This window comes from Burkholderia sp. Bp9099 (assembly GCF_003857805.1).
GTDB lineage: Bacteria > Pseudomonadota > Gammaproteobacteria > Burkholderiales > Burkholderiaceae > Burkholderia.
On record NZ_QTPU01000020.1, the window covers coordinates 113,022 to 163,085 of the forward strand.

Genomic DNA, 50,064 nt, shown 5'->3' on the forward strand with positions numbered 1-50,064 from the left:
CGCCCGCGCACGACGTCGCGCTGGGCGAATACCTTGCGGAAGGGGCGGTTGCGCCGGTCGTGATGATCCGCCGCGGCGACTGGAAATACGTACATTGCCCGGCCGATCCCGACCAGCTCTACAACCTCGCCGACGATCCGCGCGAGCGCACGAACCTGGCCGGCCTGCCGGAAGCCGCCGGCGTGCTCGCCGCATTCCGCGAGGAGGCCGCGCGCCGCTGGAACCTGCCGGAACTCGACGCGCAGGTGCGCGCGAGCCAGCGGCGGCGCCGCTTCCATTACGCGGCGACGACGCAGGGCCGCATCCAGGCGTGGGACTGGCAGCCGTTCACCGACGCGAGCCAGCGCTACATGCGCAATCACATCGAACTCGACACGCTCGAAGCGATGGCGCGCTTTCCGCGCGTCGGGCGCTGAACGGGCCGCAGCGGACATTGACGAACGACGGAGGAAGCGAATCATGAAACGGCAATGCAATGCAGCAATCCGGAGTATGGGCACCGCGCTCGCCGCGGCTGCGTGCGTGGTGGCGATGCAGCAGCCCGCGCGCGCCGCCGACCCGCAGACGTGCCGCGACGTGAAGATGGCGGCGCCCGGCTGGACCGACATCGACGCGACGAACGCGATGGCCGGTGTCGTGCTGAAGGCGCTCGGCTATCGACAGGACGTCGCGAACCTGTCGGTGCCGATCACGTACCAGGGCTTGAAGAAAGGGCAGGTCGACGTGTTCCTCGGCAACTGGATGCCCGCGCAGGCGCCGCTCGTGAAGCCGTTCGTCGACGAGAAGTCGATCGACGTGCTGCACGCGAACCTGAGCGGTGCGAAGTTCACGCTGGCCGTGCCCGACTACGTCGCGGCGGCCGGCGTGCACACGTTCGCCGATCTCGCGCGCTACGCGGACCGCTTCGGCGACAAGATCTACGGGATCGAGCCCGGCGCGCCCGCGAACCAGAACATCAAGCGGATGCTGTCCGACCATGTGCTCGGCGCGGCGAACTGGTCGCTCGTCGAATCGAGCGAGACGGGGATGCTCACGCAGGTCGAGCGCGCGGTGCGCGACAAGCGCTGGATCGTCTTTCTCGCGTGGGAGCCGCACCTGATGAACACGAAGTTCAAGCTGACCTACCTGTCGGGCGGCGACGCGTATTTCGGTCCGAACTACGGCGGCGCGACGGTCAACACGGTCACGCGCGCGGGCTTTGCCGGCCAGTGCGCGAACCTCGCGCGGCTGTTCAGGCAGATGACGTTCTCCGTCGACGTCGAGAACCGGATGATCGCCGACATGCTCGACCACAAGACGTCGCCCGCGCTCGCGGCCCAGCATGCGCTGAAGGCCGATCCAGCGCTCGTCGAAGCGTGGCTCGACGGCGTTACCACGGCGGCCGGCGCCCCCGCGTTGCCGGCCGTGCGCGCGGCCTTCGACGCCCGCTGACAGCCTCCGCGCGGCCGGTTTCTCGCCGCGCCGCCCGCCTCCGTGTTTTCCCGAACGGTCGCATCGAGACCATTTGGTGTCGCCTTCAGACGGGTGACCTGAAATATGGGTTTGTATTTTTCGCCAATGGCTGCGTTATTGCGGAAAACGAAATGCCGAAGCCAGCGGACGTACCGAATTCGAATCAGCCGGCGTATTGCTGTGCGCGCCAGGCCACGGTTCTTTCCATCGAAGGGTTCAGGGAGGGTGGTCGACAATGAAGCAAAAGAAAGTTGCCGTAGCCGCCGCGCTGGCATGCGCGGCCTGTATTCCCGCCATCGGCCACGCGCAGAGCAGCGTGACGCTGTACGGGATTCTCGACGCGGGCATCACATACGTGAACAACACGGGCGGTTCGCACGTGGTCAAGTTCGATGACGGCGTCTCGTACGGGAACCGCTTCGGCCTGAAAGGCACGGAAGATCTCGGCGGCGGCCTGAAGGCCGTGTTTGCGCTCGAGAGCGGTTTCCACCTCGGCAACGGCCAGCTCGGCTTCGGCGGGGCGGAGTTCGGGCGGCAGGCTTATGTCGGTCTCCAGAACGATTGGGGCACGCTGTCGTTCGGCAACCAGCTCGACATCACCAACGAGCTCGTGTCGATCTACAACATCTCGGCATGGGGCAGCGGCTACGCGATCCACCAGGGCGACTTCGACCGCTTCAACGGCGACCGCCTGCCGAACTCGGTGAAGTTCCTGTCGAACGATCTCAGCGGCTTCAAGTTCGGCGCGATGTACTCGTTCGGCAACGTCGCGGGCAACTTCCACCGCGACAGCGCATGGAGCGCGGGCGCGAGCTTCACGAAGGGCGACTTCTCGATCGGCGCCGCGTACACGCGCCTGAACAATCCGCACGGCATCTACGCGTTCGACCCGTACGCGATGATCGGCACGCACACGTTCCTCGGCCAGCAGACCGTCACCGTCGATCCGGCGACCGGCGCGCGCACCGACCTGTTCGCGGACACGCCGATGAACGTCGACAGCCAGGGCACATTCGGCGTCGGCACGAGCTACACGATCGGCAAGCTGACGCTCGATGCGAACTACTCGTACACGACGATCAAGGGCTTCGGCCAGTCGTCGCACATGCAGTCGTATGAAGGCGGCGGCCTGTACCAGTTCACGCCGGCGCTCAGCCTGATCGCGGGCTACCAGCACACGCGCTTCGAAGGCCATCACTGGAACATGGGCACGGCGGGGCTCCATTACCTGCTGTCGAAGCGCACCGACGTGTATATCTCCGGCGATTACCTGCGCGCGTCGAACGGCGTCGATGCGGTGATCGGCTACAGCTTCACGCCGTCGACGACGCAGACGCAGGCCGACGTGCGAATCGGGATGCGGCATTCGTTCTGAGCGGGGTGAGGTAGTTTTTTCGACGTCTTCAGCGAGGTCTCTCTTTGGCGCGAACCGTGGTTCGCGCTTTTTTTTTGCGGCGCGATGCAACGTCGTGCGGTGTGCGCCGTCCTTGCCCGCGTCCGGCGAGCATCCGGCAAGGTTTCGTTGGTTGAAGCTATCATCGCGCTTTGGCCGCATCGCGTATCGGCGATCGCCGGCCTTCCCTCCACGACGTCTCGCCGATGACCACCCCGTTACCCGAATCCACTTCGCCGTCGCCGTTACCCGCCAACCTGTTCCGCCACACACCGTTCCAGCGCTTCTGGGGCACGCGCGTGATGTCGTCGCTCGCTTTCCAGATCCTGTCGGTCGCGATCGGCTGGTACGTCTATGCGCTCACGCACAGCGCATTCGCGCTCGGGCTCGTCGGGCTTGCGCAGTTCGTGCCGATGTTCGCGCTGACGCTCGTCGTCGGGCAGGTGGCCGACCGCTACGACCGCCGGCGCATCGCGACGATCTGCCAGGGCGTCGAGGCGCTGGCCGCCGGCGTATTCCTGTTCGGCGCGGCGCAAGGCGGGCTCACCGCCCCGGGCGTGTATGCGCTGGCCGCGATCGTCGGCACCGCGCGTGCGTTCGAATCGCCGTCGGTGTCGTCGCTGCTGCCGGCCGTCGTGCCGCGCGGCGACCTGCCGCGCGCGACCGCACTGTCGACGTCCGCGAACCAGGCCGCGCAGATTCTCGGGCCCGCGTTCGGCGGGGTGCTGTATGGCGTCGGCGCGCCCGCGGCGTTCGGCACGAGCGTCGTGGCGTTCGCGATCGCGGCCATCCTGAGCGGCACGATTCCGCTGCGCAGTGCGCCGCCGGCGCGCGAACCGGTCACGCTGCGGTCGGTGTTTTCCGGCATCGCGTTCATCCGGCGCGAACCGGCGATCCTCGGCGCGCTGTCGCTCGACCTGTTCGCGGTGCTGTTCGGCGGCGCGACCGCGCTGCTGCCGATCTACGCGCGCGACATCCTGCAGGTCGGCCCGTGGGGGCTCGGCGCGTTGCGCGCGGCGCCGGCGGTGGGCGCGCTCGCAGGCACGCTGTGGCTCACGCGCTTTCCGCTGAAAGGGCGGCCGGGCCGCGCGATGTTCGGCGGCGTGATCGCGTTCGGCATCGCGACGATCGTGTTCGGGCTGTCACGCAATTTCGTGGTGTCGCTCGTCGCGCTGGCGGCGCTCGGCGCATCGGACGTGGTGAGCGTCGTCGTGCGCCTGTCGCTCGTGCAGCTGCGCACGCCCGACGACATGCTCGGCCGCGTGAGCGCGGTCAACTCGCTGTTCATCGGTACGTCGAACCAGCTCGGCGAATTCGAATCCGGCGTGACGGCTGCGTGGTGGGGCGCGCCGGTGGCGATCGTCGTCGGCGGCGCGGCGACGATCGCCGTCGCGCTGACATGGATGCGGTTGTTCCCGACCTTGCGGAACATGACGTCGCTGGAGCGCGATCATTGAGTCGACGTCAGCGGGGCGATGCGTTTGCCGTTCACGGGAAACCGGCCTCATTCGCCGTAACTCATTTCAAATTGCTTTCTTGTTTCAATCGAATTCCAAACGGCATTCGGGTCGGATAATCGTCTGAACAATCAATCCGGTGCTGTCGTTTCTCGCGATGCGGGGTACCGGAGCTGAAAGCGGTGCTGGCATCATCGAGCCCACCGCGGTGGGAATCCGAAAAGAGGCTGATACTTCAGTGCTGCACAAGGATCCCAGCCCTGAATTTGTCAGACTGAATATCCCGATCAATTACAAAAGCCATTCATATAATTACATCAAACTTTCCGTAATTTTTCGAAACATCGTTCTTCCATATGACGAAGCGGGTATCGATTGAAACGAAAAGAAATATCTGGAATGATACCGATTCTCATTTTCATGACCGCGGCGACGACTGCGCTGCCGGTCACTCGTCAACCGTAGCCAGCTAGTGTCGCCGTCGGTCTGATCGTCGGCGGCCAGCGAGCCAGCGTATCCGTGCCTCGTGCGCGCGTCGCCGCGCGTCCACGCGGGGCGGTTTCAAATTCCGACTGGATTTTCATGCCGAACAAGACCCCGTTCGCGAGTGCGCTCGCGCTGGCCTTTGCTTTGCCTATCGCTTCGCCTGCATTCGCGCAGGGCACGAGCGCCGAATCGGCGCCGGCCGTCACCGCGAAACCGGGCAGTGCGACGCCGGCCGCGAGCGACACGCTGCCGACGGTCAATGTGGCGGGGCAGGCCGTGCATCAGGACTTCCAGGCCGAGCGTTCGAGCGTCGGCGCGAAAACCCCCACCGCGCTGCGCGACATTCCGCAGTCGGTCGCGGTGATCAACAAGGCGCTGCTGGAATCGCAGGGCCTCACGTCGTTCCAGGACGCGCTGCGCAATGCGCCGGGCATCACGATCGGCGGCGCGGAAGGCGGGCAGATCGGCAACAACATCAACCTGCGCGGCTTCACCGCGCAGAACGACATCTATCTCGACGGCTTCCGCGACCGTAACCAGTACTACCGCGACACGTTCGATCTCGATTCGGTCGAGGTGCTGTACGGCCCGTCGTCGATGCTGTTCGGGCGCGGCTCGACGGGCGGCGTGATCAACCAGGTGTCGAAGAAGGCGAACCTGAAGCCGTCCGCCGAAGTGTCGACGACGATCGGCACCGACGACCACTACCGCGCGAGCGTCGACCTGAACCGGCCGCTCGGCGCGACCTCCGCGTTCCGCATCAACGCGTTCGGCCAGTCGCTCGGCTCGACGCGCGACGTGATGAAGAACAAGGACTACGGAATCGCGCCGGAGCTGCGCTTCGGCATCGGCACGCCGACGGAGATCACGCTGTCCGCGCTGATCCAGCACAACTACGACATGCCGGACTACGGCGTGCTCGCGGTCAACGGCCATCCGGCGCCGGTATCGAAGCACACGTTCTACGGCCTCACCGACGACCGCACGATCCAGGACGTGCAGACGGTGTCCGCGCGCATCGATCATCGCGTCAACGACGCGCTGACGATCAGCAACCGCACGTCGTTCTCGCACTCGATGACCGATGCGCGCGAGACGGCCGCGAACGCGGTGCTGACCGGGCCGCTCGCGTCGAGCACCGCGCTCGCGAACGGCAACTACACGTCGTTGCCGATGTCCGCGCTGTACGTGAAGCTCGCGAGTCACGATCGCGTGATCGAAAACCATTCGATCGACAACGACACGATGGCGCATTTCAAGTTCGACACGGGCTTCGTGAAGCACGACCTGATCGCGGGCGTCGAGGTCGGGCACGACAGCTACACGAACCAGGCGTACACGCGCAGCGGCCTGCCGATCCTGTCGCTGATCGATCCGGCCTATCTGTCGTCGAGCGCGTCCAACGCGACGCAGACGCCGGCCAACCACGCTGAATCGGGCGCGACGACGCTCGCCGCGTACATGAACGACACGGTATCGATCGGCCGCGACTGGAAGTTCGTCGGCGGGCTGCGCTGGGATCGCTTCCAGGCGCATCTCGCGAACACGGTGAGCGCGCCGCGCTACGCGTCGCAGACCAACTACTTCACGAGCGTGCGGGCCGGCGTGATCTACCAGCCGACCGAATCGCAGTCGTACTACTTCTCGTACGGCACGTCGTTCAACCCGTCGCTCGAGACGCTGACGGTCACGAACAACACGCAGAACCTGTCGCCGGAACACACGAAGTCGTACGAGGTCGGCGCCAAGTGGGATCTGCTGAACGACAACCTGTCGGTCACGTCGGCGCTGTTCCAGCAGGAGAAGAGCAACGCGCGCACGCTGACGTCGACGGGCGAATACCTGCTCGAGGGCGACATTCGCGTGCGTGGCTTCCAGGCGAGCGTGACGGGCCACATCACGCCGAAGTGGCAGGTGTTCGGCAGCTATACGTACATGAACGGCGTGATCCTGAGCGCGCTCGACGGCACCCAGGGCAAGACGCTGGCGAACACGCCACGCAACACGTTCACGCTGTGGACCACGTATGCGTTCACGCCGCACTGGGAAATCGGCGGCGGTCCGACCTACATGTCGAGTCGCTACGCGGCGAACACGAACTACGTGCAGGTGGGCGGCTATACGCGCTGGGATGCAACGGCCGCGTATCACGCGAAGCAGTGGGACCTGCGCCTGAACCTGCTGAACCTGACCAACAAGTTCTATTACGATGCGCTGATCCAGTCGGACGGCGGCCGCGCGGTGCCGGGCGTCGGACGCACGTTCCTCGCGACGCTCGACTACCGGTTCTGACCGCACGCGTGCGATCGCCGCGTCATTCGATGAAAAAGGTGGAACGATGCTTGTACACATCCCGAACGTGCTGACACCCGAGCAGGTGCGCACGGTGCGTGACCGGCTCGACCAGGCGGGCGACGCGTGGGTCGACGGCCGCGCGACGGCCGGCTACACGGGCGCGCCGGTCAAGCGCAACCAGCAGATCGCCGAGCATGCGCCGATTGCGCGCGAACTGGGCGACGCGATCCTCGCCGCGGTCGAGCGCAATCCGCTGTTCATCAGCGCGGCGCTGCCGAACCAGGTCTATCCGCCGCTCTTCAACCGCTACGAAGGCGGGATGACGTTCGGCAGTCACGTGGACGGCGCGGTGCGCGTGCTGCCGAACGGCGTGAAGCTGCGCACCGACGTGTCGGTCACGCTGTTCCTGTCCGCGCCTGACGAATACGACGGCGGCGAACTCGTGATCGAGGACGCGTATGGCGTGCAGCAGGTCAAGCTGCCCGCGGGCGACATGATCGTCTATCCGGCGACGAGCCTGCACCAGGTCACGCCGGTCACGCGCGGCGTGCGCGTCGCGAGTTTCTTCTGGGTGCAGAGCCTCGTGCGCGGCGATGCACAGCGGGCGCTGCTGTTCGACATGGACACGGCGATCCAGCGGCTCAACGCCGGCGGCGCCGATACGCAGGCGTGCCGCAGCCTGGTCGGCTGCTACCACAATCTTCTGAGAATCTGGAGCGAGACGTGAGCGTTGCCGATCCCATCGACATCGACGCGGCATCCGCGTCGCGCATCGCGCCGGGCGTGCGCCCGGCCGGCTCCGGCGGCGCGCGTTCGCGCCGCGGCACGTTCATCAAGTGGCTGCGCAAGGTGCACGGCTGGATCGGCCTGTGGGGCGCGGCGCTCGGCCTGCTGTTCGGCACGACGGGCTTCCTGCTGAATCATCGTGCGCCGCCGCTGCGCATCCAGACCGGCGCGCCGCGCGTCGAGACGTTGCGGCTCGGCGTGCCCGATCCGCGGCCCGCGTCACCGCGCGCGCTCGAGCAATGGCTGCGTGCGCAACCGGATCTGCATCTGCCCGAACGCATGGGCCGCGTGCAGAAGGAGCCCGCGCATCCGGTCGCATGGGGCGACCGCGAAACCGTGCAGCCCGAACACTGGCAGCTCGTGTTCGCGTCGCCGCATGAAAACGTCGCGGTCGACTACTGGGTCGGCAGCGACACGATGACGCTCAAGCGTACCGGCAACGGCACGCTCGCATGGCTGACGAACCTGCACAAGGGCGTCGGGACGAGCATCGGCTGGGTGCTGCTCGTCGATACGCTCGCGGGCGCGCTGGTCCTGCTGTCGCTCACCGGCGTGCTGTTGTGGACGGAACTGAACAAGCGCAAGACGATCGGCGTGGTGCTCGTGATCGGCTCGATCGTCGCGATCGTGTGTGCGGCCGGCGCATAAGCGCATAACGGCTGACGGTCAGACGCCGGCGTCGCGCGCGACCTGTACGGCCGTGCCGTAGCAGATCACTTCGGTGACGCCCGAGCCGATCTCGGTCGAGTCGTAGCGCATCGCGACGATCGCATTCGCGCCGAGCTTGCGCGCGTCGGCGAGCATCTTGTCGAACGCCTGCTGGCGCGCCTTCTCGCACAGCGACGTATAGAGCGTGATGTTGCCGCCGAAGATGGTTTGCAGCGCCGCGCCGAACGAGCCGACGATCGAGCGCGAACGCACGATGATGCCCTGTGCGACGCCGAGCGAGCGGACGATCGTGTGGCCGGGCAAATCGAATGCGCTCGTGACGTGCTCGGGCGAGAGGGCGTCGACGGAGCGGGAGAAATCGGTCATGGCGGAGCACCGTGGTGCGGAAGTGGTCGAACGACGATTCTATCCGGAACGGGAAACGTGCTCGACCGGGCGCGCATGACGCATGCGCGCCCGGTGCGACTCGCGCCGGCCGAGGCCGGTCAGTGCTTGACGGTCGTACTGCCGTCGCCGCCGAGATCGACCGCATACGCAAGCGCCAGCTTGCCGAACTCCAGCGCGTGGTTCGCCTGCCGGTCCGAATTCTCCAGCGTGTCGTTCACGGTATGGATATAGGGACTGTCGTTCTGGTCAGCCTCGAACGGGAACGACGCCGGATAGCCTTGCGCATGCCACGACGCGTGATCCGAGCACGCATAGCCGCATTGCGACGTGCCGATCGCGAGCTCGGGCAGGTAGGTCTTCGCGAGGTTCGTCAGATAGGTGTTCTGCGCGGCGTTCGTGTAGTCGGTGATCAGGTAGATGTCTTTCGGATCGCCCTGGTAGTTCGTCATGTCGAGCTGCAGCACGCCGACCACGTTCGCGTTCTGCGTGCGGAACTGCTTCGCGATCGCCTTCGACCCGAGCAGGCCGGCTTCCTCGGCCGCGTAGCCGACGAACTTGATCGTCCGTTTCGGCCGGTAGCCGTTCGCGAGCAGCACGCGCAGCGCTTCGGTCAGGCTGGCGATGCCGGACGCATCGTCGTCGGCGCCGGGCGAGCGCGTGTTTTCCGTCGTGCGGCCGACCGTCGAATCGAGGTGGCCGCCCAGCACGATCGTGCCCGAGGCCGGATCGCTGCCGCGGATCGTCAGGATCACGGATTTTTGCGGAAAGCCCGCATGCGTGAACTGCTCGACGGCGATGTCGGTGCGCGAGCCGGCCAGTTGCCGCCACTGCAGCGCAAGCCAGTCCGACGCGGCGACGCCGTGCGACGTCGTGTAGTAGCGGTTCGTGAAGCCGGACAGCGACGTGATCGTGCCGACGATGTTGCTGGCCTGCAGCTGCTGGATCCAGGCCTTGATCTGCGGCGCGTTCGATAGCCGGTAGGCGGGCACGGCCGCCTGTTTCGCGAGTGCTGCGGGTACCGGCTGCAAAGCCTGCCGTGCGTCGTCGAACGAGTCGTGCACGATGTAGCCGGGCCCGTGGCCGCGCGCATGGTGGACAGCATGGGCGAGTTCGCCGAGTCGTGAATCGTCGATCTCGACGATATGCACGGTTTCGCGGCGCATGGCGCCGTCGGCCGTCTTGCCGGCGTCGACCGCTGTGCTGTACTGCGCGGTTGCGCTCGCATCGATGCGTTGAAGCTGGCGGAACGCGGTGTCGCCGAGCGTGATCCACACCGGCGTCGCGTGCGCGGCGGCGGTCAGCAGCATGCCGCCCAGCGCGGCGCTCAGGCGGGTCAATGTCAGAGTAGGCATGTTCGATCTCGTGAGGATGGCGATGTCGAGGAAGAGGGGCGTCGCAGGTCATGCGACGCCCCCGCCTGCTGCGGAATTACGACTTCTGCGGCACGGTCACGCCGTACGTGCAGCTCTTGTTGTATGCATTGCCGATCGCCGTGAGTTGCGCGCTGCTGTAGCCGAGCGCGGCGGCGGCCGTCAGCACCGCCTGGGCGGCGGCCTTCTGGTTCGTCGAGCTGTTGGTCATCGACAGCCCTTTCAGGAAGGCCTTGTCCATCGCCTGCGCGCCGATCGCGTCGCGCGCGACGAGGTTGCACGACGCCCAGTACTGGCCAGCCGTGTGGATCTCGGCGCCGCGTGCCTGCGCGTAGGTGCGTCCGACGTTCCAGTTCGTCACGCGGCCGCCCCAGTATTCGTTGTGGCCGTCCCAGTTGTAGACCCAGTGATGCTGCGCGTCGGACGGGCTCCATTGATTGAAGTCGCGGCTGTACGCGGCGGCGAGATAGTCGCCCGTGCCTTCCGACAGGCCTTCCTGCTGCGACAGGCCGCCGTTGGTCACCCAGTCGTGGATGCCGTGGCCGAGCTCGTGGATCACGACGTCCGCATCTTCCGCGTCGTCGACACCGCCCTGGCCGAAGGTCAGCCGGCCGCTGCTCGACGAGTACGACGAGTTGTCGTCGCCCGATTCGCCGTGCGGGTCGTACTGCACGCCGCCCGTGTACTGGTAAGGCAGCGCCTTGATGCCGAGCGTCTGGTTCACGTAACGGAGGAACGTGTCGATGTGGTAGTACGTGTTCACCGCCTCGAAATACAGGTTGCCGCGCGTGAACTCGAACGTCGGCGTCGCCTGCGCCGGGCACGCGTTGTCGCGCGGCGCATCGAAGTCGACGCACGACGCATACGGGCCCGACAGCCCGTAGCGCGAGTTCGACTGCGCGAGATCCTTCAGCGTCACGCGCACGCGCGCGGCCGTGAGCTGGGTGGAATCGGCGTCATTGCCGTCCTTGTAGCCCGTGCTGCCGTAGCTGCTCTTCGTCGACGAAAGCGGATCGGGCCGGAATACGAAGCCGGTGCCGTCGGTCGCATAGAACGCCTTGTCCTCGGCGCGCAGCACTTCGCCGCTGTCCGCGTCGATCAGCAGTTCCCAGTCGCCCTTCGGGCCGTCCTGCGGGCGGCCGCGTACCTTCCATGCGGTATGCGTGCCGGCCTTGTCGACGAACGCGACGCGCTGTGCGTCGAGGTTCGTGAAGCCGCTGACGCCGAGATACGCGCGGGCGCGGTCGAGCGCCTGCTGCTGGTCGACCGCCTGTGTCTTGCGCGCGGTGACGGCCACGCCGTTGATCGTGTTGCTCGCGACGTACAGGATGCGGCCGTCCTTCGCGACCGTCACCGCGATGTCGCTGCCGTACACGGGCAGTCCGGCCGCCTGCTGCTGGAAGCGCACGACGGTGAAGTCGACATCGCTGCGCTCCGACGTCACCGCGAGGCTCGCGAGCGCGGCCGGGTCGAGCCCGAGCTGCGTCGCCTGCGACGCGACGAAATCGCGCGCGGCGGCCGCGGGCGTGGCGGCCGCCTTGTTCGCGCGATAGGCGGGGTTGTACAGCGTGACGGCGACGCCGTCGGCGCGGAATTGCCCCGCGGCGGTATCGGCCTTGGCCGCGGCCGGTGCCACGCCGCGCGTCAGGCTTTCGCGCAGGCTCGACGCCTGCGGGTTCGCGACCTTGGTATCGGCCGCGCTGCCGCCGACGATGCCGAAACCGAGCGCGAGACCCAGGGCGAGCGGCAATGCTTTGCGTGATGTCTGCATGGGTGATCCTCATCTCAACGGTTGGACACGCCCGCGCGCTCGTGGCGAGCAGGCACGACACGGCTCGCGCGCCGGCTCGATGGAGCCGGTGCGGCGAAGCGGTGCTGGGAGATTCGACTGACTGAGGATAACTAAGCGTCAGGTCGAAACGAATCGGAACGCAATGGCGGCGGGGAAGCGAACGGCAGGCAGGTGCGGCGACGGTGAGGCGAGCATCGTCATGTCATACCCCTCGGAATTGATATCGGTTTGGCAGCCTGCGTGGCGCGACATGCGTCGGGCCCGGGCTCTCATCTCCTTAGGGCTGCCTATCTAATTGCGAGGTATGTTACAGAATATTTTCGGCAACTTTGCAATTTATTTTCGAAGGCCGCTTCGGTCCGTCGATCAATCGGCGGCATTGTTGAGCGAATGGCGGGAAACGCTGCCGGCGCGTGCAATGGCGCGCCGGATTGTACGCAAAAGCGGCGCCGTTCAGCGCGTCGCGCGGCGGTCGCTGCGCGGGCTCACGCCGAAACGCGAGCGATATGTGCGCGAGAAATGAGACGGCGATTCGAAGCCGCACGCAACGCACACCGACGTAATGCTCATGTCGGTCTGCTGCAGCAGCTCGCGTGCGCGATCGAGGCGCAGGTTCAGGTAGAAGCGCGTCGGCGTGTCGTTCAGCGTCGCGCTGAACAGCCGTTCGAGCTGGCGCCGCGTGATCGCCACGTCCTGCGCGAGCGCATCGGAGCCGAGCGGAGTTTCCATGTGCCGCTGCATCGTGTCGATCACCTGGATCAGCTTGCGGTTGTGCACGCCATAGCGCGCGGCGATCTCGAGCCGCTGGCTGTCCGAGCGCTGCCGGATGCGGCTCACGACGAACTGTTCGGAGATGGCCGCCGCGAGATCGGCGCCATGCCGTCGGCCGATCAGGTCGAGCATCATGTCGATCGACGCGGTGCCGCCCGCGCAGGTGATGCGCCGGTCGTCGATCTCGAACAGTTCCTGCGTCGCGTTCAGGCCCGGGTAGCGCTCGCGGAACGCGGCGAGCGCTTCCCAGTGCAGCGTCAGCGTTTGCGAGGCGTCGAACAGCCCGGCTTCCGCGAGCACGAAGCTGCCGGTGTCGATGCCGCCGAGCGTCGCGCCGTGCCGGTTCTGGCGGCGCAGCCAGTCGGCGAGCGCACGGTCGTAGCACACGAGCGGATCGAAGCCGGCGACGACGAACACCGTCTCGACCTGCGCGACGTCCGCGTACGCGGCTTCGGCCGCGACCGGAATGCCGTTGCTCGCGGCGACGGGCGTGCCGTCCGCGCTGATCACGTGCCAGCGGTACAGCTCGGTGCGAAAGCGGTTCGCGACGCGCAGCGGTTCGACCGCCGACATGAAGCCGAGCGCGGAGAAGCCGGGCAGCAACAGGAAGTGGAAATCCTCTGGCATCGGGGCGTGGGGTGGAAGCGGGTGGTCGTCACGTACTGCGCGGGCGCGGCACGGCGAGCGGGCAGGCCCGCGCACGCCGCGCCCGGCTCGCGGAAGCCGGACGTTCAACGCACGATTATCGCGGTTTTTGCCGGCGCTCAGCGCGTTTTTGCGCCGCGCACCGTCCGGCGCGCCGTCGTCGAAGGCAGTTCGCCGAACTGGGCCCTGTACGCGTTCGCGAAATGCCCGAGGTGGATGAAGCCCCAGCGCGCGGCCGCTTCGCTGATCGGCAGGTCCGACTGCCGCGTGTCGAGCAGCAGGCGTCGCACCTGCGCGAGGCGCAGCGAGCGCGTGTAGTTCAGCGGACCGGTCTGCACGACCGACTGGAAGCTGTTCTGCATCGTGCGCCGGCTCACGCGCAGCTGCGTGCACAGGCTCAGGATGTCGACGGGCGCTTCCGGGTGCCCGATCACGTAGTCGTGCACGCGCCGCACGATGTCGGCGTGGCACGCATGCGTGAGGCGGTGCGGCGGCTCGGGCATCCGGTAGGTCAGGAGATCGACGAGCACGTTGGCGACCTCGCCGCGCAACTCGGACTGCGCACGCGCCGCATCGAACGTGGCGGGTGCCGACAGCACGCGTTCGAGCAGTGTCGCGAACTGCAGGCTTGCGCGTTCGCGTGCGGCGACCGGCACGTCGACGACGCCGCGCCGCAGCGCGCGCTCGTCGACCCGGACGTCGGCGGCATCCTCGATCTGCTGCATCAGCTCGGCGTCGACGACCACGCCGATCAGCGACATGTCGTCGGGTGAATGCAGTTCGAACGGCGAGCCGCCGCGCGCCATCACGATCGTGCCGCGCTCGATGCGCGCATCGCCGAAGGCGAAGGTGCCCGAGCCGGTGAGCGGCATTCCGAATACCGTATGGCCAGCCGGCAGGCGCCCGCGCTGGATGACGCGCACGTTCGCCGCTTCCTGGAACAACTGCACGCCGTCGAGCTCCACGTGCTTGACCGTGCTGCGATACGAGCCGCAGCCGATCTGGTCGTAACGCTGATCCCAGCCGCGCAGCGCCTCGGCATGCCGGTCTGCGTCGTCGAACATCTGGTGAAACACGAGCACGGCGCCTCCGGCGGTCGTTCGGACCGCGCAAGATTAAACCGACCGGGCGGTCGGTGCAATACGGATGAGCGCTATTCCGGCAGGGGTTCTGGCGGGGTCGGATGGGGCGCGCCGCAGGTGCCTTTCAGGCGGTTTTCCAATATCCCGAATCGGCACGCACGCGTTGCCGGTCCGGGTGCTGAACCGATTTATTGTCGAACTACAGTCGCCCCACATTACCTGAATCCCAACTGGAGGCGACATGAGAACAAGGCGACGCACCGCGGCTTTCGCGGCGACGCTGGCGTTCGCGGCGGCGTGGGCCGGCAGCGCGGACGCGACGGAAAAGCCCGAGGAACTGGTCGTGCAGAAGATGCCGCCGTGGCATCCGCACGCGGTGTACGTCGTGGACATCGCGATGCCGACGATGACCGACGGGCGCATCTTCGTGTACGACGCCGACGCGAAGAAGCTGCTCGGCCAGATCGACGGCGGCTTCGCTCCCGGCCTCGCGATTTCGCCCGACCACAAGACGAGCTTCATCGCGACGACCTATTTCTCGCGCGGCTCGCACGGCACGCGCACCGACGTCGTCGAGATGACCGACAACACGACGCTCGATCACACCGGAGAGATCGTGATTCCGACGAAGCACGGGCAGCACGTGCCGTCGCCGTACAACACCGTGTTCAGCGCGGACGGCAAGCGGCTGTACGTCGCGAACATCACGCCGGCCGCGTCGGTGACGGTGATCGACGCGGTGTCGAAGCAGGTGCTGTCCGAGATCGACACCGCGGCATGCGTGCTTGCGTATCCGTCGGGGAACGACCGCTTCACCGCGCTGTGCGAAAGCGGCAAGGCGCTCACGGTCACGCTCGACGCGAACGGCAAGGAGGTGAAGCGCACGATGTCCGATGCATTCATCGACGTCGACAACGATCCGGCCTTCATCAACGCGTCGCGCTACCAGGGCGGCTATCTGTTCACGACCTACCACGGCAACGTGCGCAGCGCCGATTTCAACGGCGCCAGGCCCGCGTTCGGCAAGTCGTGGTCGCTGCTGACCGACGCCGAGCGCGCCGAAGGCTGGCGCCCGGGCGGCATGCAGCAGACGGCCGTGCAGGTCAGGCAGAACCGCTACTACGTGCTGATGCACAAGGGTGGTGACGGCACGCACAAGGATCCCGGCACGCAGGTGTGGATCTACGACCTGAAGACGAAACAGCGCGTCGCGCGCTGGGATCTCGCGCAGCAGAAGGTCGATCCGCTCGTGTCGATCCAGGTCAGCGAGGACGACAAGCCGCTGTTCTACGGGCTGACGGGCACGTCCGATCTCGTCGTGATGGACGCGCACAGCGGCAAGCTGCAGCACGTCGAGAAGCAGATCGGCAGTACGTCGACGCTGCTCGTGAATCCGTGAGGCCGCGATGACGCTCGATCCCGTACTCGCCACCAGCGCGCAGGCAGGCGCCGCCGTCGTCGTGTTGCTCGGCGCCTTCGCGAAGATGCGCCGGCCGGCCGCGTTCCGGCAGGCGCTCGCCGGCTATCGCCTGCTGCCCGATGCGCTCACCGCGCCCGCCGCGTTCGCGATTCCGCTCGCCGAAGCCGTCTGCGCCGCGGCGCTGCTGTTTCCCGATACACGCATGACCGGCGCGCTCGGCCTGATCGCATTGCTGCTCGTGTTCGCGGCCGGCGTGACGATCAACATCCTGCGCGGCCACACCGACATCGACTGCGGCTGTTCCGGTATTGCCGCGGCCGCGCGCACGGATGCGCCGCGCGGCATCGGCTGGCTGCATGTCGCGCGCGTGCTGCTGCTCGTCGTGCTGGCCGCAACCGCGCTCGTCGAGCCGGGCAGCCGCGCGGTCGTGTGGTTCGACTACCTGACGCTGTTCTCTTCCGTGCTGCTGATCGTCTGCGCGCTGCTCACCGTCGACGTGCTGCTCGCCAACGTACCGCGCCTTTCCCACCTGAGGAATTCATGATGCAAACCGCTCTCACCGTTTCCACCGCCTTGCTGTGGGTCGCCGTGCTCGCGCTCGGCGCGATCTGCCTCGCGCTCGTGCGCCAGATCGGCATCCTGTACGAACGCATCATGCCGGCCGGCGCACTGATGATCGACAAGGGGCCGGCGGTCGGCGCGATCGCGCCCGCCTTCGAGCTGACCGACATTCGCGGCTCGCAGGTGAAGGTCGGCGGCATCGATGCAGCGGGCAAGGCGACGCTGCTGTTCTTCCTGTCGCCGACGTGCCCGGTCTGCAAGAAGCTGCTGCCGCTGTTGCCGTCGCTGCAGGCGAGCGAGTCGACGCCGGTGAACATCGTGCTCGCGAGCGACGGCGATCCCGACGAACACACGCGCTTCGCGCAGAAGCACGACCTCGCGCGCTTCCCGTACGTACTGTCGCAGGAGCTCGGCCTCGCGTACCAGATCGGCAAGCTGCCGTACGCGGTGCTGCTCGACGACACCGGCACCGTGCGCGCGAAGGGGCTCGTCAATACGCGCGAGCATCTCGAGAGCCTGTTCGAAGCGAAAGAGCGTGGCGTCGCATCGCTGCAGCAGTTCGTGCACGGCGATCACGACCACGACGGCCATCAAGAGCACGCGCAGCACGCGTGATCGGCCGACCTTCCTTCAACGTCAACGGAGAACAACGGAATGGGCCTGTTTGATTCATGGTTCGAACGGTCGGCGCGTGGCGTCGCGCAGCATAGTTCGCGGCGCAGCGCGATGGCGAAGCTCGGCAAGGTGCTGGTGGGATCGGCGATGCTGCCGCTGTTGCCCGTCGATCGAACCGCGTATGCGGCCGACGCGGCCTCGGGTGCATCGGCGGCGTCCGGTGCCGCCGCATCGGGCGCGAGCGACGATCCGATGAGCTGCGACTACTGGAAATACTGCGCGATCGACGGCTGGCTGTGCAGCTGCTGCGGTGGTACGTCGAGCAGCTGCCCGCCGGGCACCACACCGTCGCCGATCACGTGGATCGGCACCTGCCGCAATCCGCACGACGGTTCGGACTACATCGTGTCGTACAACGACTGCTGCGGCAAGACGTCTTGCGGCAAGTGCTTCTGCAACCGCAACGAGCGCGAGAAGCCGCTGTACAAGCTGTCGCTGAACAACGACATCAACTGGTGCATGGCGAACGGTAATTCGAATTACCACTGTTCGGTTTCGGTCCTGCTGGGAGCGGCAAAGCAATGAAAGTGAAGCAAGCTGGAAAGATCGTGGCCGCGTGCGTGGCGGCTGCCGCCGGGTTTCTGATGCTTCCGGGCGAGGCCGGTGCGCAGCAGGCCGTTCATTACCCGGCGGGCAAGAGCCTGTTCGACGCGCAGTGCGCGGTGTGCCACCAGGCGGGCGGCAAGGGGCAGGACGGCCTCGCGCCGCCGCTGACCGAGTATCCGGGCAAGTACGCGACGGCCGACGCGGGCCGCGCGCAACTCGTCGCGACGCTGTTGCACGGGATGTTCGGCGAGATCGAGGTGCACGAAAAGCGTTACAACTTCAAGATGCCGTCGTTCGCGAGCGCGAGCGATGACGACATCGCGAACGTGCTCAACTACGTCGTGTTCGATCTCAACGACCGGCACGGCGACGCGAAGCCGTTCACGGCAGCCGACATTCGCGCGGCGCGGGCGAAGGAGATGGACGGCACGGCCGTTCACGCGCAGCGTGCGATCGTGACGAAGGGGCTGGGGCTGTGAATGCGGCCGGCATTCAGCGCCGTGGCGGGCGCCGTGCGGGGGCGTGGCGGATCGGGTCGTGCATGACCGGCTGCCTGTCGTCGATGCTGGTCGCCGTCGCCGCTTGTGCGTTCGTCGTCCCCGCGCATGCCGACGGCGCGGCCGACGCCACGCTCGCGCGGCAGCACTGGGTCCTCAACTGCATGGGCTGCCACACGGCGACGGGCGGCGGCATTCCGGGCAAGGTGCCGCCGCTCGCGAACTCGCTCGGCTATTTCACGCATCTGCCGGCCGGGCGCGAATATGTGATGCGCGTGCCCGGCGCGTCGAACTCGGCGCTGTCGGACCAGGATCTCGCCGACGTACTGAACTGGGTGCTCACGACGATGAATCGCGATGCGCTGCCGCGCGATTTCAAGCCTTATACGGCTGACGAAATCGCCGCGCGTCGACGGCCCGCGTTTTCCGATGTCGCGACGGTGCGTGCGAGGCTCGTGCGCGAATTGCACGAGCGCGGGATCGACGGTGTGTCCGAGCGCTATTGATCAGCGACGACGGGGCGACGCAGCATGTCGCGGCGCTTCGGTCGCGAACACCGGATTGGCAGCGCGCGGGTTCCGCGCTACGCTCGTCGTCATTGGCCGGCGCAGGCGCCAGGCGGATCGAACGGAGGTTCAAATGGCAATCGAATACTTCGCAGAAAGCAACCCCGTCACGCGAAACCTGCCTCGATCGTTGGCGACCAAAGCCGGCGATCTGGTATTCGTATCCGGTCAGGTGGCGAGAAACGAAGACGGCAGCATCGTTGCCGGCGGGATCGAAGCGCAGACGCGTCAGACGTTGAAGAACGTCGCACACGTACTCGCGCTGGCAGGATGCACGCTCGGCGACGTCGTGAAAACCACCGTCTGGCTCGAAGACGCGCGCGACTTCGCCGAATTCAATCGCGTCTATGCGGAGTTCTTCCCCGAGACCAAACCGTCACGCTCGACGTTGCTGGCGACGAACATGGTCGGCACCAGGATCGAGATCGAGGCGATCGCGTGCAAGCCCTGAGGGCCATCGCGCAACGTCGATGCGGCCGCGTGCCGCTTCAGTGCGGTGGCGACAGCCGTTTGAAGCGGCTCCACAGCTGCTTCAACGTCTGATGATCGGCCGCGGCACGCGCGGCCAGAAAGCCGCGAGCAAAGCCCGCGCCCGGCGCGGCGTCGGGTGACGTGCGAGGCAGCGCCTTCAGAAACTGCTCGGCGACCACGGCATCGTTACGCCAGCCCAGATCATCCTGAAGTTCGGACAGCGCGTCGACGTACGAGCGGACGGCTTGCTTGCGGCACAGCGACGCGAAGAATTCGGTGGCGTACCGGACTTTCTTCGCCGCGATGCGCGCACGGTGACGCCGGTGATCGTCGAGATCGGCCAGCCTCTTGCCGCGTTTGATCAGTTTCCGGTGCCGGCGACGCAGAACTTCGTGAGCAAACGGACTCGCCGGCTGCATGATGGCATCGCGCCGTTCGTCAGGCATCCCGTCCCGCCAGCCCTTTCGGTTCACCCATGACGCGAGCTGTAACGCGAGCCGCGTGTAGCGAACCGATCCGACTGCGGAAGCCGCGCGCTGGCGATTGAGGGCGGCAATGCGCTTGCAGGCGTTCCGCACTGAACGGATCTCGTCCGGATTGCCGTTCGTGCCGGCATGGTCGAGCGTCGCTCCGGCAAGCACTTCCCAGTCGCGCGCGGCGCCGAGCTCGCCGGCGATCCAGCGCAGTTCGTCGTCAAGGCCGGGATACGCGGGAATCACTTTCGCGAACAGGTCGAGCGCCGAACGCAGGCGACGCAGCCCCACCCGCATCTGATGCACGCTCGACGGATCATGACCGGACTCGACACCGCGTTCGTTGGCGCGTATCTGGTCCAGGCAGTTGCGCACGATCCGGCAGAACGCGTCTTCGATCGAATCGTGCTTCTTCAGCTGCACCGGTCGCGCCTTGACGGCCGGCTGGTGCTCGGCGACGAGCAGCCCGTACCCGAGATCGGCCTTGCTCTCGTGATCGATGCGCAATGGCGCGATGTCGAGCAATTCCAGTGCGATGCCGTACAGGTTTTCGGGGCGGCCGTGCTTCAGTTCCAGTTCGATCGCGGCGATCGGGACCGACTTCGAATCCGCGTCGACCGTCCCCTTGTCGAGCGCGACCTCGACTTCGTCGCCGGAAGGCAGGCGCAGCGGTAGAACCCGCCGCTTGATCCGCGTGACGAACACGGGCTGAAGATCCGGTGCCGTGGCCTGGTCGCGAACCAGGCGGCCACACTCGGTGTCATCGGGGAGCGTGTCCCGCAGCCGTGTCAGATCGGGGACGTCGCCGTCGACGGGCGTCTCGAATTCGTCCCGCTCGAACAGGCCGGCCCGGGCCGATCCTTCCAGTTTCAACGTCTGGACTCTGTGGTTGCCGGCCGCACGCACCCGCAGGGAAGCCGCGCACCGGTGAAATGCGAGCGTGGCAGTGTCGAAGTACGTGCTCGTCAGCTGTTGAGTCGCACCGGCGCCGTTGGACTGCGCAAGCAACGGCGCGTGGCGCAACTTGTCGAGGTTCTTTGCGGAAACCCGCAGCTTCAGCTCTCGTTCCATACCGCCTCCGATATGTTGCCGACCATCAGTCCCCCGCCGATCCCCGGGAGTCTTCCCAGTCGTGCCACTCGATTCGATGCATGTCCACATAACGACTTACCGCTTCGCCGATCGTCGGAAAGAAGTTGTCGTCGCCGAACATGCTGTACATGCCGTAATGCCTGAGGCTGTCCTTGACGGGGCCTTTCAGCTCCGCGAAGACCAGCTTGACCTGCCGCGCGGCAAGTTCGAGATGCAGCCGTTCGAGGACATCGGCAGCCGTGAGGTCGATGTCGGTCACGGGCTCCGCCGCGATGACGATCCAGCGTGCCGGCTCCGGCGATTCATCGACGGCGCGCAACACGCGTTCCCGAAAGATTTCGCCATTCGCGAAAAAGAGCGGCGCATCCCAGCGCAGCAGCACGAGCCCGGGCACGCGCCGCGCGTCCGGATGGCGCGACACGTCGTGATAGCCCTTCGTGCCGTCGACCCGCCCGAGCACGGCATCGTAAGGCCGCCACGCGCGCCATAGAAACGACAGCACGGTGAGCAGCAGTGCCAGCGCAATGCCGTTCACGACCCCGACGGCTGCAACGCCGACGAAGCACGCCACCGCCTGCACGAACTCGCTTTTGCGGAGCCGATAAAGCCGCACGACGCCGTGCACCTCGATCATGTTCACGCATGCCGCGATCACGACGGCGGCCAGCGCGGATTGTGGCGTGTGCGCAAGCGCGCGCGGCGCGAACAGCAGCAGTGCGGCAACGACCGCGGCAGCCACCACGCCCGTCGCCTGCGTCTTCGCGCCCGCCGCTTCGGCGACGGGCGTGCGTGAGCCGCTCGCGCTCACCGCGAACCCTTGCATCAGGCCGGCGGCGAGGTTCGACAGCCCGAGCGCGATGCATTCGTGATTCCGGTCCACGCTGGTGTCGTTGCGCAGTTCGTAGGTGCGGGACAGCACGCTGATATCCGTGAACGAAACGAGCGCGATCGCCGCTGCGCTGCCCGCGAGATGCAGCCAGTCGTCGAGGCTCACGTCGGGGATGCGCGGCACCGGCAGGCCTTGCGGGACCGCACCGACGGTTGCGACGCCGGCGCGCGTCGACAGATCGAACCACATCACCACCGCCGTCGCGCCCGCCACGGCGAGCAGCACACCCGGCATCCTGGGCCAGAGCCGTTTGCACGCGAGTATCAGCGCGAGCGCGGCGACACCGAGTGCGAACGACGTTGCGTTCACCTTCGATGCCGCGATGCCGGCGACCACGTCGCGCACCTGCTCGATGAACGATTCGCCGTTGCCCTTGTAGCCGAGGAGCTTGGGCAATTGTCCGATGCTGATCGTCAGCATGATGCCGTTCAGAAAACCGTACCGGATGGGCAGCGACAGCAGCTCGGTGACGAATCCGAGCCTGAACACTCCGACCGCGATGCAGATCGCGCCCGCGAGTATCGCGAGCGCGCCGGCAAGGGCCAGCGCATGCGCGGCATCGCCGTGAGCAAGCGGCGTGATGCTTGCGGCAATCAGCGCAACCAGCGCGGAGTCGGGGCCGAGCACGAGGATGCGGCTGGGGCCGAAGAGCGCGTACGCGAGCATCGCGGCAAGCGACGCATAGAGCCCGTTGACGGCGGGCAGGCCCGCTGCGTTCGCGTACGCCATGCCGGCGGGCACGAGCACGGCACTGAGCGTGACGCCGGCAAGCAGATCGTGCGGCAGCCAATGCAATCGATACGTGCGCGCCGCGGCGAGTCCGTTGATCCACCGCAGCAGGCCGGCATCGGGCTTGCGGGGCGGGCGGGCCGTGTGCTGGCGGGCACGGCTTTTGATGTTCATCGCAGGACGTCAGGGAACCCGGGCGGAATCGTTCGTTACGTCCGCCGGTATCGTTAAAGATTATGTTCCCGTGCCGTCGGAGCGCAAGCCCGGTTTCACGATGTTGCGTTTCGGCGCGCCGGCCTGACAGTCCGGCTACTTCGCCGAACGCCGGTCCGATCCCGGCTGGCGATGGCCGAAGTGATCGGCGGTGCGATTGAATCGCCCGGCGTGAGCGGAGTCGTCCCCCGTTGTCCGCTACTTGGTCGCGCGATCGCTCGCCTCGTCGAACGAAGCCCGAACTTCGTTCGCCGTCCGGGCGGGCGCCTGCAGATGCGGAAAGTGGCCCAGTTCCGGAAGAATCGAAATGTTCACCCCGTTTCGGTCCGCGTACTCGATGCCCATTTCCTTCTTGATATAGATGTCCTTCCCGCCCCACACGACCTTCACGGGGACTTGCAACCTTGCCATATTGGCTTCGAAGTAGTCCTGATCCCGGGTGAAGCATGCGTAGTAGTGGAAAAAGGCGTCGGCCGCGGTCATGTCACCGTCCCATCCCTTCGCCACGTCGTCCATGAATTCCTCGGGCAACGTGTAGCGCTCGTCATCCTCCATGCCCCGGAAGAACGTGTTTGCGAGGATTTCGTCGCGATTCCTGTTCATGGCGGCGCGCACGATATCCGATGAAGGCTTCGACTTCAGGCCTTGCAGGCTTTCGTACATATATTGCGGCCGGTTGAACGGGGCAAAGTCGCCAACGATGATTTCCCGCGCGATATCCGGTTGTTCCAACGCTGCCAGCAGCGCCGGAAGCGCACCGATATCCGTCGCATAAATCAACAGTCTCGAACCATCGATGCCCGACGTACGGATGTAGTCTCTCAGCACACGGGCATAGTCGCTCGGCGCGTACGAAAAGCGATCGGCGCGCGGACGCGACGATTGCCCGTAGCCTGGCCAGTCGAACGCATGCACCTCGTAGTCGGAGGACAGTGATTCGGCAATCGGCTTCCACGCGTACATCGTCTCGGGGAAGCCGTGCAGGAACAGCACGATGCCCTTCGATCGTGCGGGGCGGTAGACCATGCGGCGCAGCGTGATGTCGGCATTGACCTGCACGTCGCCGACATCGACCGTGGGTTCCGGCGACGATGGCGCCGGCACGGTCGGGCACGTTGAAGAACCCGCAGCGGCGGCGGGAGAGGCGGGTGTTTTCGTTACGGGTCGAGTCATGATCGAGGATCTCGTTCGGTGCGACATCGCGCGGCACACGGTGCGCTTCGCTGTTTCGAAAGATGGCGGGGTGCAGGGGTTTCTACTGAGCCGCGGGAGGATTCAAGAGCTTGCTCAATGGCTTGAGCGGGCCGATCGGGAGCAGCGTGAACGTCATGAGGTGAGCCTTCCCCAACGGGAGTCGTTCCAGCATTTCATGCGCTTCACCCGTGTCCGTCACGTTCAGGACGAACGCGACCCCGGGCCGGTCCTGCAGGGAATACCACTGATCGATCTTGCCCGCGAGATACAGCTGTGTCGTCTCGCGGACTTCGGTCGGAAGAATGGTCTGGACGTGCTGCATGTCCGTGCCGGGAGGAAACGTACCGATCGCCAGTATCTTCGTGATGAGCGTGGTCGGCAACGCAGCGGAATGTGCCATGGAGACTCCTGCGAAAGCGAGCAGCAAGCAAGCTGCCGTCAAATCAAGAAGAAGGCGTTTCATCCTGCGGCCCCGGGCCCGGTGGCGGGACGGCTGCCGCATTGAGCGCGGCGGCTTCCCGTTCCGACAGATAACACGCGCGAAAGCGCTCGTCCACGCGCTCGCGCATCAATTGCGAGAAGAGTAGTGCGGCATCGAGCGGTCGATGATTGATGACGACGGAATCCGTATCGCCTTGCTCGTTCATATGGGCGACGACCACCGTCTCGATCGGCACACCGTTGATACGTGAACGATAGGATTCCAGATAAAGATCGTTGCCGATCATGCCTTTGTAAGCATGCTGCTGGAACTCGTAGAGCGAGACCGCGTGCTTGATCACCGAGAGAATGTCGGCTCGCCCGTCGATCGGGCGCTTCAGCACGGTGGCTTCCAGCGTCGCGTTTTCGGCCAGGCGCGCCAGCCACCGCGGCGGACCGTCGGCGGGTGTCATCATCGGGGCCGTGTCGTTGAATTTCATGGCGGTTACTCCTTGCACGCGTTGCGCGTGACACCTGCGTTTGCGGCATCGAGCGCTGCCGCGAGCGCAACGCGTGCCTTTTCCCGGCGCCGTCGCGCAAGGCGCTCGGCGCCCGCGTCGCGCTCCGGTTCGCCCGCGAGCAGCGCGTGGATATCGGGCAGCGTCCAGATCGCGCCGCGCGTTCCCCACGCACCGTCCGGTATCTCGGTCGGAAAGATCCAGACGCGCGGTGCGACATCGTCGAACGGCCGGCCTTCCGCGCGTGCCACGGCTTCCGTGACGCGTCGGACGAGCGAGCGGCGCGATTCGTCGGTGTATTGCCCTTCGGGAACCGAAGGAATGATCCGGTAGCGCACCGTATCGGTACGTTCGCCGCCGATGTAGATCGCGGCCGGCCGGTGCAGATGGAATACGGTCACGCGCTGAACGACCGGGCTCGCGGGATCGTACCCTTCTGCTTCGATGAGGATATCGGTCAGTTCCCTGACGAGGCGGGCTTCAGCATCGGGCGTCAGTGCGTGGTCGGGCCACATCGCATCGATCATCGGCATGGGATGCTCCTGTTTTCGGTTGATCGGATGGCGCCATCGTCGCGGTTTACGCGGGCGCAGGAAAGTGGCAGCATCGCCACTATTCAAGGAAATTCGGACACGCAATGGCGATCATCCGCATCTGGGTCTATGACGGAATCCTGGCGTCCGGCGTCGCGGGCCCGGTCGATGTCTTCAGCGCTGCAAATCAGTTCCATGCGCGCCGGGCGGAGCCGAGCGCGTCGTCCGCGCCGTTGTTCGCATGGCGCGTGGAGTCGCTCGACGGGCAACCGGTGAAGGCGGCGTCAGGTCAGATCATTCCGGTCGACGGCAAGATCGACCCGCGCAAACGAGCCGACGCCGTGCTGCTGACGGCACCTTTCTTTTCGCGGATCGACGAGTTCCTCGGGCATCGCGAGCAGTTGAGCGAACTGACTTCCGCACTGCGGCGTCAACACAAGGCCGGCGCGATGCTCGCCGCGTATTGCACGGCGAATTACCTGCTTGCCGAGGCGGGCCTGCTGGATGGCCGCGTCGCGACGACGCACTGGGCGAGAGCAGCGGATTTCGCGCGCCGCTATCCGCGTGTCGAAGTCCGCGCGAACGAGCTGCTGCTCGCGCAAGACGGGATCATCTCGGGCGGCTCCGTCACGTCCTATCTGAACCTCGCCGTGCATCTCGTCGAAGCCTGCGCCGACGGAGAACTCGCGACGATGACCGCGAAGGCGCTGTTGATCGACATGAACCGGACGTCGCAGGCGTCCTTTGCCACGCTTCTCGACGAACACGGGCATACCGACACGCTCGTGGCGCGCGCTCAGCAGCGGATGGAAGCGACATTGCAGCAAGGATTCCGGCTCGGCGATCTGGCGGCATCGCTGGCCGTCAGCGAACGCACGCTCAATCGTCGCTTCAAGGAAGCGGTCGGCCTCGCGCCGTTGACGTATCTGCAGAATCTGCGGGTCGAAGTCGCGAAACGTCTGCTGGAAACACGGCCGATCGGGCTCGAGGACGTGAGTCAGCGCGTCGGTTACAGCGATGTCAGTACGTTCCGGCAATTGTTCAAGCGCAAGACGGGGTTGTCGCCGAGCGAATATCAAGTGCAGTTCTCGCGTGCGGCGGCAAAGAGCGTGCAGGCCGAACCACGCGATCAGCGCGATTGAGCGTCGCGACGTCGCGTTTCCGCTCGCGTTCGATCCGCGCCGCTCCGGGCGCCCGCTTTGTATCCCGAAGTATCTGCAACAGACGCGGATACGTACGCATACACATCGCCGACTTTCCGACAAGGACGGGATACGTTCGCCTGCTCCAATGCGCCTGTCGCGAGCGGAGTGCCGCACCGCGCATTGTCCAAGGAGTGTGTCATGAAAGTCGTCAAGGCCGCCGCTGTCCAGTTCAGCCCGGTGCTCTACAGTCGTGAAGCCACCGTCGCCAAGGTCGTGGAGAAGATCCACGACCTTGGCCGGCAAGGTGTGCAATTCGCCACTTTTCCCGAAACGGTCGTCCCCTATTACCCGTATTTCGCGGCCGTTCAGACGGGCATCGAACTGCTGTCCGGTACCGAGCATCTCCGGCTGCTGGAACAGGCCGTCACCGTGCCGTCCGCCGCGACCGATGCGATCGGCGAAGCAGCACGCAAGGCCGGCATGGTCGTGTCCATCGGCGTCAACGAGCGCGACGGCGGCACGCTGTACAACGCGCAATTGCTGTTCGACGCGGACGGGCAACTGATCCAGCGCCGTCGCAAGATCACGCCGACGCACTTCGAGCGCATGGTTTGGGGGCAGGGCGACGGATCGGGGCTGCGGGCGGTCGACAGCGCCGTCGGCCGTATCGGGCAGCTCGCGTGTTTCGAGCACAACAATCCGCTCGCGCGCTACGCGATGATTGCCGACGGCGAGCAGATTCATTCGGCGATGTATCCGGGTTCGGCCTTCGGGGAAGGCTTCGCGCAGCGCATGGAGATCAACATCCGGCAGCATGCGCTCGAGTCCGGCGCGTTCGTCGTCAATGCAACGGCGTGGCTGGATGCCGACCAGCAGGCGCAAATCATGAAGGACACCGGTTGCGCGATCGGACCGATCTCGGGCGGCTGCTTCACGACGATCGTGTCGCCCGACGGCATGTTGATGGCCGAGCCGCTTCGATCGGGCGAGGGCGAGGTCATCGTCGATCTGGACTTCTCGCTGATCGACCGTCGCAAGATGCTGATGGACGCGGCCGGTCACTATAACCGCTCGGAATTGCTGAGCCTGATGATCGACCGTACGCCGACCGCGCATGTTCACGAACGCGTCGCGCAGCCGGTGGCCGGATATGACGCGGGCGCGGACGATTGGCGTGCCGCGGCTGCTTGATGCGCGGGCTTGCCCGGCCGTTGCCGAACATTCGGCTTGCCGATCGGGGCCGGCAGTCGTCGCATGAACGCGCATTTTTTGATCGCAACATGTGCATATGCATGTAAGGGTGTGATGAAATCTTTCCTTGAAAGGTGTGTGATATGAAAACGAACGCTGCCGATGATCGGCCGCTCCTGATGTCGGGCGCCGAAAGCGCGCCTGCCGGCGCCGGTCGCAACGTGACGACGTCGTTGTCGCGCCGGCGCTTTGTCGGTATCGCGGCCGCCGCACTGGCGGCCGGTTCGCTGAGCCGCCTGGCGCTCGCGCAGACCAGCCCGGCAATCGGCACCGCGGAACCCGCACGCGGCGACAGATCGGCGATTCGGCCATTCCGGGTGCATGTGCCCGACGCGCAGCTCGCCGACATGCGGCAGCGCATCAACGCGACGCGTTGGCCGGACCGCGAGACCGTGGCCGACGAGTCGCAGGGCATTCAGCTTGCGACCATTCAGGCGCTCGCGCGGTATTGGGCGAGCGACTACGACTGGCGCAAGTGCGAAGCGACGCTGAATGCGTATCCGCAATTCGTGACCGAAATCGATGGCCTCGACATCCACTTCATCCATGTGCGATCGAAGCACGAGAATGCGATGCCGTTGATCGTGACCCACGGCTGGCCCGGCTCGATCATCGAGCAGTTCAAGATCATCGCGCCGCTCGTCGATCCGACTGCGTACGGCGCGCCGGCGTCGGATGCGTTCCATCTCGTGATTCCGTCGCTGCCCGGCTATGGCTTTTCGGCGCGACCCACGACGACGGGATGGGGGCCGGAGCGCACGGCGCGCGCATGGGTGACGCTGATGAAACGGCTCGGCTACGCGCGCTTTGCTTCGCAGGGCGGGGACCTCGGCGGCATCGTCACGAACGTCATGGCGAAACAGGCGCCGCCTGAGCTGATGGGCATTCATGTGAATTTCCCGGCGTCCGTGCCGGCGGAAATTCTGAAGTCGCTGACGGCCGGCGATCCCGCACCTGCCGGCTTGTGGGACGAAGAGCGGCACGCATATGAACAGCTGAGCGCCAATTTCAAGAGGAAGCGCGGTTACGCGATTGAAATGGGTACGCGCCCGCAGACGTTGTACGGACTCGCCGATTCGCCCGTTGCGCTGGCTTCGTGGCTGCTCGACCACGGGGACGGTTACGGCCAGCCGGCGGCGGCGCTGAGCGCGGCCGTGCTGGGTCGCCCGGTCAATGGCCACTCGGCCGGCGCGCTGACACGGGACGACGTGCTCGACGACATCACGCTTTACTGGCTCACGAACACGGGCGTCTCGGCGGCGCGTTTCTACTGGGAATCGCATGCGAACTTCTTCCTAGCGGCCGACGTCGGCGTGCCGGCGGCGGTGAGCGCGTTTCCGGGGGAAAACTACCAGGCGCCGCGGAGCTGGACCGAGAGGGCTTATCACAATCTGATTTACTTCAACAAACCGGCAACAGGCGGGCACTTCGCGGCATGGGAAGAACCGATGATCTTCGCGAATGAAGTGCGTGCCGGGTTGAGACCGTTGCGCGCGTGACGGGCGACGCGCTCCGCCTCGTTTGCGGCGGAGCGCGTCGACAACGGCGCGGTAGCGTGCATCGATGCGGTCTCGCCGGCTTGTCCGAAATTCAACGGAAGATGGCGATATTGCCTCTTTCGTCGGCTGCGCCTGTGTCCGATCATCCGGCCACTTTTCGTTGCGGAATCCAGAACATGACGGCCAATGCCCACCTCGCGACCGACCTGCTGCTTGCCTATGCAATCTATTTCGTCGGTACCGCGAGCCCCGGACCGAGCAATCTCGCCATCATGTCCATCGCGGCGAATCACGGCCGAAAGGCGGCATTGACGTTCTCGCTTGGCGTCCTGTCGAGTTCGATGTTGTGGGCGAGTGTGGCCGTGCTGGGCGTATCGGCTGCGCTGATCGCGTATGCCCCGTTCATCGTCGCGATCAGGATTTTCGGCGGACTGTATCTCTTGTGGCTTGCATTCAAGTCGGCGCGCAATGCGCTCGGACGGGTGCCGCCCGCCGTATCCGAAACGGCGCGAACGCCGACGTTGACCAGCATCTATTGCCGCGGTGCGATGCTTCATCTCACCAATCCGAAGGCGATCCTCGTGTGGGTTTCGATCGTTGCGCTGTCGTCCGGCGGCACCCGGCCGTCACAAGGTGCACTGGTCGTGGGTTGTGCGGCCATTGGGTGCGGCGTGTTCGCCGGTTATGCATGGCTGTTTTCCATGGAGCCGGTTCGAAGGATCTACATGCGAACCCACAAGGCACTGGACGGGTGTCTGGCCGTCGTATTCGGGGTCGCTGGGATCAGGTTGCTGGCATCGCGTCCATAGCGCGGCTACCCGTCGCGCGCACGACACCGGATGTGCGGTGAATGAGACAAGCGCCGAAATTTCCAACGAGCGGACAGCTTTCGTTAGAATCGTTCGTCTATCAGAGAAAAGCAGCGTTGCATCGGCGCAGCGGCATCCGCTCATGAACACCGCTCGCGCTCATCCCATGTCCTTTACCGGAGGCGAACGTGCCAGGATTACTTCCCGATGTCGACCGCGACGGGCTTCTCGAATACTCGGTCGTGTACACCGACCGGTCGATCAATCACATGTCGCAGCGCTTCCAGGGCGTGATGCGCGACATTTCCGCTGCGCTGAAGAAGGTCTACAACGCGAAGGCGGTCGCAATCGTCCCGGGCAGCGGGACGTTCGGCATGGAAGCCGTGGCCCGGCAGTTCGCGACGAACAGGAAGTGCCTCGTCATCCGCAACGGCTGGTTCAGTTTCCGCTGGTCGCAGATTTTCGACATGGGCAGCATTCCGTCCGAGTCGATCGTGCTGAAGGCGCGTCCGGTCGAAGCGGGCAGACAGGCCGCCTTTGCGCCGGCGCCGATCGATGAAGTCGTTGCGGCGATTCGCGAGCACAAGCCGGATCTGGTGTTCGCGCCGCACGTCGAAACCGCGTCGGGGATGATGCTGCCCGATGCGTATCTGCGTGCGGTCGCCGACGCCGTGCATGCGGTCGGCGGCATGTTCGTGCTCGATTGCATCGCGTCCGGCACGATCTGGGTCGACATGGAAGCGAGCGGTGTCGACGTGCTGATCAGCGCACCGCAAAAGGGCTGGAGCGCGTCGCCCGGCTGTGCGCTGGTGATGCTCGGTGCGCTCGCCCGCGAGCGCATCGATGCGACGACGAGCACCAGTTTCGCGTGCGATCTGCGCAAGTGGCTGCAAATCATGGAAGCGTACGAAAACGGCGGGTTCGCGTATCACGCGACGATGCCCACGGACAGCCTCGCGACGCTGCGCGACGTGATCAAGGAAACGGACGCGTACGGCTTCGACAAGGTGAGGGCGGAACAACTGGAGCTCGGCACGCGGATTCGTGCGTTGCTCGCCGAGAAGGGGTTCCGGAGTGTCGCGGCCGAAGGCTTCGAGGCACCGGGTGTCGTCGTCTGTTATACCGATGACGACGATATCCGGTCCGGCAAGAAATTCGCCGATGTCGGCATGCAGATCGCGGCCGGCGTGCCGTTGCAATGCGATGAGCCGGCGGATTTCAAGACTTTCCGGATCGGCTTGTTCGGGCTCGACAAGCTGAATGATGTCGATGCGGCGGTTGCGCGGTTCGCGAGTGCGCTGGAGCGGGTGCTGTAGCGCGTTGCCGATCCAGGCACGTATTGCGGCGCATGACGTGACGAGATCGATCCGATCACGGGTCACGGATGCGCCGCGTTTCCCGGATGCCGCCGCGATTGATCAACGGCCGATGAATGGATGGGCCTGAGTCGAAGCGGATACGCACTGGCTACGAGCGCTCGCGTGCGAACCCGATGTGTAAAAGGTTGGACTGGGTCAAACAGGCAGCGCCAGGTCGGCTGACTCGGTTCGGCCATTCTCGGCCGTCCGGCGCGGTCGGCACATAGTCATTTGCGTGACCGTTCGGCTCCGTTCACGACATTCAGCCGGTCCAGGTGCCTACGTTGACGCACGGGGACGCGTTGCTGGTTCCTGCCTCAATGCTTCGGCAATATCCAATGCTGCCTTTTGCAGCTCGGGCACATAGCGGCGAGTGGCATCTTCGAGACTTACCGCGCGCGACAGGAAGACGACATTGAGACTGGCGATCACGCGTTCGTCCGCGCTGATCGCGACCGCCACCGCGCCGATTTTCGCCTGCGCGGTCCAGTCGCCGTGATTCGATCCGAAACCATCTTCGCGCACACGCCGGATCAGCTTGCGCACGAGCGTATCGTTTCTCGCGAGCGCCTGTTGTTCTTCACCGCCCGCGCCGGAGCGCAACAGGTCCAGAATATCCTCGCGCTCCTCATCTGGGCACATGGCGAAGTAGGCGCGGCCCGCAGCCGTCAGCAACATCGGCAAACGCCGCCCTACCATCGCGCGATGAAACGACAGCCGGCTGAAGCGGTGCGTCGTCTCGCGGATGATCATCGCGTCGCCATCGGGCGTGGTCAGATCGGATGGCCACGCGACGCGCTGCAGCAGCTGCCCCATGATCGGCGGCGCCACGGTGGCGATGCGCTCGGTATCGGTGAAGCCCTCGCTCAAGGAACGCACGGCGAGCGTCAGGCGGAAGCTGTCGTCCGATGTGCTGCGGCGCACGAATCCTTCCTCCATCAACGTTTCGAGCAGGCGGCGCACCGTAGTGCGATGCAGGCCGGTCAGATCGGCGATCTGCTGACTCGTCGCGCGTCCGTTTTCCATCGCGTTCAGAGCCCGCAGTACCTGGAGGCCGCGCGCCAGTCCGCGCACGTTCGTGTAGGTCGTCACGGAAAAATCCCATTGGAATCAACAATGTGCATTCTATGCACATTCCTGAGATTTTGTTGAGGGTGTTTTCCGCCGTCCATAAACTGCGCTCATAAGCTGAACGATCGAGAGCCAGGCGCTTCGTCGGTTCGGCACATCGGACAAGCCCAGTCAGGAGACAAGCATGCGCCCCGCCTTTGAACCGGCGGCCGGCAACGGCCGCGCTCATCCTCACGAAACGACACATCGTTCGATCGACGCAGATGTCGCCATCATCGGCGCGGGCCCGGTCGGCCTGATGATCGCGAACATTCTCGGCCTGCAGGGCGTGCGCGTCGTCGTTATCGAGAAGCTCGCGCAGATCATCGACTATCCGCGCGCCATCGGCCTCGACGACGAAGCACTGCGCGTATTCCAGTCGGTCGGCCTTGTCGACGAGCTGCTGCCGCACACCACACCGAATCACTGGATGCGCTTCACGCTGAAAGGGAAGTGCTTCGCGTCGATCGAGCCGCGCACCGACGAGTTCGGCTGGCCACGCCGCAATGCCTTCATCCAGCCGCTCGCCGATCAGATTCTGTACCGCGGTCTCGGGCGTTTCGAGAATGTATCGACGCTGCTTGGCCACAGTGTCGACAGCTTCGCGCAGGACGAGAGCGGGGTGACCCTCGACGTGACAGACGCGAACGGTGCGAAGACAACGATCCGCGCCGCGTACATGGTCGGCGCGGACGGCGGCAACAGTTTTGTACGCCGCGCGCTCGACGTGCCATTCGAAGGCCGCACGAAGCCAAATCAATGGATCGTGATCGACGTGCGCAACGACCCGATCGGCTCTCCGCATGTCTATCTGCATTGCGACGCGCGGCGTCCGTACGTTTCGGCGGCGCTGCCGCACGGCATCCGGCGCTTCGAATTCATGGTGATGCCGGGCGAGACGGAGGAGGAACTGTCGAAGCCGGAGAACATGGCGGCGTTGGTGCGCGGGGTTGTCGACGATCCTGACAAGGTCGACTACATTCGCCGGCGGGTCTATACGCACAACGCGCGGCTCGCGAGCACCTTCCGCGTCAAGCGCATCCTGCTCGCGGGGGACGCAGCGCACATCATGCCGGTGTGGCAGGGGCAGGGCTACAACAGCGGCATTCGCGACGCGAGCAATCTCGGCTGGAAGCTTGCGATGGTCGTGAAAGGCACCGCGCACGACGCGCTGCTCGATACCTACACGACGGAGCGGCGCGCCCATGCGCGCTCGATGATCCACCTGTCGGAAGTCGCGGGCGATATCTTCGCGCCGACGAGCTTCTTCGGATCGAAAGTGCGTGACGCGTTCGTGCGCTGCTTCGATGTGCTGCCCTCCATGAAGCGCTATTTCGTCGAGATGCGCTTCAAGCCGATGCCGCGCTATGAAGAGGGCGTCGTGCTTCTGGTGCGACGCGCGCGGTCCGAAGGGCTGCTCGCACGCATGATCGCGAAGCGCGGACACGGCGCGTTCGGCAGGCTGGTCGGTTTGATGAGCGAGAAACGTGAATCGCTGATCGGGCGGATGGTGCACGGCCGCGATGCGCAGGCTGGCACTCCTGTGGGCCGCATGTTCATCCAGCCACGCGTGCGTCTGGTGGATGGCAGCATCGTCCGGCTCGACGATGCGATCGGCAACCGCTTCGCGATCGTGGGGTGGGGCACGGACCCGACCTTCGGCCTGACTCCCGAGGCGCGCCGCGTCTGGAACGCGCTTGGGGGTTGTTTCGTGATCGCGAAGCCCGACCCGCAGCTCGCTTTCCACGACGACGTGCCCGACGACGTGATCGCCGTTGGCGATGTCGACTCGCGCCTGCGCGACTGGTTCGCGCGCGTGCCCGAATCGGTCGTGCTGTTGCGGCCCGACCGCTTCGTGGCCGGCATGTGCTCGCCGCAATGCGTATCGGGTTGCGTGTCGCAGCTTGCGCAACGGCTGTCGCTTGTGATGGCAACGGGCGCGACGGCCAACGGCGCGACGTTCGCGCACGCCGCCGACCTGGTAGGGGCCTGAGATGCCGATTCATCTCGAATGCATGTCGCACACGCCCTTGCACGGGTATTTCGACCCCAGTCCGGAAGTCGTCGCGGAAGTCGAACTGGTGCAGCGCGCGGCGCGCGAGCGGGTCGATGCGTTCGATCCGGAGCTGGTGATCGTGTTCGCGCCGGACCACTACAACGGATTTTTCTACGACGTGATGCCGCAGTTCTGCATCGGCGTGAGTGCGACGGCCATCGGCGATTTCGGCAGCGCGGCCGGCCCGTTGCCCGTCGCGCGCGATGTGGCGCTCGCGCTCGCCGATGCCGCACTCGCAAGCGATATCGACGTAGCCGTTTCGTATCGCATGCAGGTCGATCACGGCTGCGCGCAGGCGCTCGAGGTACTCACCGGTGGCATCGACCGCTATCCCGTGGTGCCCGTTTTCATCAACTCGGTTGCGCCGCCGATGGCGTCGTGCCGCCGCGCCCGGCTGCTCGGCGATGCGATTGGCCGTGCCGTCGCGCGCATGCCGCGGCGCGTGTTGCTGATCGGCTCGGGCGGTATTTCGCATGAGCCGCCGGTGCCGGAAATCTCGGGCGCGGACGATGTCGTCGCGGAACGGTTGATCGCGGGGCGCAACCCGTCGCCGGCGTCGCGCGATGCGCGGCAGTCGCGCACCGTCGCGGCGGCCAAGGCATTCGCGGCGGGTGACAGCCGGCTGCATCCGCTCAATCCCGCATGGGACCAGAAATTTCTCGAACTGCTCGAACGCGGTGAACTCACCGCCGCCGATGGCTTCACGAACGAAGCGATCACGCGTGAGGCAGGCAAGTCCGCACATGAGATCCGCACGTGGGTTGCGGCATTCGGTGCGCTTGCGGCGAGCGGTCGCTACGAGGCATCGATCGATTACTACCGTGCGATTCCGGAATGGATCGCGGGCTTCGGCGCGATGCACGCGCGAGAACGGACTCTTTCCAGGAGATAGAACCATGTCGGATGACAGCAACATTCTTTCGATGGCCGCGCGCCTGCGTGAGGCGCAGTCCTTGCGTCGGGCGATCGCGCCACTGCGCGATACGTGTCCCGAAGGCGATCCGGCACTCGCGTACGCGATCCAGCAGATCAACAACGACTTGCGCGCGGCGAACGGCGAGCGCGTCGTCGGCAGGAAGATCGGCCTGACTTCGCCCGCGGTGCAGAAGCAACTCGGCGTCGACCAGCCCGACTTCGGCGCGTTGTTCGCGTCGATGGCTTACGGCGACAGCCAGCCGATGCCGCTCGCCTCGTTGATTCAGCCGAAGGTCGAAGCGGAGATCGCACTCGTGCTCGACCGCGACCTGACCGCCGAGAAACACACCTTCGCGGATCTGATCTCGGCGACCGCGTATGCGGTGGCCGCGATCGAGGTCGTCGACAGTCGCATCCGCGACTGGGATATCCGGTTTTTCGACACCGTCGCGGACAACGCGTCGAGCGCGCTGTTCGTGCTCGGTAGCCGGCCGGTGCTGCTGCGCGATATCGAGCTGAGCGCGTGTGCCATGACGCTCACGCAGGACGGCGAAGTGCTTTCACGCGGCAATGGAAGTGCGTGCCTCGGCAATCCACTGAATGCGGCTGCGTGGCTCGCGGATCGGATGGTTCGACTCGGCACGCCGCTGCGCGCCGGCGACATCGTGCTGACGGGTGCGCTCGGCCCGATGGTCGCGGTGAACGCGGCCGGCACTTATACGGCACACATCGAAGGGCTCGGCGGTGTGCGCGCCAGTTTCAGCGAATGACGGACGGAGACATATCCATGGCAGCAGACAACACCAAGTGCAAAGCCGCGATCATCGGATCGGGCAACATCGGCACCGACCTGATGATAAAGATCATGCGTCGCAGCCGGCATCTCGAGGTCGCGGCGATGGTCGGCATCGATCCGGCCTCGGACGGTCTCGCGCGCGCGGCGAAGCTCGGCGTGGCGACGACGCATGACGGCGTGGAAGGGCTTGCGCGCCTGCCCGTGTTCGACCAGATCGACTTCGTGTTCGATGCGACGTCTGCCGGCGCACATGTGGCGAACGACGCGTTCCTGCGCACGCTCAAGCCAGGCATCCGCATGATCGATCTGACGCCCGCTGCCATCGGCCCGTACTGCGTGCCGGTGGTGAACCTCGACGCGCAACTCGATGCGCCGAACGTGAACATGGTCACGTGCGGCGGACAGGCGACGATCCCGATGGTCGCGGCAGTGTCGCGGGTCGCGAAGGTGCATTACGCGGAGATCGTCGCGTCGATCAGCAGCAAGTCGGCGGGACCTGGCACGCGCGCCAACATCGACGAGTTCACCGAGACGACGTCGAAGGCGATCGAAGCGGTCGGCGGTGCCGGCAAGGGCAAGGCGATCATCGTGCTCAACCCGGCCGAGCCTCCGCTCATGATGCGCGACACGGTCTATGTGCTGTCCGAAGCGGCAGACCGGACGCTGATCGAAACGTCCGTCGATCAGATGGCCGCGGCGGTCCAGGCCTATGTGCCCGGCTATCGCCTGAAGCAATCCGTGCAGTTCGACGACATCCCCTCCGCTGCGCCGTTGCATATTCCCGGACTCGGCCGTTTCAGCGGACTGAAGACCTCGATCTTCATCGAAGTGGAAGGCGCGGCACATTATCTGCCGGCCTACGCGGGCAATCTCGACATCATGACTTCCGCCGCGCTGGCAACGGCCGAACGCATGGCCGCGTCGCTCGTGAACGCCTGAAGCAAGGAGCACCCGATCATGGACAAAAAACTCTATATCTCCGATGTGACGCTGCGCGACGGCATGCACGCGATCCGTCATCAGTATTCGATTCAGAACGTGCAGGACATTGCTCGCGCGCTGGATGACGCGAAGGTCGACAGCATCGAGGTCGCACATGGCGACGGCCTGCAGGGTTCGAGCTTCAACTACGGCTTCGGCGCGCACAGTGATCTGGAATGGATCGAGGCGGTAGCCGATGTGGTGAAGCACGCGAAAATCGCGACGCTGCTGCTGCCCGGCATCGGCACGATTCACGACCTGAAGGCCGCGTACGACGCGGGCGCGCGTGTCGTACGTGTCGCGACCCATTGCACGGAAGCGGACATTTCGAAGCAGCACATCGAATATGCGCGCAGCCTCGGCATGGATACCGTCGGCTTTCTGATGATGAGCCACATGACCACGCCCGACCACCTCGCTATCGAGGCGAAGAAGATGGAAAGCTACGGCGCGACCTGCGTGTACGTGGTCGATTCCGGCGGCGCGATGAACATGAACGACATCCGTGCGCGCTTCAGGGCGCTCAAGGCCGTGCTGCGCCCCGAGACCCACACGGGCATGCATGCCCATCACAACCTGAGCCTCGGCGTGGCCAACTCGATCGTCGCGGTCGAGGAGGGGTGCGACCGCATCGATGCGAGCCTGGCGGGCATGGGTGCGGGAGCGGGCAATGCCCCGCTCGAAGTGTTCATCGCGGCGGCCGAGCGCCTTGGCTGGCATCACGGCACCGATCTCTATCGCCTGCTCGATGCGGCCGACGATATCGTCCGCCCGTTGCAGGACCGACCGGTGCGGGTGGACCGCGAAACGCTCGCGCTCGGCTATGCGGGCGTGTATTCGAGCTTCCTGCGGCATTCTGAAATCGCGGCGAAGAAGTACGGCCTGAAAGCCGTCGACATTCTCGTCGAGCTCGGCAAGCGACGCATGGTGGGCGGTCAGGAAGACATGATCGTCGACGTCGCGCTCGATCTGAAGAAGCGCGAAGCACGCGCCTGAACCATTCGGTATGCCACGCGCCATGAAGAGCGCTGCATCGTTCAACCTGGAGACATCAATGAAAACGTCAACGGCTTCCCCCCCGCGCGCCGGCAGCGCCATCACCATCGGCCTGTGCTTCGCAGTCGCGCTCCTCGAAGGGCTCGATCTGCAATCCACCGGCATCGCCGCACCGCGCATGGCACGCGAGTTTCATCTCGCTGCCGCGCAGCTCGGCTGGGCATTCGGCATCGGCGCGCTCGGTCTGCTGCCGGGCGCGGCGATTGGCGGCAGGCTCGCGGATCGCATCGGCCGCAAGCGCGTGCTGATGATGTCGGTCGCGCTGTTCGGGATATTCTCGATCGCAACGACCCAGGTGTGGGATCTGCAGAGCCTGCTCGTCGCGCGCTTTCTCACGGGCCTCGGTCTCGGCGCTGCGATGCCGAACCTGATCGCACTGTGTGCGGAGGCGGCAGCGCCCGGACAACGCAGCACGGCGGTCGGCGCGATGTACTGCGGCATGCCCTTTGGAGCGGCGCTCGCGGCGGTAATCGGCATCGTCAGCCCGAGCGTCGAGGCCTGGCGGCATATCTTCTACGTCGGCGGGATCGGCCCGCTGCTGACCTTGCCGCTGCTGGCGCTTTTCATTAAGGAGTCGACGCACTTCGTCGCGGCTGGCCAGGGTGCGACCCATGAGTCGAAGGACGGCATCGCGCGTGCGCTCTTCAGTGACGGGCGTGCGGTGACGACCATCGCGCTGTGGATCAGCTATTTGGGGACGCTGATCGTGCTGTACTTCTTGATGAACTGGTTGCCGTCGATGGTGCTCTCGCGCGGCCTCACGCCGGTACAGGCAAGCATCGTGCAGATGATGTTCAACATCGGCGGTGGCGTCGGTGCGATCGTGATCGCCGGCCTGATGGATCGCATCGGCAAGCGCGTGGTCGTGGTCGGCATGTATACCGGCATCGCGACTGCGTTGCTTGCGCTCGCCAGCGCGAACGACAGCACGTCGATGGCATTGGGCGGCCTGCTGGCGGGCCTGTTTCTCGTCGGCACGCAGTCAGTGCTGTACGCGCTCGCCGGTGCAACGTATCCGACGCGGGTTCGAGGCACGGGCGTCGGCGCGGCGGTGGCCGTCGGCCGCGTCGGCTCGATGGTAGGCCCGCTGATCGCCGGGCAACTGTTTGCGCTCGGCCAGAGCGCGTCGATGCTCGTGATCTCCAGCATTCCGCTCATCGTGATCGCGGCGCTCGGCGCGCTCGCGGTGGTCGGGAAATTTCCGCGCGAGTCGGCCGACGGCTCGCGCACGTTTGGAACCGAATCAATCTGACGAAGGAGCTCGACATGACTGACACTGTGACTCATAGCGAAGCCGCGACCAGCAAGTACGTGAACGTGGTGGAAGGCGGCACGGAACTGCGCGTGCACTACAACGACACCGGCGCGGGCAAGGAAACGCTCGTTCTGCTGCACGGCTCCGGTCCGGGCGCGAGCGGCTGGGCGAACTTCCATCGCAATGTGGACGCGTTCGCGAACGCGGGTTATCGCGTGATCCTCGTCGACTGTCCCGGCTGGGGCAAGAGCGATTCGATCGTCTGCACCGGCTCGCGCTCCGACCTCAACGCGCGCGTGCTGAAGGGCGTGCTGGATACGCTCGGCATCGAGCGCGCGCATCTCGTCGGCAACTCGATGGGCGGGCATAGCGCGGTGGCCTTCGCGCTGTCGTATCCGGAGCGCGTCGGCAAGCTGGTGCTGATGGGCGGCGGCACGGGCGGTCCGAGCCAGTTTGTGCCGATGCCGACCGAAGGCATCAAGCTGCTGCAAGGGCTGTATCGCAACCCTACGCTCGAGAACCTGAAGAAGATGCTCAATGTGTTCGTCTACGATGCGAGCACGATGACGGAAGAGCTGATGCAGACGCGGCTCGATAATATGCTGGCGCGGCGCGATCATCTCGAGAACTTCGTGAAGAGTCTGGCGGCCAATCCGAAGCAATTTCCAGACTACGGTCACCGGCTGAACGAAATCAAGGCGCCAGCGCTCGTGATTTGGGGGCGCGACGACCGTTTCGTGCCGATGGATGTCGGCCTGCGGCTCGTTTGGGGTATGCCGAACGCCGATCTGCATGTGTTCGGGCGCTGCGGGCACTGGGCGCAATGGGAGCACGCGGAGCGATTCAACCGGATGGTGCTGGAGTTCCTGCGCCAACAACAAGCCGTTTAGTCTGCTTTCCGCGATCCCTCCGTCGGGCGGCTTCTGTGCTTCGAAAGCGGCCGTCGACGGGCACAGGCGTCGTACGACCGAGATGGGTCGGTGACGGTCAACCGCGTGCGGCGATAGCCGGCCACCAGCTGACATTTGGCGTCTGAAGTCGAAATGCTGGCTTCTCGGCTATCTCCGGCCGCTCCTGATATGAGACCCTCCCGGACAAGCGCACGTCTGCTGCCGAGCAAGCGAGCAGACTATTTCCCCGCCGACAGATCCGGGAGAGACAGGAAACGAGGGCATTCGCCTCCAAGGAATAGGCCGACTATCAAACTCAAACTCGACTACGTTGGCGCGTCGTTGCGAATACCGATCACGTAACGCGCATTGCGCGCCACGGACGGGTCGGGATCGGCGGCCAGCCGGGCAAGCAGGGCCGACGCCGTGCCATTGAATTCGGCGAGCGCCTGACAAATCCGTACACGGGTCGGGACATCGGCTCGACCGTCCGAGATCGCTGCTTCAAAGCGCTCCACAATTTGCCTTGCGATCGCGGGGTCTTCCGCCAAATCGGCTAACGCATCGGCCGCCTCGACATCGTGAGTCCCGCCAAGGACCTGCTCGATCAGCAGGGGAATGGCGTCGCGTATCCCCCATCCGCCAAGCACCCGCGCAGCGCGATACCGCACGCGCTCCGCGGGGTCGAGGAGCGAGCCACGCAAGGTCTCCACCGCATCGGAACCACCGAGTTTCGCCAGCGCGAGCACGGCCCGTTCGCGTACTGCCGGATCGGGCTGTTGAAGCGCCGCGCCAAGTACGCTGGCGCCGCTGCCTACGGTTCTTCCCAGCGCCCAGTGCAGCGCACCTGCGACATTCGGCTCCTGTTCCTGGAGCAGTGCGTGGGCGATGAGTGCTGCAAGCGGGGCATCGCTGGACGCCGCGTCAAACGCAGCACGCTGTCTCTCAGGCGCATGCGTCGACTCCAGTCCTTTCAACAGATGCACGACATCAAGCACTGCTGACCAATCATCGGGAGAGGTGGCGGACACGGCAGTCAGCCGGCAAAGCAACGCTTGCTCTGCGGCCAGCCGCTCGCGGCTGCGAGCCATCAGCGCGTCAATGAGCACATCGGGGCGAGGCGCCTGTTGGTTGAGCGCCTGACGCACCTCGGCCAGCCCAAGGCCCAGCGAACGCAGGCTCTCCACCTGGAACAGGCGCAAGGCATCGGCTTGCGAATACTCGCGGTATCCCGCTTCCGTACGTCCCGATGGGCTGACCAGTCCGATCGCGTCATAGTGCCGCAGCATGCGCGCGCTGACGCCGGAACGATTGGCCAACTCGCTGATGCGCATCACTTGTCTCCGGTGTCATCTGGTTCACGCCGCGTCGTGTGTCGGCCTTGGCTCCCGTCGAGCCTCGAAAATTCTAACAAACCGCCAACGGCTTCCATCACCTCGGCCAATACGTGGCTCATCACATCGATCGCCGTCAACCCGCCTATTCATCGGCGTAGGGCAACGGTGCACCTGCGCGCCACGCATCGGCTGGATCGAGCACAAACGCACTCTCCGGGTCCGCGATGAGCCTGAGGCTCGCGCAGGCATGAACGCGAACCGCCGGGTCCGTGTGTCGGGCCGCCGCATCGAGCGGGGCCATGGCGTCGTCTCCAAGCATGAGTAAGGCCCGGCTCAGACTGCGCTTGAGGTCCTTGTCGCCGCGGCCCAGCTCGCGAACCAGTTCGCGTGCCAAGGCGGCTCGTTGCCAGGTCGGCACCAGCCCTGCCGCGGTGCGCCACGCAGTTCGTGCCACCTCCGGATCGGGGTCATGTAGATGCACGCTCGTGATCGCTGACCAGGTTGCGGGGTCGCCGATCTTCGAGAGCGTATGCAGCGCCTGGCTACGCGCTTGCGCCAACGGCGAGCGCAGCTCGTCAAGCAGCAATGGCAAGGTCAGATCCTGCGCATGCCGGGTGAGCGCCCAGGTGAGCATGTCGCGAACGAAGAAATCCGGTTCGACACCGCAACGCTTCACCAGTATCGTGATCTGGCCTGGATCGGGAGCCGTGCCGGCACCCAGCGCAGCCGCAAGACGGAGCGAAGCGTCCGGATGCTCGAGTGCCGTGGTCAGTGCGTGACGGGAAGTCGGGGGATAGTGACGGGTCATGAACGCCTCCTCGCCCGACAGTGGACGCCTTGTCACTGTGACAAGGTCAAGTGTTTTCGGGCGAGGGGCGAATTGCACGCCCAGGCAGCCGTTCGTGGGGCCGATTACCGCCTTCTCCGCGGGTGACGGGCGGCCAGTTCCGGTCACTCGACAGTGCGGTCGGATTTGATGACAATCTGAGCAGTGCTGCTCGTTTAGGCTGCGTAGATCCGCGATGAATCTCAATGAAAGATTAGTCGAAATAGCCCGACAGTCATCTTGGTGTCTGTCGGCGCTGTCGGCGGCACGTGCAATGGGGCTGAAATCCTGGTGCATTGGCGCAGGGGCCATTCGTAATTTGGTCTGGGACTCGCTCCACGGATATGTGACTCCGACACGCCCAGCCGACGTCGATTTAGCCCACTTCGACCCGTCCGATTTGTCGTCGATTCGCGATGCCGAAATCCAGCGCAGCCTCACGGCGCAGTGTCCCGAAATTCCGTGGGAGGTCACGAATCAGGCCGCTGTTCATCTCTGGTTCGAGAGCGCCTTTGGGCATCCGGTGCCCCCCTTCAGTTCACTGGCCGAAGCCATTGCGTCGTGGCCGGAGTACACGACGACGGTAGGACTGACTTTGCTTCGTGACGGGACAATTGATGTCTGCGCGCCATACGGGCTCGACGACCTCTTTTCCATGGTGGTACGACGCAATCCAGCGCGTGTCAGCATTGATACCTATCTTCAGCGAATCCAGCAGAAAAGATACAAGGACCGCTGGCCCCGTGTGACCATCATCATTTAGAGATGCCGCAGGGCAGTTAAGGGGCGAGTTACCGACGGAAGTCGACCATAAATGGTCAATCGACGCGAGAGGATTCCCGAATGCTCACAACAGCGTTCGTCGTTGAGGTTCCCGCAGCCGAGTCAACAGTAGCGGACCTTCGGAGCCGGTTTGATGCTACCTCTGACTTGGGCGTGCCGGCGCATATCACGGTCCTGTTTCCCTTCATGCCGCCTGACGAAATTACGCCCGATGTCCTTCATCAGGCACGAAGCGCGCTGAGTAACGTGCGGCCGTTCGAATTTTCGTTGAGGAAGGTCGAGCGGTTTGCGGTCACCACTTATCTTGCTCCCGATCCGCCAGAACCGTTTGTCGCCTTGACGACTGCGCTGGTCGAGCGATTCCCCATGTTTCGCCCCTATGGGGGCGCACACGATGGCATCGTTCCACATCTGACTGTCGCACACGGCGATGCTGCGACAGCACATTTGGCTGCCGTCGAGCTCGAACATCGTCTGTCTGCGCGGGAGGCGATTCGAACGTGCTGTAGCGCTGTCGCTCTGCTGGGGAACTCGTCGGGCCGCTGGAGGAAGATGCATGTGATTGATCTTCCAAATGTCTACGTGTAGTGACGATCGACCGCAGTCCGGTCTGGACTGTTCCATGGGACTATGCGTCTGGCCCATCTGAAGCGAATGGCTGCTTTGTAGAACGCTGACCGTCCGCTTCAGGTCGATCACCGCCATTGGCGACGAACAGTCGTATTATCCGAGACCTAATCTGACGTCGACCCGCCAGTCAGATCCCGGCCTATACCCCCGATGCTACCGATGGCGTCTCTTCCAGTCGAACGATGGAAGCTCGATACGACTGGCGACAGACCCGTTCCAGGACGTTTCGAACCCGGCCCGCGCAAGCGCTTCCGCGACCCGGCGGCCCACTACCGCACCGCGCGCGTCGTCGCCGGCGAGGTCGCCGAAGGCGAGCGTGAGGCCGTGTCCATCCAGCGCTCTTTCGACATCCTGTCCGTGATAAAAGCAGTACCCGTGATAGCGCCCTTGCGGCGCGTCCTGCACGGCTTCCGAAACGTCCGAGTGGCCATCCGACATCGTGTATCCGGCGTTCGACAGCGCGCAGATGCCGTCGTCGTCCAGTTCATCGAACACGCGATCCAGCCGATCGCAATCCGTCTCCCGAGGCCAGGACCGTTCTGCCGCAGCCTTGCGTTCGAATTCCGACTCGATGAAACCTTCCAGCCGATCCGCGTCACAGTCCGGCTCCAGGATGTCCTCCATCATTTCCCGGACATCATCGGGGGCGTTGAAGCCTGACCAGACCCATTTGGTGATGCACTCCATCACGTATTTTTCGGTGTCCGTCACGTCATGGCCTCCAGGTGTCGTCTTCGATCTTCAACGCCGCTGCCGGCCGTTACTCGCCAGCGACAGTCCTGCTCGACGGTTCGCACCGGCGTATTGAAACCGTGTCGAGCGGCGAACGTCCCTCCGGAAAACGGTTCGGCGTCTCGATGCGCGCCAGCGGCGCCGCCCGTTTTCGCGAGCACTAGCACCAGCACCAGCGTGCGCGATCCGCAGCTTCCAGCATCACCATGTCGAATGCGCTTTCTCCAATTGCCGGTGCTCATCGTCGCGGCACCGTTTCAGCGGAGGGCAGGATCGATTTCGGCACTGCTCAATCCGAATCCCGCCATGCGCGCGCGATGCTCCGGCGAGCCCAGATACGAGCGCAGCTGCTGGTTGACCACATCGAGCAACGCGCTGTTTTGTCGATTGAACGAGAAGGCGCCCAACGGCGGCCGGTGGTGTATCCGGCCCGCTGGCGGTCCGTGCGCGACGGCCTCGAGCAATGCGCCGCCCATCCGCTTCGCCACGATCCGAAGTCCGAGCGCAGTACTCGCGTACGCGTCGACCGCGCCGGCGCGCACCGCGTCGATCGCATCGGCTTGCCGGTCGAACAGGGTGATCTGATGCTCGCTCACGCCCGCGTCTTTCGCCGAGTCGTGCTGTACCTGTCCGGTAATGATGCCAAGACGTGCATCGGGACGCGCGGCAAGCGACGCATAGCCGGTCAGTTGCTTCGGGTTTCCGGCGCGAACGAGAAAGCCGTCCGCGATTCCCCACACGGGTACGCTGAACGCGACCTTGGCGGCGCGTTCCGGCGTAACGAAGAGCGGAACGTTCATGTCCCAGCGGCCTGCGGCGACACCGGGCAGCAGTTCACTGAACGTCGTCAGGTGAGGTTCGATCCGCGTGACACCGATCGCCCGAAGGATCTCGCCGGCGAGATCGAGGTCGGCACCGGTTGCCGTGCCATCCGGTTCCGTCCATCCAAATGGCGGTTCGTCGAGGTATGCAATCGTTACCTTCATCGCTTCTTCTCGCGAGCGGGGACGGCCGCCGAATCGGGAGCCGATTGCCGACGATTCTAATACGCCGCTCGCAGGGCAGGGCCGGCCGCAGCCGGCCCCCATGATGCGACTACCTGGGCCGCACTCAACCCGCCGCGTTCCGATTCGCTTCGATCACGGTCAACGCCGTCATGTTCACGATCCGTCGCACGGTCGCGCTCGACGTGAGGATGTTCACCGGCGCATTGACCCCCAGCAGGAACGGCCCGACCGCGACGTTGCTGCCGGCTTCCGTCTTGAGCAGGTTGTAAGCGATGTTCCCTGCATCGACGTTCGGGCACACGAGCAGGTTCGCCGCGCCCTTCAGCGGCGACATCGGCAGCAGCCGCGCACGCAGCGCCTCATCGAGCGCGCAGTCGCCATGCATCTCGCCATCGGCTTCGATATCCGGCGCGTGCGCGCGGATGATCCCGAGCGCCTTGCGCATCTTCACGCCCGACGCCGCGCTGCCCGACCCGAAGTTCGACCGCGACAGCAGCGCGGCCTTCGGCGTGAGGTTCAGCCATTCCATCTGCCGCGCGGCCGCGATCGTGAATTCAGCGATCTGCTCGGCATCCGGGTTGTCGTTCACGTGCGTATCCACGAGCGCGACCGTCCGCTGATTGAGCAGCAGGATGTTCATCGCCGCGTAGGTCGATGCATCGGGCTTCTTGCCGATCACTTCATCGACGAAGCGCAGGTGATTGTGATACTCGCCGACCGTCCCGCAGATCATCCCGTCCGCATCGCCGAGCCGCACCATCATCGCGCCGATCAGCGTCAGGCGCCGGCGCATCTCGACGCGCGCCATTTCCTTCGAGATGCCGTCGCGGCAGCGCAGTTCCCAATACGTGGTCCAGTATTGCGGGAAGCGCTCGTCGTATTCCGGATTGGTCACCTCGACGTCCTGACCGAGACGCAGGCGCAGGCCGAACCGCTCGATCCGCGCGAGCAGCACCTCCGGCCGGCCGACCAGGATCGGGCGCGCGAGCTTCTCGTCGACGATCACCTGCACCGCGCGGAGCACGCGCTCGTCCTCGCCTTCGGTGAACACGATGCGTGCCTTGCCGCCGTCGCGCACGAGCTGGCGTGCGGTCGCGAACAGCGGCTTCATGAACGCGCCCGAGTGGTAGACGAACTGCTGCAGCTGCTCGACATACGCGTCGAGATCCGCGAGCGGGCGCGTCGCCACGCCGCCTTCGATCGCCGCCTTGGCGACGGCCGGCGCGATACGCACGATCAGGCGCGGATCGAACGGCTTCGGAATCAGGTATTGCGGACCGAACGACACTTCGTCGCCGCCGTAGGCCGCCGCGACGATGTCGTTCTGCTCTTCCTGCGCGAGGCCGGCGATCGCGTGAACCGCGGCGATTTCCATTTCGCGGGTGATCGTCGTCGCGCCCACATCCAGCGCGCCGCGGAAGATGTACGGGAAGCAAAGAACGTTATTGACCTGGTTCGGGAAATCCGAGCGGCCGGTCGCGATCACGACGTCGTCGCGTGTCGCGTGCGCGAGTTCGGGGAAGATCTCCGGCGTCGGGTTGGCGAGCGCGAGAATCAGCGGCCGCGCGGCCATCGCCTTCAGCATCTCCGGCTTCAGGATGCCGCCGACCGACAACCCGAGGAACACGTCCGCGTCGCCGATTACTTCGGACAGCGTGCGCGCATCGGTTTCCTGCGCGAAGCGTTCCTTGGCCGGATCCATCAGCGTGGTGCGGCCGCGATAGACGACGCCTTCGATATCCGTCGCCCAGATGTTCGCGACCGGCAGCCCGAGGTCGACGAGCAGGTCCAGGCAGGCCAGCGCCGCCGCGCCGGCACCCGACGTCACGACCTTCACTTCCTTGATCGACTTCCCGACCACCTTCAGCCCGTTGATGAACGCGGCGGCGACGGTGATGGCGGTGCCGTGCTGGTCGTCGTGAAAGACGGGAATCTTCATGCGCTCGCGCAGCTTGCGCTCGACGGTGAAGCACTCCGGCGCCTTGATGTCCTCGAGGTTGATCCCGCCGAAGGTGGGCTCGAGGCCGGCGATGATGTCGACGAGCTTGTCGGGGTCGGTCTCGTTGATCTCGATGTCGAACACGTCGATCCCCGCGAACTTCTTGAACAGCACGGCCTTGCCTTCCATGACCGGCTTGGACGCGAGCGCGCCGATGTTGCCCAGACCCAGCACGGCGGTGCCATTGGTGATGACGCCCACCAGATTCCCGCGGCTCGTGAAGCGGTGCGCGTTCAGCGGCTCGGCGGCGATCGACTCGCAGACGCTGGCGACGCCGGGCGTGTAGGCGAGCGCGAGATCGCGCTGCGTCACGAGCGGCTTGCTGGCGACGACGGAGATCTTCCCCGGGGTCGGAAACTCGTGATAGTCGTACGCGGCCTGCTGCTGGGTTTCTGTCTGTTTCATGTTGTCGGGTCCGGGCGTGCGCGTCAGGCCAGTCCCGACGCGATCCATGGAGGTGATTCTAGGGATCAGCCATAAGGAGATGATTCTGTTTTAATATCGGTCCATCACTTTTTCATGATGGTGCGGCGGTACGGCAATGACATTCGACGCGAACGACGTGGTCAGGCGGCTTGGCGCGCGCCTGAAGATGCGGCACCTGATGCTGTTGCTGCAGATCCAGCAGCACGGGTCGCTGACGCGCGTCGCGGAGCACATGGCCAGCAGCCAGCCCGCCGTGACGAATGCGCTGTCCGAGCTGGAAAGCATGTTCGGCACGCCGCTGTTCGAGCGCTCGTCGCGCGGGATGCGGCCGACCGCGCTCGGTTCGGTCGTGCTCGAGCGCGCCAAGGCGATGCTGAAGGATCTCGACCATCTCGCCCGCGAGATGGAGGCGGTCGCCGCTGGCCATGCGGCGCACCTGCATATCGGCGTGATTCCGTTTATTTCGGGCCAGATGCTGTCGGCGGCGCTCAAGCGCCTGCAGTCCCGGATGGAACGGCGTCTGACCGTGACGATCCACGAAGGCACCAGCGATCAACTGCTGTTGCAGCTCAAGGACCACAGCGTCGACCTCGTGATCGGGCGCGCATCGTCGGCGATCGATCTGGGGCAGGTCTCCTTCGAAGTCCTGTACCAGCAGCAGCCCCGCATGATCGCGAGCCGGCGGCTCGCCGCGAAACTGGCCCGCACGAAACTCGACTGGGAGAAGCTGCACGCGCTGGACTGGATTCTCGGCGCGCCCCACACGCCGATGCGGGAGCAGGTGACCGACCTGTTTCTGTCGGCGGGCATCGCGCCGCCCGTGCCGATCGTCGAAAGCTACTCGTCGAAGCTGATCGGCGAAATGATCGCGTCGAGCGACGACGCGGTGTCGATCGTGCCGGCCGATATCGCGGAAGAAATGGTGCGCATCGCCGGCGTGGCGATCGTGCCTTACTCGCTGGTCTGGACGTTGCCGCCCATCGCGCTGTTTACCCGCGCTGCCGAATCGCATGCGCCGACGCGGGATGTGCTCGTGCAGGCGCTGCGCGAGATCTGCAGGGAAACCTACGTCGAAGCGCCGCGATAAGCCTTCGGTTGCCGGCCGGTACGTGCGCGGCCGGCAACCGCGTCATTCCCGCTTTTCATCGTCCGCCGATTCACATGGCGTGCTGTGGCGGGCGTGTTGCAATTGCATGGCTCGTCATCGTCAACTGCGTCGTCAACCATCACTGGAGCGTCACGGCGCATGGCCGGCAACAGAGGCGGCAAGCCCGATGCTGGCACGACTCGATTTCGTCATCAAGAAACGAGCGGCATGGGTGAATTTCCAAATAGTGGTTGTTCATCGCGCGGTGCTTGTCCTACCCTCATAGTCGGTCCACAAGGAAGGCTCGCGGCGGCCGCGTACCGTATCGATTCCATCGTCTTTGTCGCTTGTTCCGTCGCAGTTCGGCGGATTATCAACGTCAGACGCGTGCATGTCGATTCGTATGGTGTGCGTTGCATCATCGCTGCCGTGATGGCATGGGTTGCCGGCCAACGATAATGCGCCGGCGTGTGCGGTGCGATCGGCAAGCAGCCGTTTGCCGGAAGGGTATCGGGATGTCGGGCAACCTGCTCGCGCCTGGCGCGGTGAGGGCCCGGATGTTTTTTCGATCGATTGCGGACACAACGTGCGCGCTCGCGAGGCATGCAGCGGGCGGTCGAGACGTGGAGGGGGCGAGCTTGATTTTGCGACTCACATTCAAACATTTCGCATGGCTGATCGTGGCCGCCGCACCGGCGGCCGCGTTCGCGCAGACGAGCGTGACGCTGTACGGC

At 65.2% G+C, this 50,064-nt stretch carries 48 protein-coding genes (1 of these 48 cut by a window edge); 30 read left to right on the plus strand and 18 right to left on the minus strand.

Annotation, left to right across the window (positions count from 1 at the left end):
• The 8 genes from betC to DIE17_RS23525 all read left to right on the plus strand — a co-directional run.
• Positions 1-416: the 3' end of a choline-sulfatase gene (betC, locus tag DIE17_RS23490; protein WP_124921343.1), read on the plus strand. The gene continues 1,120 nt to the left of window position 1, outside the view; 416 of the gene's 1,536 nt are visible here — the last part of the coding sequence; its start codon lies off the left edge, out of view; the stop codon is at positions 414-416.
• A gap of 43 nt (positions 417-459) precedes the next feature.
• On the plus strand, positions 460-1,431 hold the full coding sequence (choX, locus tag DIE17_RS23495; RefSeq protein ID WP_124921344.1) for a choline ABC transporter substrate-binding protein: 972 nt from the start codon (positions 460-462) through the stop codon (positions 1,429-1,431).
• Between the two features lie 256 nt (positions 1,432-1,687).
• Entirely contained in the window at positions 1,688-2,827 is a 1,140-nt protein-coding gene (locus DIE17_RS23500) for a porin (RefSeq protein WP_124666898.1), read from the plus strand.
• Positions 2,828-3,051: 224 nt separating this feature from the next.
• A complete protein-coding gene (locus DIE17_RS23505; protein WP_124485159.1) occupies positions 3,052-4,302 on the plus strand; it encodes an MFS transporter in 1,251 nt (416 codons plus the stop codon).
• A gap of 139 nt (positions 4,303-4,441) precedes the next feature.
• A complete protein-coding gene (locus DIE17_RS23510; protein WP_124921345.1) occupies positions 4,442-4,681 on the plus strand; it encodes a hypothetical protein in 240 nt (79 codons plus the stop codon).
• A 203-nt stretch (positions 4,682-4,884) separates the two neighbouring features.
• The gene (locus tag DIE17_RS23515) at positions 4,885-7,080 is read left to right on the plus strand and encodes a TonB-dependent siderophore receptor (protein WP_124921346.1); all 2,196 of its coding nucleotides are present in this window, start codon (positions 4,885-4,887) and stop codon (positions 7,078-7,080) included.
• Between the two features lie 46 nt (positions 7,081-7,126).
• Positions 7,127-7,810, plus strand: a complete 684-nt coding sequence (locus DIE17_RS23520) for a Fe2+-dependent dioxygenase (protein WP_124921347.1) — start codon at positions 7,127-7,129, stop codon at positions 7,808-7,810.
• Positions 7,807-8,517 carry a PepSY-associated TM helix domain-containing protein gene (locus tag DIE17_RS23525; protein ID WP_124921348.1) on the plus strand — a complete coding sequence of 237 codons (711 nt, stop codon included), beginning with the start codon at positions 7,807-7,809 and terminating at the stop codon, positions 8,515-8,517. Before DIE17_RS23520 ends, DIE17_RS23525 begins: the two co-directional genes overlap by 4 nt.
• An 18-nt stretch (positions 8,518-8,535) precedes the next feature.
• Here the strand turns inward: DIE17_RS23525 and DIE17_RS23530 are convergent, their stop codons facing one another.
• The 5 genes from DIE17_RS23530 to DIE17_RS23550 all read right to left on the minus strand — a co-directional run bounded on the left by DIE17_RS23530 (position 8,536) and on the right by DIE17_RS23550 (position 14,585).
• Complete coding sequence (locus DIE17_RS23530; RefSeq protein WP_124485163.1) at positions 8,536-8,904, minus strand: YbjQ family protein; 369 nt, start codon at positions 8,902-8,904, stop codon at positions 8,536-8,538.
• Between the two features lie 119 nt (positions 8,905-9,023).
• Positions 9,024-10,277 (minus strand): M20/M25/M40 family metallo-hydrolase, encoded by a 1,254-nt coding sequence (locus DIE17_RS23535; protein ID WP_124921349.1) that lies wholly within the window; start codon positions 10,275-10,277, stop codon positions 9,024-9,026.
• 76 nt (positions 10,278-10,353) lie between these two features.
• Entirely contained in the window at positions 10,354-12,066 is a 1,713-nt protein-coding gene (locus DIE17_RS23540; RefSeq protein WP_124921350.1) for a M36 family metallopeptidase, read from the minus strand.
• A gap of 474 nt (positions 12,067-12,540) precedes the next feature.
• Positions 12,541-13,485, minus strand: coding sequence for a GlxA family transcriptional regulator (locus DIE17_RS23545; RefSeq protein ID WP_044847758.1), 945 nt, complete (start codon positions 13,483-13,485; stop codon positions 12,541-12,543).
• Positions 13,486-13,622: 137 nt separating this feature from the next.
• Entirely contained in the window at positions 13,623-14,585 is a 963-nt protein-coding gene (locus tag DIE17_RS23550) for a helix-turn-helix domain-containing protein (protein WP_124485166.1), read from the minus strand.
• Positions 14,586-14,826: 241 nt separating this feature from the next.
• On the opposite strand from DIE17_RS23550, the gene DIE17_RS23555 reads away from it, so the two are divergent.
• The 7 genes from DIE17_RS23555 to DIE17_RS23585 all read left to right on the plus strand — a co-directional run bounded on the left by DIE17_RS23555 (position 14,827) and on the right by DIE17_RS23585 (position 19,301).
• Complete coding sequence (locus tag DIE17_RS23555) at positions 14,827-15,984, plus strand: amine dehydrogenase large subunit (RefSeq protein WP_124921351.1); 1,158 nt, start codon at positions 14,827-14,829, stop codon at positions 15,982-15,984.
• Between the two features lie 7 nt (positions 15,985-15,991).
• Complete coding sequence (locus DIE17_RS23560) at positions 15,992-16,549, plus strand: MauE/DoxX family redox-associated membrane protein (protein ID WP_124891681.1); 558 nt, start codon at positions 15,992-15,994, stop codon at positions 16,547-16,549.
• Positions 16,546-17,181 (plus strand): methylamine dehydrogenase accessory protein MauD, encoded by a 636-nt coding sequence (mauD, locus tag DIE17_RS23565; RefSeq protein WP_124666908.1) that lies wholly within the window; start codon positions 16,546-16,548, stop codon positions 17,179-17,181. The genes DIE17_RS23560 and mauD overlap by 4 nt, the downstream gene beginning before the upstream one ends.
• Positions 17,182-17,220: 39 nt before the next feature.
• Entirely contained in the window at positions 17,221-17,766 is a 546-nt protein-coding gene (locus DIE17_RS23570) for a methylamine dehydrogenase light chain (RefSeq protein WP_044847763.1), read from the plus strand.
• Positions 17,763-18,266 carry a cytochrome c gene (locus DIE17_RS23575; RefSeq protein WP_124921352.1) on the plus strand — a complete coding sequence of 168 codons (504 nt, stop codon included), beginning with the start codon at positions 17,763-17,765 and terminating at the stop codon, positions 18,264-18,266. Before DIE17_RS23570 ends, DIE17_RS23575 begins: the two co-directional genes overlap by 4 nt.
• Before the next feature lie 62 nt (positions 18,267-18,328).
• Positions 18,329-18,790 (plus strand): cytochrome c, encoded by a 462-nt coding sequence (locus DIE17_RS23580; protein ID WP_321924285.1) that lies wholly within the window; start codon positions 18,329-18,331, stop codon positions 18,788-18,790.
• A 133-nt stretch (positions 18,791-18,923) separates the two neighbouring features.
• Positions 18,924-19,301, plus strand: coding sequence for a RidA family protein (locus tag DIE17_RS23585; RefSeq protein ID WP_124921373.1), 378 nt, complete (start codon positions 18,924-18,926; stop codon positions 19,299-19,301).
• Between the two features lie 37 nt (positions 19,302-19,338).
• On the opposite strand, the gene DIE17_RS23590 is transcribed toward DIE17_RS23585, so the two are convergent.
• From DIE17_RS23590 to DIE17_RS23615, 6 genes are all read right to left on the minus strand, one after another.
• Positions 19,339-20,865, minus strand: a complete 1,527-nt coding sequence (locus tag DIE17_RS23590; RefSeq protein ID WP_124921354.1) for a CYTH and CHAD domain-containing protein — start codon at positions 20,863-20,865, stop codon at positions 19,339-19,341.
• A gap of 25 nt (positions 20,866-20,890) precedes the next feature.
• Positions 20,891-22,678: a SulP family inorganic anion transporter gene (locus tag DIE17_RS23595; protein WP_124921355.1), complete on the minus strand. Its 1,788-nt coding sequence runs from the start codon at positions 22,676-22,678 to the stop codon at positions 20,891-20,893.
• A gap of 237 nt (positions 22,679-22,915) precedes the next feature.
• Positions 22,916-23,890 carry an alpha/beta fold hydrolase gene (locus DIE17_RS23600; RefSeq protein ID WP_124921356.1) on the minus strand — a complete coding sequence of 325 codons (975 nt, stop codon included), beginning with the start codon at positions 23,888-23,890 and terminating at the stop codon, positions 22,916-22,918.
• A gap of 82 nt (positions 23,891-23,972) precedes the next feature.
• Positions 23,973-24,311, minus strand: coding sequence for a muconolactone Delta-isomerase family protein (locus DIE17_RS23605; RefSeq protein WP_124921357.1), 339 nt, complete (start codon positions 24,309-24,311; stop codon positions 23,973-23,975).
• Positions 24,312-24,354: 43 nt separating this feature from the next.
• Positions 24,355-24,831 (minus strand): hypothetical protein, encoded by a 477-nt coding sequence (locus DIE17_RS23610; RefSeq protein WP_124921358.1) that lies wholly within the window; start codon positions 24,829-24,831, stop codon positions 24,355-24,357.
• 5 nt (positions 24,832-24,836) lie between these two features.
• Complete coding sequence (locus DIE17_RS23615) at positions 24,837-25,382, minus strand: tautomerase family protein (RefSeq protein WP_124666916.1); 546 nt, start codon at positions 25,380-25,382, stop codon at positions 24,837-24,839.
• Positions 25,383-25,486: 104 nt separating this feature from the next.
• Here DIE17_RS23615 and DIE17_RS23620 point away from each other — a divergent pair, with 104 nt between their 5' ends.
• The 5 genes from DIE17_RS23620 to DIE17_RS23640 all read left to right on the plus strand — a co-directional run bounded on the left by DIE17_RS23620 (position 25,487) and on the right by DIE17_RS23640 (position 31,402).
• On the plus strand, positions 25,487-26,524 hold the full coding sequence (locus DIE17_RS23620) for a GlxA family transcriptional regulator (protein WP_124921359.1): 1,038 nt from the start codon (positions 25,487-25,489) through the stop codon (positions 26,522-26,524).
• A 201-nt stretch (positions 26,525-26,725) separates the two neighbouring features.
• On the plus strand, positions 26,726-27,718 hold the full coding sequence (locus DIE17_RS23625) for a carbon-nitrogen hydrolase family protein (protein ID WP_044847772.1): 993 nt from the start codon (positions 26,726-26,728) through the stop codon (positions 27,716-27,718).
• 179 nt (positions 27,719-27,897) lie between these two features.
• Positions 27,898-29,277, plus strand: a complete 1,380-nt coding sequence (locus tag DIE17_RS23630; RefSeq protein ID WP_124921374.1) for an epoxide hydrolase family protein — start codon at positions 27,898-27,900, stop codon at positions 29,275-29,277.
• A 176-nt stretch (positions 29,278-29,453) separates the two neighbouring features.
• Complete coding sequence (locus DIE17_RS23635) at positions 29,454-30,086, plus strand: LysE family translocator (RefSeq protein ID WP_124921360.1); 633 nt, start codon at positions 29,454-29,456, stop codon at positions 30,084-30,086.
• Between the two features lie 188 nt (positions 30,087-30,274).
• Entirely contained in the window at positions 30,275-31,402 is a 1,128-nt protein-coding gene (locus DIE17_RS23640; protein ID WP_124521531.1) for an aminotransferase class V-fold PLP-dependent enzyme, read from the plus strand.
• 321 nt (positions 31,403-31,723) lie between these two features.
• Here DIE17_RS23640 and DIE17_RS23645 read toward each other — a convergent pair whose 3' ends face one another.
• A complete protein-coding gene (locus DIE17_RS23645) occupies positions 31,724-32,536 on the minus strand; it encodes a DNA-binding transcriptional regulator (RefSeq protein WP_124521533.1) in 813 nt (270 codons plus the stop codon).
• A 163-nt stretch (positions 32,537-32,699) separates the two neighbouring features.
• On the opposite strand from DIE17_RS23645, the gene DIE17_RS23650 reads away from it, so the two are divergent.
• The 7 genes from DIE17_RS23650 to DIE17_RS23680 are packed head-to-tail and all read left to right on the plus strand — an operon-like array spanning position 32,700 to position 40,503.
• Positions 32,700-34,547, plus strand: coding sequence for a bifunctional 3-(3-hydroxy-phenyl)propionate/3-hydroxycinnamic acid hydroxylase (locus DIE17_RS23650; RefSeq protein WP_124921361.1), 1,848 nt, complete (start codon positions 32,700-32,702; stop codon positions 34,545-34,547).
• A gap of 1 nt (position 34,548) precedes the next feature.
• Entirely contained in the window at positions 34,549-35,502 is a 954-nt protein-coding gene (locus DIE17_RS23655) for a 3-carboxyethylcatechol 2,3-dioxygenase (RefSeq protein ID WP_124485184.1), read from the plus strand.
• A 4-nt stretch (positions 35,503-35,506) separates the two neighbouring features.
• Positions 35,507-36,295, plus strand: a complete 789-nt coding sequence (gene mhpD / locus DIE17_RS23660) for a 2-keto-4-pentenoate hydratase (RefSeq protein WP_124921362.1) — start codon at positions 35,507-35,509, stop codon at positions 36,293-36,295.
• 17 nt (positions 36,296-36,312) lie between these two features.
• Positions 36,313-37,260 (plus strand): acetaldehyde dehydrogenase (acetylating), encoded by a 948-nt coding sequence (locus tag DIE17_RS23665; RefSeq protein ID WP_124485186.1) that lies wholly within the window; start codon positions 36,313-36,315, stop codon positions 37,258-37,260.
• Positions 37,261-37,275: 15 nt separating this feature from the next.
• On the plus strand, positions 37,276-38,298 hold the full coding sequence (gene dmpG / locus DIE17_RS23670; RefSeq protein WP_311766789.1) for a 4-hydroxy-2-oxovalerate aldolase: 1,023 nt from the start codon (positions 37,276-37,278) through the stop codon (positions 38,296-38,298).
• 58 nt (positions 38,299-38,356) lie between these two features.
• Positions 38,357-39,610: a 3-(3-hydroxy-phenyl)propionate transporter MhpT gene (gene mhpT / locus DIE17_RS23675; RefSeq protein ID WP_124921363.1), complete on the plus strand. Its 1,254-nt coding sequence runs from the start codon at positions 38,357-38,359 to the stop codon at positions 39,608-39,610.
• 14 nt (positions 39,611-39,624) lie between these two features.
• The gene (locus DIE17_RS23680; protein ID WP_124521544.1) at positions 39,625-40,503 is read left to right on the plus strand and encodes an alpha/beta fold hydrolase; all 879 of its coding nucleotides are present in this window, start codon (positions 39,625-39,627) and stop codon (positions 40,501-40,503) included.
• A gap of 326 nt (positions 40,504-40,829) precedes the next feature.
• On the opposite strand, the gene DIE17_RS23685 is transcribed toward DIE17_RS23680, so the two are convergent.
• Both DIE17_RS23685 and DIE17_RS23690 read right to left on the minus strand, forming a co-directional pair.
• Positions 40,830-41,837, minus strand: a complete 1,008-nt coding sequence (locus DIE17_RS23685; protein ID WP_124921364.1) for a HEAT repeat domain-containing protein — start codon at positions 41,835-41,837, stop codon at positions 40,830-40,832.
• A gap of 145 nt (positions 41,838-41,982) precedes the next feature.
• Complete coding sequence (locus DIE17_RS23690) at positions 41,983-42,648, minus strand: HEAT repeat domain-containing protein (RefSeq protein WP_124921365.1); 666 nt, start codon at positions 42,646-42,648, stop codon at positions 41,983-41,985.
• Between the two features lie 214 nt (positions 42,649-42,862).
• Between DIE17_RS23690 and DIE17_RS23695 the strand changes: the two genes are divergently transcribed.
• Both DIE17_RS23695 and DIE17_RS23700 read left to right on the plus strand, forming a co-directional pair.
• Complete coding sequence (locus DIE17_RS23695) at positions 42,863-43,429, plus strand: nucleotidyltransferase family protein (protein ID WP_124921366.1); 567 nt, start codon at positions 42,863-42,865, stop codon at positions 43,427-43,429.
• A gap of 80 nt (positions 43,430-43,509) precedes the next feature.
• Positions 43,510-44,037 (plus strand): 2'-5' RNA ligase family protein, encoded by a 528-nt coding sequence (locus tag DIE17_RS23700; protein ID WP_124921367.1) that lies wholly within the window; start codon positions 43,510-43,512, stop codon positions 44,035-44,037.
• A gap of 195 nt (positions 44,038-44,232) precedes the next feature.
• Here DIE17_RS23700 and DIE17_RS23705 read toward each other — a convergent pair whose 3' ends face one another.
• From DIE17_RS23705 to DIE17_RS23720, 4 genes are all read right to left on the minus strand, one after another.
• Complete coding sequence (locus DIE17_RS23705) at positions 44,233-44,790, minus strand: DUF6891 domain-containing protein (RefSeq protein WP_124891696.1); 558 nt, start codon at positions 44,788-44,790, stop codon at positions 44,233-44,235.
• Positions 44,787-45,053 carry a hypothetical protein gene (locus tag DIE17_RS23710; protein ID WP_124891697.1) on the minus strand — a complete coding sequence of 89 codons (267 nt, stop codon included), beginning with the start codon at positions 45,051-45,053 and terminating at the stop codon, positions 44,787-44,789. Before DIE17_RS23710 ends, DIE17_RS23705 begins: the two co-directional genes overlap by 4 nt.
• Before the next feature lie 15 nt (positions 45,054-45,068).
• Complete coding sequence (locus tag DIE17_RS23715) at positions 45,069-45,797, minus strand: transporter substrate-binding domain-containing protein (RefSeq protein ID WP_124921375.1); 729 nt, start codon at positions 45,795-45,797, stop codon at positions 45,069-45,071.
• A gap of 124 nt (positions 45,798-45,921) precedes the next feature.
• Entirely contained in the window at positions 45,922-48,222 is a 2,301-nt protein-coding gene (locus tag DIE17_RS23720; protein ID WP_124921368.1) for an NADP-dependent malic enzyme, read from the minus strand.
• 136 nt (positions 48,223-48,358) lie between these two features.
• Here DIE17_RS23720 and DIE17_RS23725 point away from each other — a divergent pair, with 136 nt between their 5' ends.
• Positions 48,359-49,330: a LysR substrate-binding domain-containing protein gene (locus tag DIE17_RS23725; RefSeq protein ID WP_124485204.1), complete on the plus strand. Its 972-nt coding sequence runs from the start codon at positions 48,359-48,361 to the stop codon at positions 49,328-49,330.
• Positions 49,331-50,064: the final 734 nt, after the last annotated feature.

Coding starts and splice junctions, on each gene's coding strand:
- DIE17_RS23545 (WP_044847758.1), bottom strand. CDS start 13,485: ATGCCAGAGGATTTCCACTTCCTGTTGCTGCCCGGCTTCTCCGCGCTC.
- DIE17_RS23665 (WP_124485186.1), top strand. CDS start 36,313: ATGGCAGCAGACAACACCAAGTGCAAAGCCGCGATCATCGGATCGGGC.
- DIE17_RS23610 (WP_124921358.1), bottom strand. CDS start 24,831: ATGAAATTCAACGACACGGCCCCGATGATGACACCCGCCGACGGTCCG.
- DIE17_RS23560 (WP_124891681.1), top strand. CDS start 15,992: ATGACGCTCGATCCCGTACTCGCCACCAGCGCGCAGGCAGGCGCCGCC.
- DIE17_RS23635 (WP_124921360.1), top strand. CDS start 29,454: ATGACGGCCAATGCCCACCTCGCGACCGACCTGCTGCTTGCCTATGCA.
- DIE17_RS23555 (WP_124921351.1), top strand. CDS start 14,827: ATGAGAACAAGGCGACGCACCGCGGCTTTCGCGGCGACGCTGGCGTTC.
- DIE17_RS23515 (WP_124921346.1), top strand. CDS start 4,885: ATGCCGAACAAGACCCCGTTCGCGAGTGCGCTCGCGCTGGCCTTTGCT.
- DIE17_RS23530 (WP_124485163.1), bottom strand. CDS start 8,904: ATGACCGATTTCTCCCGCTCCGTCGACGCCCTCTCGCCCGAGCACGTC.
- DIE17_RS23520 (WP_124921347.1), top strand. CDS start 7,127: ATGCTTGTACACATCCCGAACGTGCTGACACCCGAGCAGGTGCGCACG.
- DIE17_RS23650 (WP_124921361.1), top strand. CDS start 32,700: ATGCGCCCCGCCTTTGAACCGGCGGCCGGCAACGGCCGCGCTCATCCT.
- mauD (WP_124666908.1), top strand. CDS start 16,546: ATGATGCAAACCGCTCTCACCGTTTCCACCGCCTTGCTGTGGGTCGCC.
- DIE17_RS23655 (WP_124485184.1), top strand. CDS start 34,549: ATGCCGATTCATCTCGAATGCATGTCGCACACGCCCTTGCACGGGTAT.
- DIE17_RS23700 (WP_124921367.1), top strand. CDS start 43,510: ATGCTCACAACAGCGTTCGTCGTTGAGGTTCCCGCAGCCGAGTCAACA.
- DIE17_RS23725 (WP_124485204.1), top strand. CDS start 48,359: ATGACATTCGACGCGAACGACGTGGTCAGGCGGCTTGGCGCGCGCCTG.
- DIE17_RS23680 (WP_124521544.1), top strand. CDS start 39,625: ATGACTGACACTGTGACTCATAGCGAAGCCGCGACCAGCAAGTACGTG.
- DIE17_RS23710 (WP_124891697.1), bottom strand. CDS start 45,053: ATGAGCACCGGCAATTGGAGAAAGCGCATTCGACATGGTGATGCTGGA.
- DIE17_RS23720 (WP_124921368.1), bottom strand. CDS start 48,222: ATGAAACAGACAGAAACCCAGCAGCAGGCCGCGTACGACTATCACGAG.
- DIE17_RS23605 (WP_124921357.1), bottom strand. CDS start 24,311: ATGGCACATTCCGCTGCGTTGCCGACCACGCTCATCACGAAGATACTG.
- DIE17_RS23575 (WP_124921352.1), top strand. CDS start 17,763: ATGAAAGTGAAGCAAGCTGGAAAGATCGTGGCCGCGTGCGTGGCGGCT.
- DIE17_RS23590 (WP_124921354.1), bottom strand. CDS start 20,865: ATGGAACGAGAGCTGAAGCTGCGGGTTTCCGCAAAGAACCTCGACAAG.
- DIE17_RS23600 (WP_124921356.1), bottom strand. CDS start 23,890: ATGACTCGACCCGTAACGAAAACACCCGCCTCTCCCGCCGCCGCTGCG.
- DIE17_RS23630 (WP_124921374.1), top strand. CDS start 27,898: ATGTCGGGCGCCGAAAGCGCGCCTGCCGGCGCCGGTCGCAACGTGACG.
- DIE17_RS23535 (WP_124921349.1), bottom strand. CDS start 10,277: ATGCCTACTCTGACATTGACCCGCCTGAGCGCCGCGCTGGGCGGCATG.
- DIE17_RS23595 (WP_124921355.1), bottom strand. CDS start 22,678: ATGAACATCAAAAGCCGTGCCCGCCAGCACACGGCCCGCCCGCCCCGC.
- DIE17_RS23505 (WP_124485159.1), top strand. CDS start 3,052: ATGACCACCCCGTTACCCGAATCCACTTCGCCGTCGCCGTTACCCGCC.
- DIE17_RS23620 (WP_124921359.1), top strand. CDS start 25,487: ATGGCGATCATCCGCATCTGGGTCTATGACGGAATCCTGGCGTCCGGC.
- DIE17_RS23540 (WP_124921350.1), bottom strand. CDS start 12,066: ATGCAGACATCACGCAAAGCATTGCCGCTCGCCCTGGGTCTCGCGCTC.
- mhpD (WP_124921362.1), top strand. CDS start 35,507: ATGTCGGATGACAGCAACATTCTTTCGATGGCCGCGCGCCTGCGTGAG.
- DIE17_RS23625 (WP_044847772.1), top strand. CDS start 26,726: ATGAAAGTCGTCAAGGCCGCCGCTGTCCAGTTCAGCCCGGTGCTCTAC.
- DIE17_RS23585 (WP_124921373.1), top strand. CDS start 18,924: ATGGCAATCGAATACTTCGCAGAAAGCAACCCCGTCACGCGAAACCTG.
- mhpT (WP_124921363.1), top strand. CDS start 38,357: ATGAAAACGTCAACGGCTTCCCCCCCGCGCGCCGGCAGCGCCATCACC.
- DIE17_RS23695 (WP_124921366.1), top strand. CDS start 42,863: ATGAATCTCAATGAAAGATTAGTCGAAATAGCCCGACAGTCATCTTGG.
- DIE17_RS23615 (WP_124666916.1), bottom strand. CDS start 25,382: ATGCCGATGATCGATGCGATGTGGCCCGACCACGCACTGACGCCCGAT.
- DIE17_RS23570 (WP_044847763.1), top strand. CDS start 17,221: ATGGGCCTGTTTGATTCATGGTTCGAACGGTCGGCGCGTGGCGTCGCG.
- DIE17_RS23685 (WP_124921364.1), bottom strand. CDS start 41,837: ATGCGCATCAGCGAGTTGGCCAATCGTTCCGGCGTCAGCGCGCGCATG.
- DIE17_RS23500 (WP_124666898.1), top strand. CDS start 1,688: ATGAAGCAAAAGAAAGTTGCCGTAGCCGCCGCGCTGGCATGCGCGGCC.
- DIE17_RS23690 (WP_124921365.1), bottom strand. CDS start 42,648: ATGACCCGTCACTATCCCCCGACTTCCCGTCACGCACTGACCACGGCA.
- DIE17_RS23580 (WP_321924285.1), top strand. CDS start 18,329: ATGACCGGCTGCCTGTCGTCGATGCTGGTCGCCGTCGCCGCTTGTGCG.
- DIE17_RS23715 (WP_124921375.1), bottom strand. CDS start 45,797: ATGAAGGTAACGATTGCATACCTCGACGAACCGCCATTTGGATGGACG.
- choX (WP_124921344.1), top strand. CDS start 460: ATGAAACGGCAATGCAATGCAGCAATCCGGAGTATGGGCACCGCGCTC.